Consider the following 57,671-nt stretch of genomic DNA (forward strand, 5'->3'; position numbering starts at 1 on the left):
CAGGAACCGGGCCAATTCACCAGGAACGCATGATGCGTTCCCGGTTCAGTGGCCCTTGCCCGTCGGACGTGAAGTCCGCCGTGCATCCTGAATCTGCGGCCTGGATTTCACTAAGCAGCAGCACAGCCGCCCTATGCCCGCCAAAGGACAGGCGCCCGCCCCGCCTCCCCCAAACAGGAGCCTCCCCTTCTGTCCCCCAGAGGGCTTCCCTGCGTTGGTGAAAGCAAAGCTGTGAAGTCCATCATAACTATGTACGATAGGGAGTCTGCTCCCTTAGATTAACCCTTTAACCGGATATTCGGCAGGCGGCGAAACAATGTCACAGGCGGTATCAATGCGCCCCGATTTGTATGCGGCATATTTGCACGGGGCTTCAAAATGGGATGGTGATTACCAGCCGATAGCGCAGAAGGATGTTTCCGTATATATCTTTATGGCTGAAAATGATGAGTATTACGGCTCTGCAAAGGCACGCTCTGCTTATGACGGATTGGAAGCGGCTTACCGTGAAAAGGGATATACAGATGAACAAATCGGCGAATTGTTGACACTCGAAATTCCCGACAACGAATACTTTAACAGCCGTGGTATTTATAACTATCACGGCGGCAATGTCGTGTTTGATGATGAAACTGTTTTGAATTGGATTCTTTCAAAAAGCAAAACATAAGAAATTCAATAAAAGCACAATGTGTTTTGCCTATTGTAAATCGGCGACCGTCGCCATTTTAGAGAAAGATTTTTCCGTAGAATATAAGAATAGGAAAAGCGGGAGTGTACCGCCCATTTCCTCAAATATAGATTTCATGATAACAGCTCCTTTCTGCGCTGAATTTGTAGCGGTTATAAGTTTTTTCTACACCTTTCCTATAACTGCTTTTCCATTCACCACAAATGAGCCGCAGTCATATGTATTAGATGGTAGAAACCACCCTTTACATATTAAATCTTGTTATGCAATAACACTCTATTATACGTAAACACCCTGTTATACATTGACGCTCTGATATGTATTAACATTCTGTTATGTATTCCCTCCTGTTAAACATCAGTACTTTATTATTCATTAATACTTCACACCTAACCGAACATGGAACGAGGCATTATTTAAAGCAGGGGAGAGAGGGACGGGGCGGAGTCTTGGATCGGGGGCGGCATCTCTCGCGGGGCCAAATCACTTGAGGCCGGGCCTTAGACCGGGTTACGCAGAAGGCAGGAGAACCTCGCAGGGCCCGGAACACTGTCCGAGCCGTTTTTTTGGCGAGTTTGTTCCGGGCCCTGCCAATAAGAGGTTCTCCTGCCTTCGGAGTTACCCGGTCTTAGGCCCGGCCGAAGTGATTTGGCCCCGCGAGAGATGCCGCCCCCGGTCCAAGACTCCGCCCCGTCCCTCTCTCCCCGGACCCCCAAAAAATCCCCCCATCCCAAACCCGACCGTAAAAGCAAAATAGTTCACAAAACTTTTAGAAAAATATAATGAGTGGTTTATTGACTTCCGGGGGAAGAGGGTATAAAGTTACCAAATAGAATATGCGGCAGAGGAGATTGGGATAGAGATGAAGGAGAAGTTGCAGAGGTTTATGATGGGGCGCTACGGCGCGGACGCGCTGGGGAAATTTATGATCGGGCTGGCGTTGGTTCTTTTGGTGGTTAGTATATTTTTCAGGAGAGGGCCGTGGTATTTATTGGCTCTGGTTGTTTTGATACTTACCTATTTTCGGATGTTCTCCAGAAATGTACAGAAGAGGTATTCGGAGAATCAGTGGTACTTGAAGAAGATCGGGCCGGTGAAGGGCTGGTTCGCCCGTCAGAAATCTTATGCGGCCCAGAGAAAGACGCATCATATCTATACCTGTCCCAACTGTAAACAGAAAATCCGGGTTCCCAAGGGAAAAGGGAAGATCAGTATCCGGTGCTCGAAATGCGGTACGGAATTCGTTAAGAGGAGCTAGGAATGTTCGGATATATTACCATTAATGCACCGGAATTAAAGATCAGGGACTACCAGACGTATCATAGTTTTTACTGCGGGATGTGCCGGAGCTTAAAGAAGAAGTACGGGAGGTTTGGCCAGCTGGCGTTGAATTATGATCTGACTTTTTTGGCTATGCTGCAGACTGGTTTATATGAACAGCCGGAAGAGGTGGACAGGCGCTTCTGCGCGTTACACCCGACCAGGAAGATGGAGGTATGCAGTAATCTGGCGGTGGAATACGCGGCGGATATGACGATGCTGCTGGCTTATTTTCAGTATCTGGATCACTGGGAGGATGACGGAAACGCGGCTTATCTGGCGGAGGCGGCTGTGCTGAGGAAGAAGGTAAGGAAACTGTCGGGCCAGTATCCCAGGCAGTTCAGCGCTGTGGTCCGTTATGTAAAATTGTTAAGGCTGGCGCAGCAAAAGGGTGAGTCGGACCTGGATGTGATCGCCGGACTCACCGGTACTATGCTGGGTGAGATCTTTGTCATGCAGGAGGATGAGTGGAGCGATACCCTTCGGAAAACGGGTTTTTTCCTGGGCAAATTTATCTATCTGATGGATGCATACGAGGATCTGGAGAAGGATGAGAAGAAGGGAAGTTATAATCCTCTCTCCTTCTGGAAAGAAAAAGAGCCGTTTGATGAGTGGTGCCGGTCGATCCTGACATATATGATGGCGGACTGCTGCAGGGAATTCGAGAGGCTTCCGATTTTACTTCATGTGGACATCTTAAGGAATATCCTGTATTCTGGTGTATGGACGAAATTCGATCAGATCACGCAGAAGCGGGCGAAGGAGGGGATCGGGGGATGAATCCATACGAGGTACTGGGGGTGACACCTGCGGCCACGGATGAGGAGATTAAGAAAGCCTACCGCAGATTGAGCAGGAGATACCATCCGGACGCGAATATCGGTAAGCCGGGGGAAAAAGAGGCCGAGGAGAAGTTCAAGGAAGTACAGCAGGCCTATAACGCGATTATAAAAGACCGGGAGAACGGCTATTCTTCCTATGGGAGCAATTACGGGGGCGGCTTTGGCGGCGGTTTCGGAAGTTTCTATGGGAACGGCGGTTTTAACAGGCAGCAGGGCGGCTATCAGGACACTGCTTCCGTGGAGATGCAGGCTGCGGCCAATTACATTAATTCGGGACATTATAAGGAAGCGCTCCATGTGCTGGAGGGAATCCGTAACCGGGATGCCAGATGGTATTATTTCAGCGCGGTTGCCAACGCGGGTATGGGAAATAACATAAGGGCTATGGATATGGCCAGGCAGGCCGCAGCTATGGAGCCTTCGAATCAGGAGTATCAGCTTCTGGTACAGCGTCTGGAGGCCGGCGGCAGCTGGTATGGGACCATGGGAAAAGCCTATGGCGGACAGCCGGCAGCCGGCATGAATAATCTGTGCTGTCAGCTTTTGCTTTGTAATATGCTCTGTAACTGCTGTTTTTGCAGGCCGTATTAGCGGCTGGAATCCAGAATCTGAATTTATTACATAGGTCCGGGAGCGGGCCGGCGCAGGGAGTGGAGGGACCGGAAATGGGCGGATACCCCTTGCGACGGCCTGCTCCTGTATTGATTATAAGTACTGCCTATATAATAGGAAACTTTTTTGAAAATCCTGCCCCAAACTGCGTTTTTGTAACCGAAGGTGGGTTGACGCTGCTTCTTTAATTGAATATAATTATATAAGCCAAGAAGGATTTGTGCATTTTGGACAACGGCTAACGGGTGCGGTTGTAGTGCCAGGGGTAAAGGAGAATTAAGATGCAGGATAGTGAAAAGGCTCTAAAAGTGCAGATGTTGGGTGGATTTAATGTTACATATAAAGAGAAAACCGTGTCATTTGGCAGAAATAATATGGCAAAATCCATTCAGCTTTTTCAGATAATGATGTTACATATGGATAAGGGCATAGGAAAAAGTACACTGGTAGAGGCTTTGTATGGACGGGATGAGGTGGAGAACGGGAACAGCAGTCTGAATAACACGATATTCAGGCTAAGAAGGCAGCTGGAGGCCGCGGGCTTGCCGGAAGATCCCTATATTGAGATCAAAAGCGGTGTGTGCACATGGAGTAAGAACATTCCGGTGTGGGTCGATGTACACGAATTCGGGAAGTTAGTGGAGAAGGCGGAAGAAGCGCCGGACCCCTATGAAAAGACTTCTTTCTATATACAAGCCTGCGGTCTTTACCGCGGCGAGTTTCTGCCTATTATGATAGGAGAGGAATGGGCCACCGTGGCCAATGTCTCATATCAGGAAATGTATTTTAAATGTCTGCGGGAAGTAAGTGAACTTCTGAAACAGCAGCGGGAATATGAAAAAGTGTATCAGCTCTGCACCACGGCGGCACAGATCTACCCCTTTGAGGAATGGCAGATCTTAAGAATCGACAGCCTGATTGCCATGAACAGATATAAAGAGGCAATGGATGTGTATGAAGAAGCCACGAAGATGTTTTTTGATGAGCTGGGGCTGACGCCGTCTAAGAAAATGCTGGACCGTTTCCAGGCGATGAGCGGCCATATACAGCTGCCGGTGGGAAGTCTGACGGACATTAAGGAAGAGATCAGGGAAGAAAGCCATGAGGAAGGCGCCTACTATTGTACATTTCCCAGCTTTATTGACAACTACCGGCTGGTGAGCCGGATGATGGAGAGAAATGGAATATCCTCTTTCCTGATGCTGTGTACCCTGACAGACTCGACTGGCAGGCCTCTGGAGAAGACGGAGAAAACCCGTGACGTATCCGAACGTTTTCAGATGGCAGTGCGCAGGTCCTTAAGGAGGGGAGATCTATATACCAGGTATAGCCCCTGCCAATTTTTACTGTTATTGTCCGGAACAAATCAGGAGAATTGCTCGGTCATTTCCCGCAGGATAGATAAAACCTTTAAAGAAGAGGGCGGCGGAAGAAATAAGATCAGATATCTGGTGACTTCTGTGGTGGATATGAAAGATCACGAGGCAGATAAGCTGAGTTTCAGCAATGTAACCTGGAATTAAAAAGAGCATTGGTTTGAAATTACGCGTCAGACTAGAACGTTTTCGGGATTGACGAAAGAGATAGAGAAATAGTATGTGTGATAAAATAATTGTATAGATAGATTACTTCATGTATGTGATGGAATGTTGAAGCCGGTAACGGTTTTACCTCCTGAGCAAGTATAGGTTGTGACCTGCATAGTCCGCTATGCAGGTCTTTTTTTATTTCATAGGAAAGTGCTCCTATGAAATAAAACGCTCCGCGGGGATCGCACTACAGCGGAAAGGAAGATGCCGCTTACGCGGCCCGCCATAGGCGGAGAGTTTCACAAGCGAAACTCTTTTTCATTCCGTTCGATTAGAAGTATTTCACGATACTTTCACAGCTGCTGATATTTCTACAAAAAAAGTATTTGCGAAAGAGATTGCGAAATACCGTTTTTGTTATATTGTGTTTAGAAGTTGCTGGGAGGCGGAGAAAATGTGTAGATCCAATATGAGCTATTCGGCCCCCGATATTTTGAATCTTTGTATCGATGATACCCGAAACGGTGAGGGAAGCGGAAGAATCTATCATTGTTACACCAAGGAGCCGATCTTGTTTGAGAACGAGTATCAGATGATCAGACATATGGAACGCCTTTTTGAGAGTATCAATTATCCGCAGGCATCTACGAAGGACCGTTTATTTATAGAACGAAGAGAGGTAGAGCTAAAGGAGGCGGTAAAAGTCATGGATCCAAACGAGATCACCAACAAGGGCGGAGAGAAAGGTACTTTTATCGTACATGTACAGTACCGCCAAAATGCTACCTGGCAGGGGGAAGTGGTCTGGGCCGAGAAAAAGATTACCAAGAGTTTCAGAAGTGCTTTAGAACTGTTAAAGCTGATCGATAGTGCGTTGGAACAAACGGAGACAGAGGAAGCAGAGAAGAGGAGGAAATTATGAAGGATAAAAGATTTTTAACGGTGGTAGCGATTATCCTTTGCCTGACATTAATATTGGGAAATGGTTTCCCTTCCCTGGCGAGTGATGATAAGGGAGAAGGCACGGCACCGGCATCGCTGCCGGCAGTAACGGATACGCCGGAACCTGCCGGAACACCGGAGGTACCGGAAACTGAAAAACCTGCCGGAACACCGGAGGTACCGGAAACTGAAAAACCTGCCGGAACGCCGGAGGTACCGGAAACTGAAAAACCTGCCGGAACGCCGGAGGCACCGGAAGCCGAAAAAGCTGCCGGAACACCGGAGATGTCGGAAACCGCGGAGACGGAGGCACCGGAACCTTCCCAATCGCCGGCAGCAGCCGGGGAGACTGACACAGGGGATGAAGCATCAGCAGCCCCAAGTCCCACTCCTTCCTTGCCGCCCGCAGGCCTGGACGAACAGGCGGATATCCCTGCGGCCGGAGAAGCGAAAGAAGATCTGCAGGGCTTCGAAGCAGATTACACGGATGAGGACGTAAGTATAGAAGTAACCGCGCTGCCGGGGGTATTGCCCAAAGATGCAGTATTGAAGGTGGTACCGATCATATGGCAGGAGATACCGGAAGAGACAGAGGCGGATGAAAGAAGCAGGCTGGAAGAAATAAACTCAAAATATGATCTGACCTTATCAAAACTGGAAGAGTCGGTTGCGGATCAGGAAGACACGATAATCGTGGGATTCAAAGCCTATGATATCAGCTTCTATACTATAGACGGAGAAACCGGGGAAGAGAGTAAGGTAGAACCGGAGGGTGATGTTTCCGTTAAAATGAATTTTTCCACTCCGATTGTACCAGAGGAAGGGGCGGAGTCCGGTGATGCCGAAGATCCGGATAACCCGGAGAATCCTGAAAACGCGGGGAACCCTGAAAACCCGGCTAACCAGATTGCACCGTTTGCGCTTTATGAGAATGAGGTGCTGCCGGAGATCCGGCCGGCAGTTAAACATCTGAAAGAAGATGAAAATGCCGACGGCGGCGTTTCTATAGTCGATATTACGGAGCAGTCGGCCGTGGGAGTGGAAGACGGCGGCGCCATCACAGATGTGGCCTTTGTGTCCGACAGTTTTTCCGTATTTGCGGCGGCTCTGCTGGCTTCGGGGGTTCAGCCGGCTGCTGCTGGCTATAAGAACTTTTCGAATCTGAAGTTCTATAACTATAAGGATATTAACAATAGCAAGAGAGAAGAAATAGATGAGTATTATGATAACAGCACGCCGTCCCTGAGATTCCTGCAGGGTCAGACGCTGTCAAACTTAGAGGAAATCGCAAACGCGCTGGTAAACGACGGAAACACGGCGTTTGGAGACGGACTCATCGGGCCTTATGGAGAACTGAAAGCTGTAACCACCAAAAATGGCACCAGGGTACAGCAGCTGCGATATGTAAGAACCGGCGGCAGTTATAAATTCCAGTACAGTACTAACGGCAGTACGTGGTCAAGTCTGTCTGCAAGTGACAGTGATGGCCGGCTGTACTTTTACTTCCAGCTGCCTGACCGGATCGACACCGGATCGGGAGATGAAAGGCCGCTGCCTGGCTATGAGCCGGTGGAACACAATAAACGGATCGACTATCTGGGAGACGGGAATCCGAATCCGGATACAAGACTTGCCGATGAGGACAGCTACCGTTTATATCTGGACATATTAGGTATTCCCAAACAGGAAGCGGAACCGGTGGATGTGGTACTGCTCCTGGACCGCTCCGGCAGTATGGAGAATAACAAGATGGATGATGGCAGGTCAAGGCTGAAGCATTTGCAGGATGCCGCCAAGGCCGCGGTTAACACCTTTATGACAGAAGGCAGGAACAATCCCAACCGCATGTCAATTATCACGTTCAGTAATACCGCTAAGGAATATGTGTCATTTACCGAGACCAGCCTCCAGAACAAAGACACGCTCTGTCAAATCATAGATGGAGAGTACCGGGGGAAAAATATCTGGGAGAACAAGTCTGGAACGAACTATCAGTCCGGATTAAGGGAAGCCAAAAGAGTCATAGACGAGGATCAGAGCGGACGTAAAAAATATGTAATCTTCGTTACCGATGGACAGCCCACGTTTTATTATGGCCCTGACGGAACCACAATACATGGACCTGGTAACGACTGGGACGATCAGACCAAATACTGGAGTAAGTATGCTGCGGCACAGATTACCGGGATATCAGGATTTTACTCCGTGGGAATTGGTGACAGTGGATACAAGACTTATCTGACCGAACTTGCGAATCTGGTTGGGGCCAATGAAAGGATGTACTTATCCGGGAATAACACCACCCAGCTGGAAGAGACATTTTCCGCCATCGTCAGCTCCATCACGAAGCAGATATCACACGTGTCGATTACCGATACACTCAGCGGTTATGTGGATTTTGTAAAAACCACGGGAAACAGACCCCAGGCCACGAGGGAGAGCATCGGGCTGGTGGTTACGAAGCAGGGACCGGAAGATCCCCGGCCGGAAACGCTGGATCCGGACTTATACAGGATCGAGATCAACGCAAAGACAATAAATCTATACTTTGATGAGGATTACTTCCTGGAGTCGGGGACCCGCTACACCATGTCCTTCAATGTGAAGCTGACCCAGCTGGCTTACGAGACTCCGCTTAAGGATACGGGGGACCCGGACACGGATTATGACCTGATCAATCCGGTCAGCAGCGGAAGGCTGGGCCTGTACTCCAACACTACGGCACAGATCCATTACCGGGAGACGATCCGGACGGATCAGGGGTATACCTACCAGTATATGACGGAAGATTACCAGAGACCGGTAGTAGCGGCCGATGAAGGGAAATTCCGGGTTCAGAAATATATTGACAATTACCGGGAAGATCTGGCGGATGACGAATTCATGATCCAGATCCTGGGACCGGCAGAGAATCCGGTGAGAATGGGAGCGGTTCTGCAGGCAGTAAATGGAAAAGGGACCGCAAGCCCGGTGATCAAGGTGTCGAAGGCAACCAAGTTCCAGATCACGGAGACAGTTCCGCAGGAGTATGAAAAGAGCAGCACCTACCTGGTTGTCAAGGACGCCAAGACCAACCGGGAAGTGACGGGCAGGATCAGCGGCGACGGCAGTTATGTAACGGTGCAGCCGGGGGATGACCTGATCGTGGAAGTCCACAACAGTTTTGAACACACCGGGTATTTCCACAATACGGACAGCGTATTTAACCTATTCAAAGCATACAGAGGTAAAAGTTAAAGGATTGGAAGGAGGAACTGTGGAAAATGAAGTACATACCAAAACGTAATTTCAGATACCGGGTATTCCTTCCGCTGCTGGCCCTGATGGCTTTGCTGGGGATCGGCGGTACCTATGCGTGGAAGCAGTGGAACCTGTCCGTGGTGAATGAGCTGAAGTCGCATACGACGGAGACTGAAATTACAGAGAAATTTGACCAGGGTTCGTATACAGAAGCGACCAAGACAAAAGAAGTGAGTTTTAAAAACACAGGAAGTTCCTCTGCTTTTCTGAGAATGAGTTATGAGGAGTATTGGACAAAACAGGATGGAACAGATGAGATCTATCTGTCGAACACGGTGAACAACAAGGATGTAGCAGTCAAAAACTGGGCCGGCGGTTTTACGCCGGGAAGCACAGGCAGGGACTGGTGGTACGGAGGAGACGGTTGGTATTACTACACGAAGGTACTGGCTTCCCAGGGATCGACTTCGAAGGTGCTTACCAGTGTCACTTTCCCGGATTACCTGAATCCCGCCTATACGGATTACAAGGGCGCTGATTACACGCTGTATTTCAAGTCGGAGGTGGTGCAGGCCAGTGACGGACCCGGTACTCTCAACAGCGCAGAGGTGAATGCGGATGCCACAAGCACACTGTTTGGTATGAAGGCAACGGTAGACGGTCAGGGGAATGTGACCTGGTCGAAGCCGGACACGAATTAGGAGGAGTGGGAAATGAAAGATAAGTTAAACGGGCTCCCCAGGAAAACCAAATTCAGAGTTCTGCTTCTGGTCGGATTAGCCTTAGTACTCGTGGCCGGAAGTACGGTCACCTACTTTGCCAACAGCAATTCGCTGCCAAATCCATTCAACACCAATAAGGCGGAGGTTTTGGTGATGGAACAGTTTGATCCGTCCGACAAATGGGTACCCGGTGAAGAGAAAAAGAAGGAAGTCTGGTTTGAGAACGACGGAGAGCAGGATATGCTGCTTCGGTTTCAGCCGCAGATCAGCTGGAAGGACCTGGAGGGCGGTGACCTGCCGGCACAGATCCCGGACGACGCGGTGACATTGAATTACAGCCAGACGATGCCGGGCGGGAACAACACCCAGTGGATATTGATCGACGGCTGGTATTATTACAACAAAGTATTCCATGCGGGAGAGTCCACCGAACAGGTCTTAAAATCCGTAACGTTCAGCAAAACACTGACCAACGACGGACACGACGGTACAGATTACTCCAATGTACAGTGTGATGTAACCATAAAAGGGGAGACCGTACAGGCCGACGCGGATGCGGCATGGACCGTATGGGGGCGGAAAGCTGTGATCAGCGCAGAAGACGTCCGATGGAATTAAATACCATGGGATACAAACCGGTATTGCAGGCAGAAGTTAGAAAAGGGTATCATGAAAAATTCATTTATTTATAAATAGAAAACCAGGAGGAAGAAAAATGAAAAACAAAAAAATGGCAGCTGGTATCGTAGGTCTGGCAATCGTAGCTTTGGTAGGAGGATCTCTGGCTTATTTCAATCAGACGATGACCGCATCCAACAGCTTCAGCACAAAACAATATGGTTCCACCCTGACCGAGGATTTCACACCGGAAGAAGGAAAAGACTGGGAACCTGGTGTAGAGGTAAATAAGGACGTGGAAGTCATCAATACCGGAGATATGCCGGTGGTGGTACGTGTGAAGCTGGAAGAAAAATGGACCAGAGCCGGTGAGGATGCCGCCTATAAGACCAACAATGCCGCAGTAACCACGGAAGCAGTATCCCAGGCAGACCCTGAGGATGGCCTTACTCCCGCAGAAGACGGTACGGTTGTAGCGAAGAACCTGATCACCACTGGATGGACCAAGGCGGACGACGGCTGGTACTACTATAACACGCAGTTAGAAGCAGAAGCCAGCACTCAGAAATTCCTGGATTCCGTAACCCTTGCGGCAGATACCGATATGGGTAAATATACGGTAACAAAATATTACACCGAACTGGAAGATATCCAGGCAGCAGAGGCAGCCGGAGTTACCGGTGATGCAGCGACCGGATGGAAAGAATACACAGATCCGATGCCAATGACCGCGTTACATAATAAGACCGTGACCGCGGCTGATCCGGATGCAGCAGGATACAGCGGCTCCAACTACAGCCTGACCATTACCGCACAGACCTGCCAGGCCACCGACAAGGCAGTGAACGCATTCTTTGGAAAAGACGCAGATGGTGTTACACCGGTAACCATCCCCGCAGACGTACTGGCCGGCTGGAATCTCCAGGCAGAGGATATCCAGTAACATTAAGTAGATACTTTTTATCACAAGTAAACAAGAAAACATGCGGCGGTGTATGTCCGAAAAGCATACACCGGATGGAAAAGAAAGGGGATTTCACATGAAAAAGAATAAAAAAGTGCTGGTACTCAGCGGACTGTTAGTTCTGGCAATGATAGCCGGTGTATTGGCTTACTTCAATAAGACCACCACCATCAACAACCCGTTCTCCACCAAGTCTTACGGAGGAGAGACAGTCGAGAAATTCAACCCCGGCGAAGGCGAGGACTGGGAGCCCGGAGCGACGGTTGAAAAGTTAGTAACCGCCTCAAACACAGGCGACTATCCGCTGTATGTGAGAGTGAAATTTGATGAGACCTGGACCAGAAAAGACGAAAGCACGGCCTTCATCGATATCAAAGCAAATGACGCGGCCAGCGAGCCTTTAGTTAACGCGAAGAAAATCCTGAATGTATTCCAGACCAACAACGCCGACGGTGTTGCTAATGTAACCGTTGATGATACTGTAGTGGCAAAGAATCTGGTAAATATAGGCGGAGCCGATGCCAAATGGGTTGACGGCGGTGACGGATATTTCTACTACTACAAACCTCTGGAGCCTGACAACAGCACGGAAGCGCTTCTGGAATCCGTAACGTTTGCACAGGACGCAGATATGGGACTCTATGGTTCAGTGATCACTTATGCGCTTTGCGCGGACCCCGATAAGAAGCTGACTACACCTCCTGCAGACGCCGTATGGAAATCCGAGGCAGAACTGCTGGCTGGTTCCGGCGCGGCTACTGTAGCTGATTTCATGAAATTAGAACAGAATAAGGGTATGGCTCTGTTTACCAAGAACACCTCCGCCCTGGAAGCAGGACTGTCCGGATATGCGGATGCCAACTATTTACTGACCATCACCACTGACTTCGTACAGACTTCAGCAGATGCACTGGCGGCTGCAGGCTGGACACTTCCGGCTGGAGTACAGTAAGCCGGTAAACTATTGTAAAGGCTGGAAATTATGAGACTATTAAAACATATATTCAGCGTCCTTTCCTGGATTGTATTCGCGGTAATCATCGCTTATGTATTGATCGCCGCTCCCATGGTGGCGGGGTATAAGCCCGTAGTCGTATTAAGCGGAAGTATGGAGCCGAGCTACCATGTAGGCAGCGTGATCTACTACAAGAGCACCCCCTTTGAACAGATCCGGGAGGGGGACGCGATTACGTTCAAAGCAGGGGAAGACGCGCTGGTGACCCACCGGGTGACGACCAAGAATGAGATCAGCAGGACCTTTGTCACAAAGGGAGACGCGAATCCTACCGAGGACGCAAATCCGGTGGATGCCGCCAATGTGATAGGAAGAGCATCAGAGCTATCGATTCCCTATGCAGGATATTTTATATCCTACGGGAAACAGCTGCCGGTAATCATCGCTATGGCGGCGGTTATCATAATCAGTATCATATTAGACAGTCTTTATCCCAAGAAAAAGAGGGAGACAGAAAGGACTGAACAAGAGAATGAAGAGAAACAGTAAAGGAAAACTGATTTCCCTGATTGCTGTGGTATGTGTTTTCTTGATTGGAGGAACGATCGCATATTTCAGCGACCAGGAAACCAAAGAGAATACGCTGGCCATGGGCAAATTCAATTCCGATCTGCACGAGGAGTTCGATCCGCCCTCTGACTGGAAGCCCGGAGTAGAAGTCGAGAAGAAGGTAAGGGTTGATAATACCGGAACCGTCGATCTGGTCGCTGCAGCCCGGTTTGATGAGAGCTGTGTCAGAAGGGAAGACGTGTATCTGCAAAGATACAACAACGAGACCAAAGAGCTTGAGGATATCTTAGCGGCAAAAGCCGGTGAGGAACTTCCGGTGATCTTCGATATCCAAGAGCAGAATGGGCAGATCGTGTCTTACCAGGAAGTGGCTGTCAAGAAATTTGGAGCTGATGTGACAGAGTATATCGAAGGAACCGATCCTTCGGCGTATGAAGGCAAATGGGTATATACTTACGATGTGAGGAATGGTGTCTATTATTTCCTGTATATGGGGATCGTGGAAGCGGGCAAATCATCGCCGCAGCTGCTTGAGAGTGTTACCATGAACAGCAGCCTTACAAATGTTGTGTCGAATACCGAGCAGGCCTACTGGTATGACGAGGAAACCGGTGAGAATAAACAGTCATTTACGTATCAGACTTCCGAATACGGATATGATGCCGTGAATTATAAGCTGGATATCACTGCGAAAACTCTCCAGGCCAGTGAAAAAGCGATCCAGAGCGAATGGTCAACCGATACCGGGATCATACCGGATAATTTTAAGGAGCTGCTGGCATACCTGGGAAGCATGTGCGGTAAGTAGCAGCCGGTGGGATCTCTGGCAGAGAAGATAAAGGAGAAAACCTGATGAAAAAGAAAAAGAATTTGATAAAAATCATCAGTATCATGGCATTGCTTGCTGTGGTGATCGGGATAGGCGCTACACTGGCTTATTTTACCGATTATGATTTCGCTTCCAATATTATCGGTACCGGCCATGTGGACATCATCCTGACTGAGGACATGGAAGACCCTGAGAATCCGGAGGGACCGGTGATTCCCTATGTGGATCCTGTGAACCTGGAGCCGGGCGCCATGATATCCAAAATGCCGAAAATAACGGTTGCAGAGGATTCCCTGGACAGCTATGTGCGTGCGGTAGTCACGATCACGAATCCGGAAGCTGCCGTTCCTCCTGTAACGATAGAGAATATCGATATCGATGAAAATTGGGTTACCGTTGCGGATCAGCAGGAAAGCGGCAAGTGGTACTGCTATTATATCGGAGGAGAGGACGAGGGCGTCTTAAAGGCTGGAGACTCCGTATATGTATTTAACCAGATTGAATTGCCCGGAGCATGGGAACTGGAAATGAATGACCAGAAAATTCTGGTGGATGTCGTTGCGCAGGCTGTTCAGGCGGAGGGGTTCACCCCTACCTACCAAAGGGATGCGGACGGCAGAATAACCTCCTGCGCGTGGTTAAACGCGGATGGAGAAGAAGTGGAAGCGGAAGTTTATGCAGGCACGAACAAATAAGCGGACGGAAAAAAGGATGCTGCCGGGGATTTTGAACGGGATAGGAATTGTGCTGATGTTGGGTATCATCCTGATTTCCCTGCCGCTGGTGCTGCCGAAGGTGTTCGGATACCAGATCTACGGTATTCTGACAGATAGTATGGAACCTGAGTATTCCGTAGGGGAGGCGGTTTTTGTAAAACCGGTGACCCCGCAGGAAATCAAGGCGGGAGATGCGATTACTTTTCGGCTGGGTACGGACAGTGATCTGACTGCGACCCACCGGGTAGTCCGGATTGAAGAAGAGAAGCAACAGTTTATTACAAAAGGGGATGCCAATGAGTCGGAAGACACCACACCGGTCAGTTACAGCCGTGTAGTTGGAAAAGTAGTATTCGGCATTCCGCTGCTGGGTAGATTATCGTTCTATCTGCATTCCTATACAGGGGTCGTAATCTGTATCGCGGCATTCGCGGCGGTGCTGGCCCTATGGGTGGCTGCAGAGAAGTTGAAGTCAAAGGAGAGTGCAAAGTGAAAAAAAAGTTAATACTCATGGGTGTGGCGGCGGCTCTCGTTACGATAACATTAATCGGTGGGTCACTGGCCTACTTCCAGGCTACTGGCCATCAGGTGCAGCAGCAGATCAATACGAAAACACTGGAAATCCAGCTGAGTGAAGCAGGGCGGGATGGGAGTGGCAGGGAGATCTACACCGAGCTGCCGAACGGAACGATCTTCGTGGATAAGATCGCACCCGGTTCAATTATTCCGAAAGAAGTCTGTGTGACCAACACCAAGGATACCGAACTTTATGTCCGTCTCACCATCACGAAATTCTGGGGGAAGGACTCCAACAGTGGAAACGACGCGAATCTGGAGGCCTTTACAAAGGACATGAACAAGGACGCCGGCAAGATTATCCTGCAGACGGCCAATACAGCCGGGACGTCAGGAAGCGGCGACTGGATTTTACAAAGGGAAGACAAAGAACAGCTGGTTCTATATTATACAAAACCTCTGGCACCCGGGCAGAACACATCCATATTCATGAACCAGATCGAGATATCAAGTGATCTCAAAAATGAATATGCAGATCTGGGAATTGCGCTTAAAATGCAGGCAGACGCCGTGCAGACCTTAAAGGGACAGGATGCGATGATGTCGGAATGGGGTGTGCTTGCTGCCATCGACGGCGCCGGAAATATTTCAAGCATAGAAGAGTAGCCGGATACTCGGGAAAGAAGGAGGATATCATGAAAAAAAGAATAATGGCTTTGAGCATGATACTGACACTTGTGTTCGGCTTATCAACCGTTGCCTATGCGGATGATACGACTCCCACCGCGATATTTGACGGGAGTGAAGAGATCAAATACAACTATCAGGATACGAATAATTTCGGAAATGCGTTCTCCGATATGCTCCCGGGCGAGGAACGGACACAGGAGATCGTGCTGAAGAATACCTCTGATAAAACGGTGGATTTCTTCATGCGGACCGAAGTGCTGAAGGCTTTTGAGGATACGGAGCAGCGGTCCAACGCGGCTTACCAGATTACATTGACCGTGACGAAAGGATCAGATACCACGACGGTCTACGGCGGTGCAGAAGCGGATGGAAGCGTCCGGGTCGGCGGCGATGAACAGGGCCTGAAGAATATGAACGGCAGCCTGAACGACTGGCTGAAGATCGCCGCCCTGGCGAAGGGTGAGAATGCTGTGATACGCCTGCAGGTATATCTGGATGGGGAATCCCACAGCAATGACTACCAGGCGGCCGATGGAACATTCCAGTTCGAATTCCGTGCCGGATATGAGGAACCCACAGTGGTCAGGCAGCAGAACCCGGACAAAGTGGTGACGAAGACGGTGGTCACGGACGGCCCGGTCAACAGGATCGTCCGTCTGGTCCAGACCGGAGATAACGCGCCGATTTTCCTGTTTCTCATACTGGCGGCGGCAGCGGTTATCGTGCTGATCGTTGTCGTGGTGAAGAAAAAGAAAAAAGACGGTTCCGACACTGGAGAGGCGGCAAATGAGGATAAAACGGAATCATAATGTCGCTGACCGGGAAAATTTTACAAAAAAATAGCAGATGAAATAGTTGACGAAAGTGTCTGTCTGTTATAGTTAACGTAACGGGACAGAACCGGGCTCTCTAAAAGGTGTCCGCAGTTTGTCGGGAAAGGCGGAGGAGCAATGAAAAAGACTGCAAAAAGTTTATTTCGTATGGCTATCATCACCTGTCTGGGAATCTGCCTGACCTTGTCGGCAGCACCTATGACAGTAAAGGCTGATGAAAACCAGACAGTGAAAAATACATATACCGTTACCTATCGTCCGGGAAATATCGCGAGATTCAGTGACAGCCTGTATCAGGAATACGTCGGGCAATACACTAGCAGTGCGGTGACCCGCAGCCAGGCGACCGGAAGCATCAGGATCACGGTACCGGCCGGAGCTGCTTATCCCAGAGTGCCGAATGCCGGTGATGTGGAATTTGACGCGGCCCATGAGGGCAAGTATTATCTGGATACGGCCAGCTGGCCGACGCAGCAGACCGTCACGGAAAACGGTGATTATGTAGCGGATTATATCGCGTTGGTGGATTCTGTTGAATACACGGTCCGTTTTGTGGATGCGGTAAACGGCGAAGATGTGGCCCCTCCCGTGATCAGCATGGGAAATAAAAACACGAAGATTACCTATACAGCCAGAAATATCGAGGGCTATCAATATGACAGCTATGTGAAAGAGATGACTCTGGGAAGTACCGGAGCGGAGAATATCATTCAGTTCCGGTATACCAGCACAACAGGCCCCAACGTCATTATAGAGGAGATTCCCGGCAGTACCATAACCGATTATGATTACGTGCAGGGGCCCGGAACCGATATTTATGAAAATGTAACGGTCCCGGCAGCCAATGTAAACCCCGGCGGGGGCGGAGCAGATAACACAGCTTTGGAGGGAGAAGATACAACCACTATTCCTGAAGAAGAGGTACCCTTAGGCGATGGAACGCAGGGCGGGGACGAGGAAGGCGCTGCCGGAGACGAGACTGACGGCGGTCTGACGGAAATTCCCGAGGAAGAAGTCCCCCTGGGAAGCGGAGAAGAAACACCTGGAAACGTAAGCCCGTTGGTACTGGGCGGAATCTTTGCGGCAGTGATCGTACTGGGCGGAGCGGTGTTCCTTATAATCAGAAGAAAAAACCAAATGGATCATCATACATCTGAACATGAATAAGTTTACTTTCCTTTTATCGGTGCAGAGGAACCTATGTAGCAGAGCATAGGCTCCTTTTATATTGCGCGGATATTCATGCTTATGTCTATGCGCGCTTACATGCACCGATAAGGACGTTTGTACAGTAACCCAATAACGCATTCCCTCCGGGCGGCTATTGGAATTCTTTTAAGAGGGCGGCCTTCATAATATCCCTGGGGGCATCCAGACCGGTCCAGAGCTTGATATTGATTGCGCCCTGATTAACCAGCATAGCGCAGCCATTCAGCGTATGGCAGCCGCGGTTTTGGGCTTCTGTCAGGAAGGGCGTCTGAGGAGGATTCGGTATCACGTCACAGACTACCATGTGCGGGCGCAGGGAGTCATATACCAGATCGGGGGAAGTGGTATCCGGATACAGACCGATGCTGGTGGAATTAATGAGTACATCAGTGTCTGCAGGCAGCTCATAGGAGTGATCCCAAAGGACGAAATCCGCTTTTACCGGAGTTTTGGACAGCAGTAATTCAACCAGTTCTTCGCCCCGTTCTCTGCTGCGGTTTACTACGGTGATTCTTCCGGCACCGGCCAGAGCCAGTTCCACAGCGATCGCCTTAGCGGCGCCGCCTGCGCCCAGCAGAACATAATTTTTATCAGTGATAGGGATCTGATCCTCTTCCAGCGCTTTGGTAAAGCCCTTGCCGTCTGAATTTTCCCCGTATGTCTCCCCGTCCTTCAGATAGATGGTGTTTACCGCGCCGATGATGGAGGCAGCATCTGAAATGTGGTCCAGATACTTCATGACCGCTACTTTGTGGGGAATCGTACAGTTAGCTCCTTTCATGTGCAGAGCCTTTATGGATTGTACCGCGGTTCCCAGATCCTGGGGATATACCTCGAAAGCGTTGTAGATCCAGTCCAGGCCGAGAGCCTGGAAAGCGGCGTCCATGATAACTACGGTTGGGTTTTCGTCAACAGGTGAACCGAAAACAGTGATAAATTCTTTGCGGTAACATTTCTCTTTGTTGTCCGGCATAGAAAAACCTCCTTGTCCTTTGTGTTTGTTTTATTTTTTTACAGGAACTATCTCAATCCAATATCCATCGGGATCTGAGATAAAATAAATTCCCATACTTTCATTTTCATAACAGATGATTCCCATATCCTTGTGTTTCTGGTGCAGACCCTCATAATCATCGGTTACAAAGGCCAGATGGAATTCACATTCCCCCAGATTATAGGGTTCTTTTCGGCCGGCCAGCCAGGTCAGCTCCAGAGAGAATCCCGTGGCGCCGTCTCCCAGATAAACCAGACGAAAAGATCCGTCAGAAGCGGTCTTTTCCCGGACCGGCGCGAGATCCAGCGCGTCTTTGTAGAATTTCAGGCTTCTGTCCAGGTCCAGAACATTAAAATTAAAATGATTAAAATGAATCATATAACAGCTCCTTTCTTATTATGCAGCAGGGCTCCTGCTTGATATACCAGATGATTGAAAAGAAAAAATAAGCTTATGGAAAGACTCTGCCGCGACCCTGCCCGCAGGGCATGTATGAATGGTATTTACTGTTAAGTATACGTTTTTATAGAGAAGATTGCAAGACAAAGGGATACACATTTTCCAATCGCAGGGATACACATTTTCCAATCGCAGAGTACTACAATCCAATCTTATATCACAGGTTAAATTTGATTAAATGGATTCTCATATGAACGATGATAATCGTATAAACCATCTCCCGTACGAACTTCATTAATAGCATAAACAGCCCTGAAAACCACCATAAAAACCGCCATAAAACCGCTCTGTTCGGTATAACATAAAAATGACTAATCGAATCATTTTGATGCAGATATAACGCTTGAAATTATATACTCAGACGGTTAAGATATTTAAAATAGGACAAACCAAAAACCCAAAAAACCAAAAACACAAAAACCCAAAAACACAAAAACCCAGGAGGCTCCCCCATGTTTCGAATAGGAGAATTTTCAAAACTAACGCAGGTATCTATTCGGATGCTGCGGTATTATGACGAGCAGGGCCTTTTAAAACCATCAAAGACAGATCCGATTACAGGCTATCGGAGTTACACGGCAGAACAGATCCCGGTGCTTCAGCGGATCATTTTCTTAAGGGATCTGGATTTTCAGGTGAGTGAGATCTCACAGGCACTTGCCCGTTGGCAGGACAGTCCGATTACTGATCTGCTGGAGCATAAGAAGCAGGAACTGCTGGATGAGATGGCCGTGATACAGGAAAGAATGGATAAGATCGATATTGCCGTCCGGGATGTGCAGTCCAGGAAACTGGATGTTCACTGCAATGTAATTTTAAAAAGTGTACCGGAATTGTCCGTTCTGTCTCTGAGGAGACGAATTCCGGATCATTTCTGTGAAGGCGATCTCTGGCTGGAGTTGAATCGTTTCGTGTCTGAAGAACACGTGGCGCTGGATTCGGGCGTGAACAATCTGGCCCTGTTTTATGATGAGAACGAGGAGGACACGGAGGTTGATGTGGAAGTCTGCTGTCTGGTGAAAAAAGCCGGGGCCGGGCGGGGAGACTTTGTGTACCGGCGGATCGCCGCGGAAGAACGGATGGCCTGTGTGATGGTTTATGGGCCTTATCAGAATATCGGTACTGCCTATCATACGTTTGCCAGATGGCTGGAAGAACACCAGTATTATGAAATGAGGGATCCTGTTCGGCAGATCTGCCATCTCGGTCCATTTAATGAAGAGGACCCGGAACGCTATCTGACGGAGATTCAGGTGCCGTTAAAACGCAGGGATATGTAGAAAAGAAGTTTTTCCCGGATAATGGGTGGGAGTCCGCCCATATCCGGGAAAATGGTTAGAGAACTGTCAGTTCCCCTTGCTGCTCAATGGGTTACTGTGGTTTTCAAAAAAGGGATTGTTGTCCGGTTCCGGCTTATTTCCTTCCCGGTACTTAGAGTTCTGGCGGATCATTTCCGCCCGCTCCTGTTCCTGCTTTAAGGTTGTCTGATTTTGGTCCTGCCTGGCTGCTGTCTGATTTTGCTCCTGTCTGGATGTGGTTTTACTTTGGTCCTGTTGTTTCATATCGCGCCTCCGGATTATGTTAGGATAGGGATAGTTTGTGCGATCCCTTTGTTTTTATTCTATGATTAGAATGGAGGCGCTTATATAGGGAATATAGATCCCTTATTTTTATGATTTTTAGAAATTAAATTCCGCTTCCCAGTTAAAGTCCCCGGAACTCTCCACACTGTCGGGCCAATGGCTGCACCAATCGGGCACCTGTGGATGTTCGATCCGGTCTATACTGGGCGTATAGGGTTTCAGATCCAGTACCGGAGTCCCGGGATTGGCGTCGAGATAGGCCAGATGGATTTTACCTGTTTCCCACTCGATCCTCGTGATGTCCGAGACAGTCAGGGCGATGGGGTTGGGACGGAGCGGAGATCTGGTGGCAAATATACCCATCCTTTCAGGACCGTTTTTATAGGGTGACGGACACTCCAGGATGGACCGGTATTCCTCTTTGTCATAATCGCTGAACCACCAAATTACCTGAATGGCTCCGAATCCATCCAGGCCTTTCAGACAAGGCAGGAATTCCCCTTTTAACTGAATATACATCCCTTCCTCATCTGTACCTGTTTCCCCAATTGGTTTTACATAAAGCTGCTCCATGTTGTTTTCCTCCTTCATTTTTGTTGTGATTTGATCGTATACCCTCACATCATGTGAGAGTCAACAAAAATAAAGGATTCAAACCATCTAACCGAAAAATAGTTCGCCTACTCTGGAACTCCCCCGGAAAATCCCATTCAAGACACAGCAGGTACTTCCCAAAAGCTGCGCGTTATCACCGAAATGGGAGCGGAGCACAGGAATATGGTGGTCCTTGGCCAGCTTAATGGCATTGATCTGTTTCTCCATCTGCGCCACATTTTCGTCGGGGAGATAGACCGCCTCATGTCCCAGAATGATGGCCTGGGGATTCAGCAGGTTGATGGCATTGATAAGGGCGCTGGAGATCTTGTCCGTCATGTCGGATAGAATGGGCGCTATGGCGGGATGGGAGGGATCGGCACAGAATTCCCGGAAGGTTAAGTACTTTTTGGTGGCTTCCCTTAGCTGCTGCTGGATAATAGACGCGCTGGCATAGGTCTCCAGACAGCCCCGATTACCGCAGGCACACAGGTTGCCGTTATAGTCGATACTGGTGTGCCCGAGTTCGCTGCCGTAGCCGGCGGCGTTGTGATAGAGCTGGCCGCCGGATATGATGCCGGAGCCGATTCCGTTGGTGACGCCCAGAAAAATAAAATCTTCATAGCTGCGGCCGATTCCGTAGAACCGCTCGGCCAGCGCCGCGCAGTCGTAGTTATTGTCCAGATACGTGGGAACGCCGTAGCATTTCTCGAAGATCCGGACAATGGGAATATTATTGATACCGTAAAAATTAGTTGGGTTTAAGATAATCCCGTTGACTGTGTCCACAGGGCCTAAGGATGCGATCCCGATCCCGGCTATGGGGCCGGAGGCTTCTTTCTTGACCTTGTCAACCAGACCAAAGAGGATATCCAGCAGCCGGCTGCTGTCACAGTGGGAAATCTCAGCGGTTTCCAGGGCCAGCATGTGAAGTTTCAGATCGCACAGGACAGCGGAACAGGAATCACGGTTAATCAGGACGCCGATGACTTTCGGGGCATCGGGGGAGATGTCCAGATAGATGGGAGTCCGCCCAGGGGTTATCGCCCGGTCCGGCCCGGTTTCCCGGACCAGATGACGGTCGATAAATTCTGAAATGATGTTGGTAACTGACATTTTCGTAAGCCTTGATTGTTTGGAAAGCTCAATCCGGGAAATCTCATTTCCTGTAGCGATTAACTGCAGGATCAGACCGCGGTTCTGATATTTTAGATTCTGATTGTTGATTCCTGTTTTAGACGGCATGCGATAGCTCCTAATTTTTCTCCCAACCGGCATTGATTCTGGCGCGCAGCTGATCGAAGGTCAACAGACCGCTTAACGCGTCATAGGCGGCTACACAGGAGGCTCCTGTGCCTGCGGCATACTGCATGGCCTCCTGCCAGGTATTGCTGTTCAGGACCGAACACAGGAAGGCGGCGATACTGGTATCACCGGCGCCTGTTCCGGATAAGATGCGGTCGGGACGATAGCTTTTTTCAAAATGTTCCAGATTATCCCATTTTATCATAGTTTCCGGCAGTCCGCCACCGATTTGGCTGATCCGTTCCTGGCCGCCGGTGCGCAGATACAGACCGGGGGCACCGCACTTGATCAGGATAACCTTGGCGCCCATATCCAGCAGACGGTCGGCCAGAGGACGAACATCTTTTTCAATATCCAGCACGGAGGTGACATCACCGCCGGCCGCCCGCTTCATCCATTCCTGATATCTGGGCCGGTCCAGCATATAGGCCAGTTCTTCCACGCTGGGGACGAAGAAGTCCACATAAGGGAGAACCTGAGCCAGAATACCTTCCCAGTCAACCTTTCCAACCTCGGCATTTTCGTCGATGGCAGCGAAATCCAGAGAGGTGGCTACATCCATCGATTTGACCTTTTGGAATAGCTGAACCAGTTCTCTTCCGTGATCGGAATACATATTCTTCATGAGCGGCGGATAACCGAAATGGAACAGGGCGGCGTCCCCTACCAGGGAAAAATCAATATCATCCATGACAAAGGTATCATTGGCGCCCGAGCAGTGCAGAAAGATCCGGTCAATTCCCACCGGAGCCAGTACCACGGAATAGGATGTGGCGGAACCCTCGGACACGATCATGCCCTCGGAAGCGTTATATTCCTCTAATTTGGACAAGACCAGATCGCCAAAGGCATCCTTGCCGACCTTGCCCATAAGGCGTACGTCCGCCCCGAGAATCTTCATAGCCAGACCGGTGTTGGCGACCGCTCCGCCGGTATGTACATCGGCCTCCCCCATCTGAATCAGACGTCCGGGAACGAACATCTCATCGATACGCCGGATTTTTTCGTTGGGAAAGGCAGGTGTGATATCCAGACAGATATGTCCTGCGGCAATCGCCATCCTGGATTTTACGTTACCCATAAGAATCCCCCTTTTATTTTCCAAGCGTGCTGAGCACTTCTTTGGTTACCAGTTGTACGATAGCTTCGATATCAGCGGCGCTGCGATGTATTTTCCCGGTGGAACCGAACAGTTCCAGTTTTTTGATGACGGCGCTCTTAATGGCGAGAACGGCGGCAGGAATCAGATCGATCAATCCCTTTTCGATCTTGTCGAATGCCTGCAGCTCTGCTTCGACAGCCGCAATGTTGATATCGGTAAAAATATTAACCTTGCTGATCCCTTTTTCAATGGCTTTTTTAAAGTCCGCATCGGCAAGGCCGGAGCCGCCGTGCAGTACCAGAGGCACGGATACCGTCCGGGCGATGGTCTGTATGCGTTCAAAATCCAGCTTAGGGGGCAGCTTGTATGCGCCGTGAGCGGTACCCACAGCGATCGCCAGCGCGTCCACACCGGTTTTTTCTACGAAATCTTTCGCCTGTCTGGGATCGGTATAGAATTTAGAAGGATCGGTAAGCGTGGAATTACCTTCGTGAGATCCCTCATTGTCTCCCACATGTCCTAATTCCCCTTCGATGGTGGCGCCGAAAGAATGGGCGATGTCGGCCATTTCCTTTACTTTTTGGACATTGATATCATAAGGGTCTGTGGAGCAGTCGTACATGATAGAAGAAAAACCAAGCTCCAGAGCTTTGATGCAGGTTTCTTTTCTGAGACCGTGATCCAGATGGATGACCACCGGCACACGCGCCTTTTTCGCCATGGGAATCAGATAGTAGGACACTTCCTCCAGCGGACCATAGGGGAACAGAACCTCAGCGGTTCCCATAATCACGGGAGAACCGGTTTCCTCGGCCGCGCTGATGATACCTCTGGCCAATTCCAGATTGACGGCGTTAAACAAGCCCACCGCGTATTTGCCTTTTTTCGCGGGGATAAGTACATCGTTCAGATTTGCTAACATAATAAATTTCCTCCTTTTGTACCGTGCTTACTCAATAGTGGGAATACGGTTGATTCGGGTATCTGTAAAGATATCATACTCATCGTAGCAATGCGTGCTGAATTCACTGACAACAGCGCCCTCACTGCCGGCCTGGAACCAGTGTTTGGTTCCGGGATACAGCGTATACTGATCTCCGGGCTCTAATTTTATTTCGTGGAATACGGTGTAATAAGCCTCATCTCCTGCAGGCGGTGCGGCACAGCGGTTTTCGGTTGCCTCCCCCTCCACGTACAGGTATACGGTGCCCATGCGGCAGCGGAACGTCTCCTCTTTTCCGGGGTAATCCTCGCCTACAGGCGGGTGCAGATGCTCAGGGCAGGTCTGGTAAGGTAACAGAACCATTTCCTTCGCGCAGCATCTGTCAGTATTTATGTAAACAATACTTTCAAGTCCGGTACGCATCACGTCATTCAGTCCAAAATCTGCCACTTCGACAGCGTCCTCCTCCGCAGAAGTAAGCGCAATGTGTGCGCGGGAAAAGTAGGCAAGCGTTTTTTCTCTGAGTTCCAGGTAAGTTTCTTTTGTCATCGGTTATTCTCCTTCCGAAATTTGATATAGGCACATGATTGGTAAAAGAGTTTTACTAAATAAAGTATAAAGGGAAAGCGGACAGAAGTCAATCATATTTTGAAACAAATCACCATATTAAATGACGAAAATTTGGACATGGACAGATTTCTCCGAACAGTTTCCTACAGTCTCATAATTGGATAATAGGTAAAAGTGTTTTACCATAAAATGGAAGCCATAGAGACTGCTCCCGGGCAGCTCTTTACACGGAAGCAGTTGATGAAACAGATATGAAGATTTATATTATCCGTTAGAATTAAGCAGGTTTCCAATATGCTTTTTTTCGAAAAACATTTCTTTCTTGGTGGTGACAAGCAACAGCGCAGCGAATGTTATTACGGCGGCGGTAATCCAAAAGGATCAGGTGAGTGCAAAGCAGGTTATATAGAAGCGGACGGGCTTGCAGGTGTAGTTTTCCATGCTACCGCGCCCCCTCTGCTAAGGTGCAGATAATAAGTTCGCTTTTTAATCCGTTGAGTTCGATTACGTTGTCGGCATCCGGAGTGCAGAACGCTTCTGCGGGTGTTCCGTTTTTTTCATAGGTTATGCTGGTTCTGATCCCTTTGGATATGGCAGCAAAAGGAACTTCCCCGGGAACGCATATTCTTGAGGTTGCCGAAACCTGATTGATTTCCACTGCGCCGTTCAGGGAATGGCATACGATGTTCAGGTCCAGATTACAATCGATCTCTAAGGTACCGGTCACGCCGTCCAAGTCAATATTTTTTGCTTTGGCATTCAGCTGAATACTGCCGCACTCTAACGTGTGCAGTTCAAGCGTTTCCGCATTGACCGCCGCCTCTATTTTTTCCGTATACTGGTTGGGCAGCTGTACGAAAATGATTAGGGATTCTTTGGCGGCAGCTTCCGTCATACCATGGATGCGGCTGATATCTACGTCCAATCGCTTTTTATTATCATCAATTTTTACCTTAAAATCGCTCTGGAGCGTTACTAATGTGTTTGAAACCAGCCTAACACGGATTTTTTCACTATCGCAGCCGGTCAGGACGAGCATTTTAGCACCGCCTAATTTCATATCATAGCGTTTAGGCTCAGCGATATCATACTCGGTTACACTCTCATAGAGAAATTCTGTCTGCTTCTTCAGTGATTTCTTATCGGATAGGAACTCGTCGATGGAAATACCAAACAAGGCGGAGAGAGCCAGAATATTATCAATATCGGGAATCCCTGTGTCTGTTTCCCATTTTGTAATCGCCTGTCTGGATACGCCGATCTTCTCGGCCAGTTTTTCCTGAGACATACCAGCCTGTTTTCTGAGTGTTTTCAGTTTTTCTGCAAATGTCATTATTGTAGACCTCCATGATTTGATAGGCCAATTATAGGTCTGCTCCAGGTTGCATTACAAGAAAGTACAGGTGGCATCCGGTGCTTTTTTGCTACTTTGCGTGTCAATTTGTACAGTGATGATTCTGCCGTAAAGTACAGAATGCTATGGGATCATTTTTTGTTGTCTGTACGACTGAGAAATTCGACGAAGGCAAATATAATAGATATGACGGTTAGAACGGATACGATGAGCTCCGCGATGTTGTTGGCATAGTCTGCCTGGGAGGGAATGACGATGCCTAATACGAGAAAATAACTGCACCAGATCAGACCTAAGGAGAGCAGCAAAAAAGTAATGTATTTTAATATAACCGATAATCTGTTTAATAATTTATGGGTATAATTAATCTTTTCTTCGCTGTATGTCTGCTTTTTTATAATTGGTTTTATACTGCCTATGAGAAAACCAATGATTATTCCAGCTGTGATTGCGATACAGATCTTATAATATAAGGTCATCTTTTCCTCCGTTGGCGCATCTGGTACGCTGTTTTTTGATGAGATTTTGTGGCATGGGTCTGAGGCATGAGTCTGTGCTTTTGCATTTATTGGGCCGTAAATTCAGGTATCGGTTTTCCTGGCAGGAGCGTTTAAAGTTGTTTTATTTTACCATATATTCATTGATATATCTACGACAGGATTTTATGTGCCTGTATTCTTCATGGGGAAGGGAGGTGAAAGCGTTGAATTCATCGGATCGGGCTTACAATTGATTAGTGGAATTTATAGGAGGAAACATGGGGAAAATGTGCGTGATAATATAATAAAAAGTGATTGCAATTTTGGGATGAAACTAATATAATAGAAAGAATTATATTTTCCAGCCTGAAGAAACGGGAGGCATGATGTATGAAAAAAGAGAACAATATGGAAAAAGAGTACATAATCGGAAAAGATAACAAAATTGAAAAAGAGAACATAATACAAAAGGCAGGCAAAATAGAAGATGCGGACAGAATAGATAATACAGACAAAAAGGAAGATGCGGACAAAAAGGTAGATGTGGACAAAAAGGTAGATGCGGACAAATATGAAAATGCGAATAATATAGAAGATAAGAGCAGAGCAAAGGAGAATTCGGTAAAAAAAGCAGGCAGTTTAAAAACAGATAAACAAACAGCGATCCAGGTATCTGTGATCAGCATTATTGTAAATCTGTTGTTGTCGGCCGCTAAACTGGCTGCTGGTATTATTGGCAGATCCCAAGCTATGCTGTCTGATGCGGTTCATTCGGCGTCTGATGTGTTCAGCACATTTATTGTGATTATCGGTGTCAATATATCCAGCAAGGCTTCGGATGAGGATCACCAGTACGGACATGAGCGGATGGAATGTGTTGCTTCTATATTATTGGCGACGATTCTGTGTGCTACCGGCATCGGTATTGGGATGGTGGGACTTAACGATATCATAGGGGGAAATTATGAAAACCTGAAGATCCCGTCTGTCCTGCCGCTTAGTATGGCTGTGATTTCGATCGTGGTGAAAGAGTGGATGTACTGGTATACGAGAGCAGCAGCCAAGAAGATAAATTCCGGTTCACTGATGGCGGATGCGTGGCATCACCGGTCTGATGCGTTGTCTTCGGTGGGCAGTTTCGTGGGTATCCTGGGAGCACGTCTGGGACTTCCGGTACTGGACCCCATCGCCAGCGTGGTGATCTGCATCTTTATTATCAAGGCGGCTTTTGATATATTTTCCGACGCGATTTCGAAGATGGTAGACAAATCCTGCGACGAAGAAACGATTGAAAAAATGAAGGCAGTGATTCTTAGCATAGACGGTGTGAAAGAAATCGATGAACTGAGGACCAGATTGTTTGGAAATAAGATCTATGTGGACATAGAGATCGGGGCGGACGGGGACCTTACCCTCAGGGACAGCCACTCCATAGCGGAGGATGTACATCTCAAAATAGAGGAGGAATTCCCCGGCTGTAAGCACTGCATGGTCCATGTGAACCCCAGGTAGCCTGGTGCTAGGACCAGGGGGAGCCGGGATCGACGCCGTAGATTTGCACGATCTCCAGAAGGGGGCTGTTGGCGATATCTTTTGGTGTGACGATCATCCCCGAATCGGAGTCCAGATCATATCCAAAGTGAAAATAGGCGAGCCAGACCAGATGGGAACACTGGGTTCCGGTTACGGAACCGGGTGGCTGGTATTTGGGGCTCAGAACACCGGCAGGAAAATAGTAGGGAATATCATTCAGATTGTTCATAGCCGACCTGGCGATGGTTTCCCGCTCTTCTCCCGGAGTATCCTTTAGACGGAGAACCAGAAAAGAGGGAAAGGTTCTCCATTTGTCATAGTCCTGGGTTTTGGAGTTTCGTCCGATCACAACAGATTCCAGTGTCGTTTCGTTATCCGCATCTACGACGAGAGCTGCATGGCCGTTGCGCCAGCCTCCGATGTGGGAATTTTTCGTGATCAGGATATCCCCATCCTCCAGAGGGGCCAGCTTTGTCTCGGGGCGCCAATATCCATCCGGACCGATGGCGTGCTCTTCCTTGGAAATCGGACTGTTCCAGGTGCATTCATATTGGACCGGGGCAAAAAAAGCCTGCTGGATCTCAAGGATCTCTTGTCTGCCTGCGTCACCTTTTGCCAGAAGGGCGTCGACCGCCGGCTTTCCCAGACCGGCCTGATAATAAAGGGTTTTATAATCGGCCTGAGTAAGGTGGGAAGCGGACAAAATACCGGTCAGGTCCGTCATGGAATAATCCGGAGAAATATGAGCGCTGCGTTCCGCAACACTGCCGCTTATAAAAAAGATACATACGATACCCGCGAGCAGTGCCAGGATAAGATATGCGATCCGTCTGCAGGAACGATGCACGGAACGTTCCCGGGAAGGATATATGTCTTTTGAAATGCCAAAAGGAATGGGCATAAGTTTTGCGTGTTTTCTTTCCATATTAATCACACTTTCGAGCGCTACTATTTTTTATCGCTATGAGCACTTAGCGCCCGTATTTTGGGCGCTTATGTGCGATGCATAAAAAATAGTCAGCGAGGCTTTTTCGAGCGCTACTATTTTTTATTGCGCTAAACAATAAAAGTATTATATAATATTCAAAGACTGCCATATAAGGCCGCAAAATATACATATTGTGAGGTTTTTTTATGAGTAATGAGAAAAAAGCGGTGCTCAGGATTGCCTGTAAAGCGGCTTTTCCCCATACGATCCCGGTTCTGACCGGATATATTTTTCTGGGTATGGCTTTTGGAATTCTGTTGAACAGCAAGGGATACAGCGCGTGGTGGGCGCTGCTGATGAGCGGATTGATTTATGCCGGTTCCATGCAGTTTGTAGCCATCGAACTGCTGGCCAGTATCTTTAATCCGATCCAAACAATCGTCATGTCCCTGGTCGTAAATGCCAGGCACCTGTTCTATGGGATCTCCATGCTGGATAAATTCAAGCACATTGGCAAAAAGAAAGGATATATGATTTTCGCACTGACAGATGAAACCTTTTCCCTGTTGTGCGGTGCCAAGACACCGGATGGGGTGGATGAGAACTGGTTCCGGTTTTTTATCACCCTGCTGGATCAGTCTTACTGGGTTCTGGGTTCCGTAATGGGCGGAGTCATCGGAAGTATGTTCAAATTCAACACACAGGGCATAGATTTCGTGATGACCGCGCTGTTTATTGTGATATATCTGGACCAGTGGAAGAGTACGAAGGATCATTTCCCGGCCATCGCCGGTGTGGTGGTAACGGTATTGTGTCTGATTATCTTCAAAGCGGACAACTTCCTGATTCCCTCGATGATAGGGATTCTGCTTGTGTTGGCCCTATATAAGAAGAGATACGATAAAAAAATAGATGATGCGAAAATAAGTGATCAGATAATAAATCATAAGAAGCCATGTGCTGAGAACCTGAATACTGAGAACCTGAATACTGAGAACATAAATGGTGAGAACATAAATGCTGAGAATTTATATGATGGGAAGGGGGAAAAAATATGACTCCCACGCAGGCCTTTATAACGGTGATGCTGATCGCAGCCGCCACATTCGCCACTCGTGTGATTCCCTTCCTGGTGTTCCCGGACGCGGACAAAGCGCCGAAATTCGTCCGATATCTGGGCAATGTACTGCCCTATGCGGCGATCGGAATGCTGGTGGTCTACTGCCTGAAAGGGGTGAATCCCACAGCTTCCCCTTATGGAATTCCGGAATTGATCGCGGTGGCTGCTGTGATCGGCCTGCATCTGTGGAAGCGGAACACGCTTTTAAGCATCGGCGCAGGGACAGTGTTATATATGCTGTTAGTACAGTTTATTTTCTAATTTTATTGCGGATGAAAGATAATAATAGCGCTTGAAATACATTCATTGGCCATTTTTTATCGCTATGAGCACTTAGCGGCTGTTTTTTAGCCGCATACGTGGGATGCATGAAAAATAGTCAGCGAGGCATTTTCGAGCGCTACTATTTTTCATTGATTTTCTGCACGATAAACGGGAAATTATTTACCTGTTTCAATGAAATGCTCATCATATAGGTTCCAATATTTTTGATATACTCTATTTTTTTGTCCGTCAAAGTTTAACTGATACATTCGGAATATCACCGGAAAGTTCTTGGGCTGCCACTGTTCTTTATAAGAATAACAATATTTCATTCCGATTCGTTTCATAACAGCCCCGCTTCTGGGATTGTTTTTGTCATGTGTCGCTGTAATATAAGGAATCCCTTCATCCTTTAGTAATTCGATAACAGCATTACTTGCCTCACTGACAATTCCTTGATGCCAGTATTCTTTGCGGAGTGCATACCCAAAGTCATGGCTGTCATCATCTTCCGCATGTACATAGCCGATCGGGTAATCATCCTCTTTTAGGCAGATTGCAAAACAATATTTCTTGCCTCTTAACTGCTTTTCAAAAAAATTCTTAGTTTCGTACATTTCCTCTAAGGGATACCATGGTAAAAAAGTATTTACCTCTTTATCTGAAAAAAGCAAGTGGATTGCCTCCATATCGTTTTCTTCAAATCTTCTCAATATAAGTCTGTTTGTCTCGATTCTAATGTTATCCATTGGTATTTCCTCAACTTACGGTTTTTAGAGAACACCTTTTAGTAGATTAAATAGCTGATACCTCAAAATCCAATGTACCCCACTCTACACCGTTCACAATCAGCGTAACCGAATGTATACCGGGATAATGTTTCCTTGAACTTGTATCTATAAAGGAATGTGTTTTTCTATAAGACCTTTTTTCGTTTTCCTTTAATGAGGACTCGGATATTTTGAATATCTTATGGGTGCGCTTCCCGTTTGCTTTCACATAATCAATGCCATATTCCAGACGTACCTTAGTATCCTTTTTTGCCTCAATCTGAAAAGAAAAGGACATAGCTTTCCCAACAGAAACAGACGCGGAATCCAACGAGAAGTTATCAATATTCACACAATCGACGTCTGTAAATCCGAAAATACTCAGCACATCCCTGTTACCCATTTTAAGTAGTGTCCTGCATCCGTGCTTTACAATCCAATCGGTATGCTCGCTTTTACCATACCAATCCTTTGCAAGTCCTGATATTAAATCAGGATGTGTTTTTGAAATATCGTTTAGGTTGTTTGCCACACTTTTGCGGACATACAGCGACGGGTCCGCTTTCAGTCTTTCTAAAATCAGGAGAACTGGCGACGGGTCCTTTTTGAAATTGCTCAACGCCTGTCCCCATGGCAGCGCCGGACGGCAACCCTCGCTGGCAAGCCGCCGTACATGCTCGTTGTCATGCTCCGTCCAATCGGCCATCTGCGCCATCGTTCTGGCTTCATGCTTGATAATAAACGGCCTTACGGCAAATTCAGCCGTTGAATACTGCGTATACCGTTCCAATGCAGCCATTGATAAATCCCAATGGCGCTCATCCTGACCATACACTTCAACGAAGTCGGGAAAGTAGAGCAGGCCTGAATCCACAATCCCAGCAGGATAATCCGCAATAGCCTTGTCCAGAATACCGAGGGCATGTTCATAATCAGGCGGCAGATATTTTCCTAAATTAATCGTGATGCGCCGCATACGGGCTTTCAATTCCAACGCATTCCATGTTTCGTCCATAATGCCGGCAATAAAATTATCAGCCGGAAAGGTTGGATATATGGAGTTTATGCGCATAGCAAGCTCATGAATTGTATCGTAATTATAATATCTATCCTTCATTAATTCGGGCATGTACGCCTCCTTTCTTTGAGGATTTGTCTGAGGTTATCCGCTTAAAATAGGATGCCTTTGTTGGGTAGCGAAACCCGTACTCCGGAAAAGAGCCGCCAGCGGCGGCCTCATCAATTATAGCAGACAAGAGGCATAACGGTGTGTACCGTTGCGCCCTGCTTGCTACGATTAAGAACGGCTAAAGAGGAAGTACACCTTATACCAATAAGGCGCACCCAGCAAAATATTTATAGTTTCCACCATATTGTTTCTTCCAGTCTTTTCTCAACGAAACCACAGAGTTGCAAAATGCGTTGTGAGGCAAAACCGTCAATGTCCGTTTCCGCGATAATATGGGACACGTTTTCTTGTTTCAAAGCCCACTTGCACATGGCCTGCACTGCTTCTGTCATGTATCCGTTGTGCTCAAACTCTTTTCCCAACCCATAGCCAATTTCGACCTCTTGATCCGTATTCGGAATATCCTTGAAATCAGCGGAACCAACGACGACCCGGTCGCTTTTGCGAACCAGAAACCAGAAGCTATGCCATAAGTAATCGTTAGAATACTTTTCTGTTTTTTCTAATTGCCCTTTAACAATTTCGAGAAAAAGTCCCTACATAGGCTCTGCTTGATAAGAACAATTTAAGTCTTTCTCCAGCTTTGGTATGTTCTCTACCCACAATTTTAATTGATAGGGAAGTAATGGCACTAATTCAAGACGCTCCGTTTTCAATATCATTTTGCTACCTCGTGAGTTTATCTTTGTACGCCTTTTCCGCCAAGGCCGTTCTATACCAATAAAGCGTATGAATGGCTCTTAGAACTGTGAGGATTATGCTATACATTTCAAAGTCAGCAGCTTTTGAATATCGTGAAAGTGTTCCCTGTCCGTGACGCGGTAATGTATCCAGCCCCCGTCGCCACAGAGATACCGGTTGGCAATACAATCTTGGGTATCTCTTCCCACTTGGCTATAAACAGCTTCAAACTGCTTGTCGGATAATCTCACCATCACTGTAAAGGCATTGTTCTCGGCGAAAACATTGCATATGAGCTTTTTCTTTTTTCTGTGAGCAACACCCCAGCCATATTGATTTCCGTAGGGAAATACTATTGTTTGCACAGTACCGTATGTTTGGGACAGCCATTCATTCATGAGGGCAAACAGTTCCGCGTTTTCTCCGCAATAGGCTGTCAAATCCGCTATGGACGGTGCGACTTGCTTATTTAGCATTCTCTCGTACATACAACTCTCCTAATTTATGTTCAGATTTACGCTTTTTCCGCCATTGGCGAACGAATGCAACACCAGTTTGTTCCATTCTAATATTAGCGTGTGGAAATATCAAACAACTCATTTCGTTTCATTACTTTATTCTACTACTCATAACCCTGTTTGTACACTTGGGCACCATTTTGCTTATTGCAGGATCGTATTCTACATAGCAGAAATGCTGATTTCATGGGCTTTTCCGGCTGAAAAAAGGATTTTTCCACCGCCGAATATATTCTATTTTTTATAGCTATGAGCACTTAGCGGCTGCTTTTTAGCCGTTTACGTGCGATGCATGAAAAATAGTCAGCGAGGTTTTTTCGAGCGCTACTATTTTTTATAGCTATGAGCACTTAGCGATATTCTTCTAAAGCATGAAAAAGCATAGCTACTATGGATAAGTTCAGTAACTATGCCTTTCGAATGTCATATGTACTTTCATCAGAACGGAACAGAACATTTTACAATCAGCACTGCAGCATATTTTCCGCATCCTTAATATAATTATCCACATCTTCGCGGGTGATAACATCCGCAGTATTCCACCAGCTAGGCCGGCCTACGCCCAGTTTTCGGCGGGCATCCGCATAATATTCTTCCGTTTCCGGACTTTCAAAATTCAGATTAATCATACACCCAACTCCTTTTCGCGTAACTGGTAAGTAATTTCTACATACCAGTAGTATAGTACAATTACGCCAAAAAGCAAAGCGTTATTTGATAATATTACTACATATGTTACATAACATTAACCGGAGTCCCATCCATCCATTTGCGGATGTTGTCAAATACGATAGCGGCCCGCTTTACCAGCGCCTCTTTGGTTGCAAAAGCTACATGCGGGGTGACAAGGGCGTTTGGTGCCTGCAGGAGGGGATGGTCACCGGGGATAGGAGGCTCCGTCTCAAATACATCAATTCCGGCCGCGGCGATCGTGCCATCCGACAGAGCGGCGGCCAGATCCACGCTGTTGACGACGGGGCCCCGGGCTGTATTGATCAGAACCGCATCGGATTTCATTAATTTTAAATTCTCACGGTTGATCAGTCCTCTGGTGTCCTCAGTCAAAGGCACGTGTAAAGATACAATATCGCAGACGGATAATAGTTGCTCCAGGGAGACATTCGTTACTCCACCGATCTCTTTCGGAGTCCTTGAATAAGCATATACCTGGCATCCAAATGCCTGGGCGATGCGGATGACACGGCAGCCGATGGCCCCGGTGCCGACTACGCCGAATTTTTTTCCTTCCAATTCAAAACCAACCAGCCCGTCTTTCGTCTGGCCCCCGCGAACCGCCCGGTCACAGGCAGGTATATTCCGGTAAATGGAAATAAGCAGCCCAAACACCAGATCGGCCACCGCGCAGTTCGAATAACCGGCGCAATTACAGATCATGATCCCCTGTCTTTTACATGCCTCCGCATCAATGTGGTCAATTCCGGTGAAGGCAACGGACAGGAGCTTTAACTTTTCGCAGCCCTCAATCACTTCCCGATTCAGAGGAAGATTCGAGACGACCAGAACCTCCGCGTCTTTTCCTCTCTGAATCAGTCCGGCCGTATCCGTAATTCTGGTATCATAATAAACGATTTCGGCCTGAGCGCCCAGAGCCTCCTGTGCCATATGCAATAACAGATCCTGATCCACTCCCAGTGGTTCCGCAATAACAATTTTCATAAACTTATCCTTTCTAAAATCATCGATAGGGGACATGTCCATTTCGCCTTATTTACAAAAGGGGACATGTCCATTTCGCCCTAACAAAAGGGGACATGTTCTTTCTGTCCATTCTGCCCCATTTCGTCAATGTATTTTTCCTGTTTTCACCAGTTCCATTCCAATGCATGCTTGATAAATAATCCGAATCTGGCCTTTCTCTATTTTAACACTGAAGCTGAAAATTAGAAAGATCCGTCTGAATATTTATCAACGTGGTATAATGTAAAGATACCGGAATACTGGGAAATGCTGGAAGGGATGAGGTTAAGCGTTTGTTTATAGCGGTAAATTTACCTGAAAATACGAAAAAGCAGCTGTATTAATCATTCGGATTATGAAATCTTGTTCGGCCAAAGGAAATATACGAGAATGGAAAATCTGCATCTGACACGCTGCTCCCGCGTTTTACTGCCGGCAGCCAAAATCAGTCTGATGAAAAGTGAAAGGGTCCGGGGGCAGCTGGTTTATACGGAAGTCGCAGAAATCCCGATATAATAAGCGGAAAATAGAACAAATGTTTGAAAGAAATGCGCTTGATATGCTATAATAGGGAAACACAGTAAGTACGATTCAAATGTATGGAGGAATGGTTGAAAAAATGAAGTTCACCCATACCTTATTTTGCAGCTTTTCGGCAAACCCGCCCGAAGGGCATACATGAAGGACTGCTGTAAAGGATACCTATATGTGCTTGAATACGCACAAGCGGAGGATATTATGAGATTTATTCATATAGCAGATGTGCATCTCGGCGCGGAACCGGACAGGGAATATCCCTGGGGGGCGCGCAGGGGCAGGGAAATATGGGACAGTTTCCGGGCAGTGGTCCGGCGGGCTGAGGAGGAGAGGACAGATCTGTTGCTGGTAGCGGGTGACCTGTTCCACCGCCAGCCGTTGAAACGGGAGTTAAAGGAAGTAGATTCCCTGCTGGCAGGTCTGACCAGAACGAAAGTGGTTATGATCGCCGGCAATCATGATTATATCCGGCACGATTCCTATTACCGGAATTTCGAGTGGAGTCCGAACGTTACCTTTCTCAGGCAGGAAGAGATGGAAAGCATCTATTATCCGGAGCTTAACACGGAAGTTTATGGATTCAGTTATCACAGCCAGGAGATTCGGGAAAGCCGGTATGATGAAGCCAAACCCCGGAAAACAGACAGGATCAATATCCTTCTGGCCCATGGAGGCGATGACGCTCATATCCCGATCCGTAAGGATCTTCCGGCAGTCAGCGGATTTGACTACATAGCGCTGGGACATATCCATAAGCCGGGTATGCTCGCATCAGGCCGGATGGCTTATGCGGGAGCCCTGGAGCCGGTCGATAGGAACGATGCCGGGCCGCATGGCTATATTTCCGGGGAAATCGCCAAGGGTCAGCCCCGGATCAGTTTCGTGCGCGCTGCGAGCCGGGAATATATGCACAAGGAATGGCAGATCACTCCGGAGGATACCTTTGAAGCCGTCCGGGCCCGAATCCAACAATTTATAGAAGAAAACAGCGGCAGCTACATCTATAAAATAATACTCCGGGGGCAGAGAGATCCGGACATTTTTCTGGACACGGAAGAGCTTTTGATGCTGGGAAATATCATTCAGATAGAAGATGAGACAGAGCCCAATCTGGATTACGAGAAGCTGGAGCGGGAACACGGGGACGATCTGGTGGGCCGCTTTATCCGGAGGTTTAGGAAACAGCCGGATACCCAGGTGAACAGGGACGCGCTCTATTACGGGGTTCAGGCACTGCTCAACGGACAGAGGTAGAAGATAACATGATCATACAGGAACTGGATATAAAAAATTTTGGAAAATTTCATAACAAACAGATACAGCTGTCCGAAGGCCTGAATCTGATCTATGGGGAAAATGAGGCCGGTAAATCGACGATCCATACCTTTATCCGGGGAATGCTGTTTGGAATGGAGAAGCAGCGGGGAAGAGCCAGTGCATCGGACACGTATCGAATCTATGAACCATGGGAAAACCCTGTTTATTACGCGGGCAGGATGCGGTTCGTCTGCGGCGGCAAGGTATTCCGGCTGTCACGCAGTTTCGCCAGGATCGGCAGGAAAACAGAGCTGGTCTGCGAGACGGACGGGGAAGAGCTGTCGGTGGATCAGGGAGATCTGTGCATGCTGCTGGACCAAATGACGGAAACCGTATACCGCAGTACCCTGTGTATCGGACAACAAAGGGCGGGGACAGAGGAATCCCTGGCCCAGGCGCTGGGAAATTATATGGCCGCTTATGAGGAAACCGGTGATACCACCCTGGACGTCTCCGAGGCGGTAAAATGCCTGAAGGAAAACAGAAAAGATCTGAATACGCGGAAAAAGGCACTGCAGTTAGAGTGGGAAAAACAGATACAGAGCCAGGAAATGAAGCGGGAACTGCTGGAAGAGGAAATCCGGCAAAAGGAAGAGAAACAGAAACAACTGTCATCAGAGATCGCACAGGCAGCCTCGGCCATTGGCCGGATACAAGTTCCCCCGCCGGTTCGCAGCCATGAGAAACGAATTCAACACACATCTTCAGGTGCGGCGTACCGGTATATAGCTTCGGCCCTGATGCTGGCCGGACTTTTGGGAGTCATATTTTTCCCCTGGATGACTGCGAGAATCGGATCAGCCATAATTATCGCCGGAGCCATTATCCTGCTTCTGACAGCCGGAAACAGAAAAATAAAAAATCAAAAAGAAACAGTGCTAAAAGAAGAAATTTTGTCAAATGAGCCCCTCCAACTAAAGCAAAAAGAGTGGGCCTGCCGGCAGCTCCTGGAGGAAATCCAGGAATTAAGACTGAAGCGGGAAGCGTTCGCCCTGGAACAGGCGGAAGAAACCTCCGCACTGGCCCAGATCAGGCGGCTGGACGACCAGCTGGCTGCGGTAGACCTGGCCGAAACCACGATCCGTCAAATAGCGGAAGAGATCCATGCGGGAATGGGCAGTAAACTGGAACGCACAGTATCCATGATTTTCGCCCAAATGACCGGTCAAAAATACAACCGCATCCACCTGGACGAAAAATTAAAGCTGAAAATCCACACATCCGAGCAGATACTGACTCCGGAGCAGGTCAGCCGCGGTACCATGGAACAGCTCTATTTCGCGCTGCGGATGGCGGTAGGCCGGCTGTTCTGCAAAGACTCCCCCATGCCGATCCTGCTGGACGACGCCTTCGCCTATTATGACCGGACAAGGCTGGAGCAGACCCTTCGATGGCTCTTGGCCTGCCCGAATCAGGTGCTCCTGTTTACCTGCCACACCAGGGAACAGGAGATCCTGGATGAATGGGGAGTTCCTTATCATAAGGTCCATCTTACGGATAATTAAGATGCGTAATCGAACTGCTGCCATCCTGGCATACATAAGCCTCGTATAATTGCCCATGCCAATAAAAGCGGAACTCGAGTTCTTCCCAGCCTGCCGGGAGATGTGCTAAGAGCGCAGGCCCTTCGGGTCCTATATGCAGTCCGGCAAAACCGAACACCACCGTCTGCCATGTTTCGCCGAAACAAGCTAAATGCAGCCCTTCTTTTCCGGTATTCCCCATTATTTCCCTCAAGTCCAGATATAACGCCTGTTCGAAATAGTGCGCGGCGGCCTCTGCGAGATTGTTTTGGGCCGCGAATAGAGCGTGGCTCGCAAAACTCAGAGTGGAATCATGCAGGCATTTGGGTTCGAAATCGTCCCAGGCCTGCTTTTTTTCTTCCGGTGTGAACAGGGCGGGCAGGCGGGTCATTAAAAGTAAGGTATCGGCCTGTTTTACTACCTGATATCGCTGCAGGCGGTCAAAACAGACGTTGTGATAACTGGCGCCGCTCCCTTGCTTCAAAGAGGACAGCTCTACCGGTTCCAACAGATGGAAGGTATCATCGGTGCGCAGATGGCCGGTAACTGGATCGCGGGGGACTTTGATAGAGCGGCAGAGCTGGCGCCAGCTGTCCACTTCGGCATCGCAGAGCTTCAGGGCGGCATATTGGTCCGCGTGTTCCCGGCGCAGCGTTTGCGCCGCGGTGACGGCCAGACTTAAATTGTGTTGTACCATTACATTTGTGAACAGGTTGTTGGACGTTATACCGCAATATTCATCCGGGCCCTTGCAGAAGAGAAGATTCACTTTCCCGGTACCCGGCTCGGGAGTATAGCGGCTTACCCAAAAACGGGCTGTTTCTATATATACCTGGTATGCGGGGAACGAAAAGGATTCATCCCCGGAGATCTGTACATACTGATCCATGGCATAGGCCACATCCGCTGTCACATGCACTTCGCTGGCGCCGATGTCCCAGCTCTCGCATTGCTCAGTGCCGTCGTAGGAGGCCATCCAGGGATAGCGGGCGCCCGCTCCGTTCATTTTCATCGCGTGGGCCCGCGCCTGAGGCAGGCAATTTACCCTGTATTGCATTAAACTGCGGGCAGCGGGCGGATTTGTGTACAGAAAGAATGGCATAATAAATAAATCGGTGTCCCAGAAATAACAGCCTTTATAGCGGGTATGGGTCAGGCCGCGGGCACCGATGTTCACGGTATCGTCGTACCCGGCATAGCTGCAGATCAACTGATAGGTGATATAACGCAAGGCGGTTTGCGCATCATCATCCCCTTTCAGAGAGATACCGCTTATATCCCATTTCCTTTCCCAATGCTGCCTGGCGGTCTCGAATAAAGAATCGTACTTCTCATAAATACACAGGGGTGAGATGCGGGGGTCCTTATCCCTGTCGGTGAGGATGGAGGAACATTTTTCGAGTACGAAGGGGATGCCCGGCGCCGGTTCTCCCCTGGCGAGGATACCGCAGTTTTCGCCGGGACGGTAAAAGGGATCGGCCAGGGTGCCGCCGCGGACGGAAAACGAAATATCCTCCTGAAGGGACAGGCCTGTTATGCGGCTGCGCCAACGGCCGCGCACGGAATGCGCGCTGAATTCAGGGGGTTCTTCTTCCATCAGACAGATGGTTTCCTGGTTATCTTTCACCTGATCATCCGGGACAGGGCAATTACAGCTTGCGGAGAAAATTCCGCTTTCTACCTCGATCGGTATTTTGTCAGCGGATGATATGGTTAAACGCTCACATAACAGGGCCGGCCGGTCCGGGTCGAAGAATCGTTCTTCTGTTACCTGTAAAATACCATAATGACACTGCAGATGATATTCAATGATCAATTGTCCGCAGGACAGATCTAATATACGCCGTACCTTACCCTGCAAAGCGGGAGACGTGCCATTGACCGTAATCCTGTGCCAGACGGGTGTGGGTAAATGAATGAGATCGGTAATGCCTGGCTTGATTTCATCGAACATACCGGCCAGAAACATACCGTGCTGTACGGGCCTTGGAGATGGATCACCCGCCGCATAACCCCGCACGCCCATGCGGCCATTGCCGGAGAAAAAGACACTTTCTAAAAAATCATCGCAGAAAGCGCCTGCGGCGCAGATGCGCCAGCCGTCCAAACGAATATCGTCACGCATGATGCCCGCCTCCTTCCAGCGCCAAAACCGGCGCCATCAGATCATCCGGCTCAAAGCCTCTTACATCGATCAGTCCCTTACAGGCCATATTGAGAAAAGTAACGTCCTTTCCCCCTGCGGCAGATTCATTTAATTTTGGAATAGAGACTGGCATATTTCCGGTAGATAGGTATTTTTTCATAGTAACTTACATTCCTTTCGCTTTTCTTAAACACAAACCGGATGGAAAAATCCTTTCCATCAAAATGTTTTCAATTTTTTAGAATTGTTTAAGCGATTAAACTACTATATAAGAAAAAGTGTACCAGAAATATTCATAATGTCAATATTTTTTGTGCAGAATTTTAGTTTTCTCTTGACATTCCTAATGATTATCGTTATCATATAGCTGTAAGCAGCTTAAACGGTTAACCTTTTGCGGAGAGAGGGATTAAAAATGCGGTCGACTTTGAAAGATGTGGCACAACTGGCAGGCGTGTCCTCTGCAACGGTGTCGTATGTTCTGAACGGAAAACGTTCCATATCAGAGGAAACACGGCTTCGGGTGCTAAACGCGGTAGAAAAACTAGACTATGTACCCAACTTAAATGCGCGTGGTTTAAGTATGAGGGATTCAAAACTCATTGGGGTCGTTGTGCCGCAGACAGAGCCGGGGGAGCGGCTGATGTTTCAGAACACTTTTTACAGCGAAGTACTGGGCAGCATTGAATATTATGCGCGTCAGCAGGGCTATCATATTTTGATTTCGGCTACGGATGCCAATGAGAGCTACCTTACATTGGCAAAACAGCGGAATCTGGATGGGATCATCGTCATAGGCATGTATCCGAGCCAATTCTACCAGCAGATGAAGGAAACGCAGATCCCGATTGTGCTGATTGATAGTTATTGCAATGACTATTACTATCATAATATCCGCATAGATGATGCCTACGGAAGCTATCTGGCTACCCAGTATGCGTTGCAATGCGGACATCGGGAGGTGGCATTTTTTGTAGGTCAGCTTCATGAAAACGGCGTAATGAAAAAGCGCCTGGTTGGGTACCAGAGGGCATTGGCGGAATTTGATGTGCCATATCGCGATGAATATGTGTTCGAGGGACAGATTGACTACGAAAGCGGCATTCATCTGGCGGAAAAACTGATTGCCGGTCAAATGCCGGCTACTGTGGTTGTAGCCGCCGCGGATATTCTGGCGATCGGCGCTATGAAGGGTTTTTATGAAGCCGGACGTATCGTGCCGGATGACATTTCGGTGATAGGCTTTGACGATTTGGAGATTTCCCAATATCTCACGCCAGGGCTTACCACCGTAAAGCAACAGATCTCTTTAAAAGGGCAAAGAGCCGTGGAATTACTGCTGAAACACATCGCCCAGCCTGATCTTACAAAGCAGGAGGAAATCCTGCCGCTGCAGCTGATTGAACGGGGTTCCGTACGCAGGCTGAAATGAGCGGCTGAACGGGGTTCCATCTGTAAGCGGAAGTGAACGGCTGAATGGGTACTGCTTTGAGCGGAAAAGGGCGGAACAGAAAATCCGCGGATAGCGGGGAATTTTATTTTGATTTACATCCAAAGCATGAAAAAGGTTTGTACGGGTCCGGTCAAAACACGTACAAACCAAGCAGACAAGACCAACATTGGCTCTTTCCGCTACCTCTATTGTAAGTGAAAAGGGCCGAAAAAGCAATGCAATAAGGAGGAAAAAAAGATGAGAAAGAAGAAAGTTTTCTTACTGACTGCCGCATTCATGGCGATGATTATGGCACTCTCGGCCTGCGGAGGAAGCAAAGCGCCGGGCGGCTCCGAACCGTCAGGAGAAGCCGCTTCCGCGTCCGGTGAAGCGGCATCCGCGCCTGACGCGGCTTCTGCTGAGCCTGATGAGACTGCTGCGGAACCGGTCACTATTACATATTGTAACTTTAATGCGTCCGGCGGCAAGGAAGAGACCCTGCAGCAGATGTACGAAGCATTCCACAAAGAATACCCCAATATTACGGTGGAGATCGAAACGATTGGTTTTGATGATTACTTCACTCAGATGCAGACCCGGGTGGCCGGCGGCACAGCTCCGGACTGCTATGAATTGAACATCGAGAACTTCTCGGCCTATGCCAATAAGGGTGTGTTGGCCGAGATTACCGGTGTGGACCTGGGACGTATCGACAAGACCGCGCTCAGCGCCTTCAGCGTGGACGGTAAGCAGTATGGCCTGCCGGGCAGTTTCTCCAACGTGGTGCTGATATACAATAAAAATCTTTTCGATCAGGCCCAATTGGATTATCCGACCGACGACTGGACCCAGGACGATGTGCAGGCCGCAGCGGAGGCGATCCGGGCACTGGGCGATGATATTTACGGCATCTACCAGCCTGTAACCTACAATGAGTTCTACAAAGTTGCGGCGCAGTACGGCGGCGGTCTGCTAAACGGGGACGGCACCCAGTTTACCATTAATTCGCAAGCCAATGTAAAAGCTGCGCAGATGATGGTGGACCGCGTGCTGGTCAGCAATGTACAGCCGAACGAGGTACAGATGGGCGGCATGAGCGACTGGGATCTGTTTATGAGCGGACGTCTGGGCATGATACCGACCGGTATCTGGGCGTTCAGCACTTTTGCGGACAGCTGTGATTTTGACTGGGACATCGTCGTAGAGCCGGGGGCCGATCAGAAAGCGACCGCCTTCTTCTCTAACGCATGTGTAGTCAACGCCGACAGCAAGCACAAGGAAGCTGCCGCTGCCTGGATTACCTGGCTGTGTTCCAGCGACGCTGCTGCCAAGCTGCGGATCGACGCCGGATGGGATCTGCCGGCGATCAACGATAAGACCGCTTTGGCACCCTATCTGGAGCAGACGCCTCCCGCGAACCGCCAGGCAGTGTTTGATTCTCTTAACTATCTGGTTCTGCCCCCCAGTGTCGAGGACTATAGTCTTATGAGCGATATTATCGGCCAAAAGTTATCTGCGGCAGCGGCCGGCTCTATGAAAGTCCAGCAGGCCCTGGATGAAGCGCAGAGCGAATGTGAAGCGCAGATTCCTCTCAAATAAAATAACTGTCCTGAGGGGGGAGCGGAAAATGCCTCCCCCCTTTTTGTTCCTGCGGGATCAAGCGTCTGTTGAAAAGTAGGATTCTATTATAAAAAAGGAGGTTTTGCGGATGGCTTCCAGGGGAAAGCTTCGCAAGAATCAACTGCAGCAGGACGGCATGAAAAGGGCACTGCCATTTTTAATACCCAGTGTCGCCGGTATGCTCGTGTTTTCTCTGCTGCCGCTGGTGATTTCGGCATTTATCAGTCTGACGGATTGGAATGGTCTCGACCGGCTGTTAGCGCCCGGTATGTTCCGGGAACATTTTGTTGGATTTGACAACTTCAAAAATATTCTAACCAGCAGGGAATTTTGGCAGGTGTTAGGCAATACCTGTTACTATATTGTATTATACATCCCCTGCATGCTGGCTGCATCACTGGCTGCTGCGCAGCTGTTAAGCCAGAACCGCCGGGGTGTGACCGCGTTCCGGGTGATTTATTATATTCCGGTGCTTACTTCCTGGGTTGCGGCTTCGCTGATCTGGAAATCTGTGCTTTCCCCGCAGTATGGCGCGCTCAATAACTTTCTGGCCCTTTTCGGCATTCATGGTCCCGGCTGGCTGCTGGATGAAACATGGGCGATGCCGGCTGTAGTACTGGTATCAGTGTGGAAAGATATGGGCTTCTTTGGTTTGATCCTTTTATCGGGTATGCTGGGAATAGATAAAGGCTATTATGAAGCAGCTTCGCTGGACGGAGCAGGTTCATGGAAGAAATTCTGGAAAATTACATTACCGTTGATGTCACCGGCTATATTTTATGTATTAATTGTCAGTTTAATCAATGCGTTCCAGCTGTTTCCTCAAATCATGATCATGACGGACGGAGGGCCCAATGGGGCCACACAGGTAATGGTAGAACGTATTTATAAATATGGTTTCCGTTATTACCGCATGGGTTACGCGTCAGCCTTCTCCTGGATTCTGTTTGTTATTATCATGATTTGCACGTTTATCCAGATGAAGGGGCAGAAAAGGTGGGTGAACTATGAGTCGTAAACGTATATGGGGTCCAATTGTATATTATATGGTTGCGGCGGTCCTGGCACTGGCCGCCCTGATTCCATTCCTATGGATGATATCAACCTCACTGAAAAGCCGGGGCGCCCTGATGTCGATCCCCATTGAATGGATTCCGGCCAAACCTACGCTGGACGCTTACGCGACTGTGTTTAGCCGTTTTCCTTTTTTGCAGACGATCATAAACAGCCTGCTGATCTCGGTAAGCTATACTGTGATTACACTTCTTTCGGCGTCTATGGCGGCATTTGCCTTTACAAAAATTCGTTTCAGGGGGTCTGGTATACTCCTCAGCGTTTATCTTGCTACCATGATGATACCCACGCAGGTGACCATGATTCCTCTGTTTGTGGTTATGAATCAGCTGGGATTCATCAACCATTACAGCAGCGTGATTTTGCCCTCTGTATTTAAACCATTTGCCGTATTTATGCTAGTGCAGCAAATGAGAACAATTCCGGTGGATTTTCTGGATGCGGCGCGCATCGACGGCGCATCGGTCTTCGGCATTTACAAAAAGGTGATGCTGCCGCTTTGTCTGCCGACTCTGGCCACCCTTTCCATTACAACCTTTATGGAGTCGTGGAATGATTACCTCTGGCCGCTTCTGATGCTGACAGACCGGGCAAAGATGACGCTGCCGATCGCGCTGTCCACTTTGAACGGCCAGTACAACACAGAATACAATGTGCTAATGGCAGGCAGTCTGATCTCTATGATACCTATTATTCTGATCTATATCTTCGCTCAAAAATATTTCAAAAACGGTCTTATGGCGGGAGGTATTAAAGGATGAGCGCTCATGATATGAAACGAACGAGATTTACGGAAAAAAGCGCTGCGCTTACATGGCCGCTCCCCGATACCGCCGCTGCGCTTGCATGGCGCGAAGAAGGGGACCGGCAGGGTATACTGACCGTGCGCCTTACTTACAAGGGCGCATATGGCATGGGTGAGAAATATGACGCAGTCAACCAAAAGGGACATACGGTATCAAATGGTGTGGAAGAAAAATTCTGCTATCAGGGAGAGAAAACTTACTTACCGGCTCCGTTCTTTTGGACGGATTCCGGATTTGGCCTCTACGCAGACACATGTGAGACAACAACTTTTGCTTTCGGGGAAGATCAAATTAAGATATACATGCCGTCAGGCTGTGAAACCGTTTTATTTGCGGGAACGCCCGAAGAGATCATACGGGACTACATGAACCTGTTCGGGAAGGCGAAGATACCTCCGAAATGGGTTTTTGGTCCGTGGATATCGGCAAACCATTGGAACAGCCAGGCGAAGATCATACAGCAGATAGAAGAACTGCAGCGCCATAAGTGCCCGGCTTCTGTGCTGGTGGCGGAAGCGTGGAGCGATGAAGCGACCTTCTATATTTTTAACGGAGCCCGATACAAGCCCCGGCCGGACGGGAAGCCCCTAAGTTACGAGGATTTTGATTTTTCACAGAGTCCCTGGCCTGATCCCAAATACATGCTGGACCGGCTGCACAAAGCGGGGCTTCATTTTATACTATGGCAGGTGCCCGTGTATAAGAAACAGGGAGAGGACGAAGCCCCATGCGTCCAGAATGATATGGACCGGGAAGACGCTGTACGGCGGGGCCTGTGCGTACGAAACAGCAATGGCACTCCCTACGCCATCCCGCCGGGACACTGGTTTTCCGGGTCTATGGTTCCGGATTTTGAGAATCAGGAGACAGTCCGTACATGGTTTGCAAAAAGACAATATCTGTTAGACATCGGCGTAGATGGTTTTAAGACAGATGGAGGTGAATTTATCTATAAAGAGGACATCCGTTTTGCCAATGGCGATACCGGACGTGAGGGGAAGAACCGTTATGCCCAAAGCTATACAGAAGCATATACCAATTTCCTGGGCAGGGAGAGGACATTGTTCAGCCGTGCGGGTTACGCAGGCCAGCACACAACGCCCTGCCACTGGGCAGGAGACCAGCAGTCTGTCAACAGCGAGCTGACCGGGGCGCTAAGAGCCGGACTATCCGCCGCTCTCACGGGGATTCCCTTCTGGGGATTCGACATAGCCGGCTTCGCAGGGCCATTGCCCACTCCGGACCTGTATAGCCGGGCCACCATGCTGGCATGCTTTTGCCCTATCATGCAATGGCACTCGGAACCCGACGGCGGACAGTTCCGGGAACTAATGCCGGGGGGAGACGGCAACAACGAACGGAGCCCGTGGAATCTGGAGGCGGCATGGGGAATACCGGGCTTTGCAGAGAAAATGTGCTTTTGGCACAGGCTGCGCATGAACCTGGTGCCTTACCTGTACAGCGAAGCGCTGCGCGCCGCGCAGGAAAGCCGTCCCATGCTTCGCCCGCTTATATACGAATGGCCGAAAGACCCGCAGGCGCTGACCGCGGAAGACGAGTTCCTGCTGGGAGAAAGCCTGCTTGCAGCCCCCCTCCTTGAAGAAAACCAGACTTCCCGCGCCGTATACTTACCCCGGGGGGACTGGTATTCCCTATTCACCGAAGAACGCTTTGAAGGAGGCCGTATCATACTAGCCGGGCCGGAATTAAGATTTCCCGTATTTTTGCGGTCTGGAACCGCGCTGATTCTGAATCTCCCTCCATCTGCCCCATTGGGAACGGACGTAGGAAACCAGACCGACGAATATGCCGGCCTTCAGCTCATCCTGGCAGGCCGAAAGGGCGCCTACAGCTGGCGTTCCCAACCCGACACAGCCCCTGAAACTATCGAATGGAATGAAACAGGAGTAAAACTGCCGCCCGATCTTAGGTACGCGGAGGTAAAACATTGGATATAAAAGGGGTTATATTTGATTTAGACGGTGTGCTCTGTTCCACAGACCGTTTCCACTATGCAGCATGGAAAGAACTGGCCGATTCCCAGGGAATCCCCTTCGATGAAACCATAAATCAACGCTTGCGTGGTGTAAGCCGTATGCAGAGCCTTGAGATTATTCTGGAACACACATCCCGGGAGTACCGGGAAGAAGAAAAGCAAGCCTTAGCCCGGGAAAAAAACCAGCGTTATCAGCAGCAGCTGGCTCATCTGACACCTGCCGGTCTGACAAAAGACGCGCGCTTCACATTAGAGGCTCTGAGGGCCGAAGGCCTCTTGCTGGCAGTCGGATCATCCAGTAAAAACGCGCCGCTGATCCTGCAAAGATTAGGTCTTGAAAACTGGTTTGACGCAGTCGCGGACGGCAATGATATCGTCCGCTCCAAACCAAATCCTGAAGTTTTCCTATTAGCAGCAGAACGCCTGAAGCTCCCTGCGTATCAGTGCCTGGTAGTCGAAGATGCGGACGCCGGCATAGAAGCCGCTATAAACGGAAACTTTCAAACTGCCGGCCTGGGTCCTGCATACAAAAATCCCAGGGCAGCCTACCATCTAAAAAACATAAAACAGCTGCTAAATATAATTCCGGACATCAAAACTAATCCATAGCGGTAAGTATATACATACTATCTAAGTCTGTCAAAGCATGGAGAAAAGGCTTAATGTAAAGCAGGGATGGGATGGAAAGGGCACGCCCTTTCCATCCCATCCCTGCCCTTAGTCAAAAAACCCGGCTCCAAAAATCACTTATTCCGATACTTTGCCAGCAGTTTCTGAATCCTGTCATTCGGATTCAACAGCCCGCTGATCGAGGAATCATGATTCAGCGTATCAATAATCAGGGCAATATACTTACTCATATCGCAGCTGATATAGTAAGGTCTGGACAGCAGTTCCGGCGGCTGATAGACGACATTGGTAGTCAGCACCCGGTCGAAGACGCCCTGCTCATAAGCCTTGTCGAATTTCGCCATGCCGTTGGTAAACAGGCCGAATGTGGAGCACATAAAGATTCTTCTGGCTTTTCTGGCTTTTAACTCCGCGGCTACTTCCAGCATGCTTTCCCCGGAGGAGATCATATCGTCGATGATGATCATGTCCTTGCCTTCCACATCCGCGCCCAGGAATTCATGGGCTACGATGGGATTCCGGCCTTCCACGACCTTCGTATAATCGCGGCGCTTATAGAACATACCCATATCCAGGCCGAGCACGTTGGCCATATAAACAGCGCGGCTCATTCCGCCTTCATCCGGGCTGATCACCATCATGTGGGAAGCGTCGATATTCAGATCCGGTTCATTGCGAAGCAGAGCTTTGATGAACTGGTATACAGGCTGGACCGTATCAAATCCGTGAAGCGGGATGGCGTTCTGCACCCTGGGGTCATGGGCATCAAAGGTAATGATGTTGTCTACCCCCATGGAAACCAGTTCCTGCAGGCCCAGCGCGCAGTCCAGGGATTCCCGGCCGGTACGGCGGTGCTGCCGGCTCTCGTACAAGAACGGCATGATAACGGTGATTCTTCTTGCTTTTCCGCCTACCGCGGAGATCACCCGCTTCAGATCCTGATAGTGGTCATCCGGGGACATCCGGTTCTGGTGTCCGCACAGGGAATAGGAAAGGCTGTAGTTACATACGTCAACCATAATGTACAAGTCATAACCGCGGACGGATTCCATAAGGGCTCCCTTGGCCTCACCGGTTCCAAAACGAGGTACTCTGGCACCTACGATATAGCTGTCCTTTTCATAATTGCGGAAATAGATCGTTTCCTTGTGTTCGTGTTCTCTTTCACGGCGCCACTTGACCAGGTAGTCGTTGATCTTTTCCCCCAGATCTTTACAACTATCCAGAGGGATAATACCAAGGGTTCCTACCGGAACGGTCTCGAAAATTTGATCGTCGCTTGTCATTACAGATTTCCTCCTAATTTCTTTTTTATTCTTATATCTTCACCAACCAGCTTCAGCATGGTGTAGTTGCTAGTGATTCTGGAAAATGTCCGCTCACTGTAAGTGCGGACGAAAATTTCCAATGGCAGATTCGTCGATATGATGACGGATTTTTTTCTGGCAATGCGCTCCTGGACACATAAAAACAACTGGGAGGAGGTAAAGGAATTCGTAAGCTCCGTACCCAGATCGTCGATGATCAGAAGATCGCAGTCAAAAATGTACTGATACATATTCTCTTCGGGACTATTATTGCCGGAAAAGGTATTTTTAGCAAATATGTCAAATAATTGAAATGCGGTCAGATAGATGACGGAATGTGCGGTATCGATCAGCTCTTTCGCGATACAGTTAGACAAAAAAGTCTTCCCGACTCCGGTATCGCCGTAGAAGAAAAGATTGCGATGTTTCGTATCAAATGTTTTCACAAAATCCAGGCATTCCATGGCGGCGCTTTTGGCGGTCTCCAGAGCCGTTCGGCCGGTAGCCGGATCTTTTGTCCGGTCATCATAATATTCATAGGTAAAATGGGAAAAATTCTCTGACTGCAATATTTCTTTCAGATTGGATTGGGTATAAAGCATATCAATGACTGCCTGTTTGAAGCAATGACACTTCGTATTGCCGATAAAACCGGTGTCATGGCAGTCGGGGCAGTCATAAGAAGGCTCCATATAGTCGGCGGGAAATCCAGCCTGGGTCATGAGAGCCTGCCGTTTTTTTGACAATGCGGCTATATTGACTTTCAGGGTGTCCAGCGCATTCGGGTCTCCGGAGAGCATCTTACGCGCCTGCTCCACACTTAAGTTCGATATGGACGCATCCAGTTCTTTTACCTGGGGAAGCGTCTCGTATACCTCTTTGATGCGGGCATCCTGCAGATGGCGGTTGTGCAGCTGTTTGCGGTTGTATTCCCGGATAATGGTATCGTACTGTGAATTTGTCAGTGCCAAAACGGCGCCTCCTTTGTTGGAATTCTATCTGGTATGTAATAGCTGTTTTTCCAACTGCTCGTAATCATAACTGCGCTGGTGAAAGTTGTTGAATTTGTTTGTTTCCGGCGTTGTTTTCGTCCGGGCGGCCTTGCGGGTATCCTTTGTTTTCTCATGTTCCTCATCAAGGGTGCGGATATCGGACAGATGACGGATGTTGTTGGATTTCCATTTTTTCAGAATGGAGTCCGCGTATTCAAAACTGGGCTGATGAATCGAGCTGATCGTCCGGTTGCACGCCTCCAGAATAATATCCAGAGAAAAGGCATACTCTTCCAGCCACTTGCGGATATAGACAGCTTCCGGCTCAGCAGGGGCCCGCCCCTTGATACCGAAGGCTTTCATTACGGTATAATAGTTCCGGTTATATGCCGCGGAAGCTTCCTTGGCCTGCTGAATCGTGGAAATATGCGCATCCGACCACGCCAGCGCTACGGTTTTCATATAACGGAAACTTTTGCTTCCCTTGGAAATACAGTACTCGATCAGATACTCGATCAATTCCGCGGAAAAATGCAGTTCATCCTGGAAGAACAGGATATAGGTCACTTCGGAAGGGCTTAAGGGTTTGCCCAGATATTGTTCCGCAATAAAAATCAACTGGCGGATCTCTTCTTTCTGAAGGAAGGCTTCCAGCTGCCCGGTCGAATAGGAAGGCAGTTCCGTGCTTTCCTGTCTGGGCGCATCCTGCCGGGGGACTGCCTGTGCGGTGCCCATAACTGGCGCCTGTGCTTTGGAACCAGCCGCCGTCGTGACGCTCACCTGTTCCCTGGCTAGTTCCGCTTCCTGCAGATCCTCGGTGATGCAGATACTTTTGAGGGACTTGTCCTCACCGTATTCCAATTGCAGTAAATTCAGCTTTTCCCAGTATTTTAACGCACGTTTGACATCTTTTTCCGTATGATTGAACCTGTCCGCAATGGAGGAAATCGATACTTCCGGGGCCTTCGCGGCAGAGGTGGAAAGACAACGCAGCAGGTAAAGATATACCTTCACAAACTCACCGTTTGCTTCCGGCATATATTTGTCGATAAAATGGTTGGAGACCATCGTGGAGTCGGGATTGTTCTTGGAGTATAGATGGATACTTCCCATGTAGTTCACCTGCGCCTTTCATGAAATATGCAGCGCAGATCGTAAGCTGCGTTACATTCTTACAATTGCATTATAGCATAATATTGCTTACAATGTGCCGCCCGAAAAGGCAGATGTGCGGTCCGGGCAATGGAAGCTCTGAGGCACGGCTATAATGTCTGACGCCATTATAGCATAGGTTTCAAATCTTGCAAACAGCAATTTTCTTAAGTTCAATGGGGTTAAAGTAAAGGCATTTTAATGTGGATAATGTGGATAATGTGGATAACTCAGCCTGTGAATTGTTTGACAATTCTGTACAACCGCTGTCAGTGAGCGGTAAGACGACTTTTGTCGAAATTCATAATTTGTTTATGTTAACAGAGTAATCCACAAAAAAATCCACACACTTATCGGGGTCTTTCTGTTGATAAATGTGTGGATAATGTGGATAACTATTGTCCAAGCAGATGTTCCCCAATGCGGAACACGTCTCCGGCACCCATAGTTATCAACAAATCGCCGTGCATACAATTTTCTAATAAAAAGTTTTCAATTTCATCAAAGGATGGGAAATACTGGGCATTGACATTCAGCATTCTTAACTCTGATAATAAATCTGAGGAGCTTACACCAATCGTGTTTTTTTCTCTGGCGGCATAGATATCAGCCAGCACCACATAATCGGCTGCGGACAGTGCCTGGGCGAATTCCTTTAAGAAAGCCTGGGTTCTGGTATAAGTGTGGGGTTGGAACACACACCAGATACGATTATGGGGATAATTTCCGGCTGCCGACAACGTAGCGGCAATCTCCGTGGGATGATGGGCATAGTCATCCAGAATGGTAACCCCGGCGACTTCTCCTTTATACTCGAAACGGCGGTCCGTGCCGGTGAAGGACAAAAGACCCTGCTGCACAACGGGAAGCGGTATCTGAAGGCTTTCGGCCAGAGCTATGGCGGCCAGCGCGTTGGAGACATTGTGGATACCGGGAACCATCAGATGTATCCGGCTTTGAAAAACGCCGTTTTTATAAAGGTCGAAGGAACCATGCGCCAATTCATCAAATGCGGTATTGCGGTAAGAATAAGTACAATCAGAAGCAGAGCCGTAAGTAATAACTTGACAGTCAAGCCCGTCTGTGATCTCCCCGAAGCGTTCGATCTCCCCGTTGATGATCAGGATACCGTCTTTTGGAAGCCGTCTGGCAAATTCCCGGAAAGAGTTTCGGATATCCTCCAGATCTTTAAAGAAATCCAGATGATCTGCTTCTATATTTAAGATTAAGCTTATGGTTGGATAAAAATGCAGAAAGCTGTTGGTGTATTCACAGGCCTCCGTAATAAAAGTGTCCGAGTTCCCCACCCGGATATTTCCGCCAATGGATTTTAAGATCCCCCCAACAGAGATGGTTGGGTCCTTTTCTGCTGCCAGCAGGATCTGACTGATCATGGATGTGGTGGTAGTCTTGCCGTGTGTACCGGATACCGCGATGGCTGTGCGGTAATTCCGCATCATCTGCCCCAGCAGTTCGGCCCGGCTCAACATGGGAAGCTGAAGCTCTAACGCCCGGTTATATTCCGGATTGTCGGGATGGATCGCCGCGGTATAGACGACCAGATCCGGAATGTCATCCAGATTGGAAGCTCTCTGTCCGTAATAGATCCTGGCACCCAGGGAATCCAGTTTCTCTGTCAATTCGGATTTTTTCGCATCGGACCCTGAGATGGGAAAGCCTTCTTTTAATAATATCTCAGCCAGGCCGCTCATACTGATTCCGCCGATTCCAATGAAATGTACATGGATCGGACTTTCAAAATTAATTTTATACATGATTTCCTCCAGAGGCGCATGTACTGCGCTATAAATTCAGGTATGGGTGGACGAACGTTCAACCGTTCCTCCAGAGGCGCATGTACTGCGCCATAAATTCAGGTATGGGTGGACGAACGTTTAACCGTTCTGCCAGTGGCATATAAACTGTCCCATACTTTTACGTAGATGTGAAACTTATTTTCACACTTACACTTCCTATTAAATGTAATGTTTTGTTTTAAACCTATCTGTACACTTTATTCCCTGCATGATTCATACTTCCACGCAGGGAGAGGCGCATTGGCGCCGGGATGACGATGGATTTTGCCGTAAGACAAAGATCTATGGCCATTATATCTCATAAGTATATAAAAATACAAACAATTTTAAAAAAGAGAGGACATACTGTAATAATGAATAACCAAAGCATCCCAATAGCACTTGCCTTGGGGGCCGGCGTGCAGTAAGCACTGCACGATAATGTATACCCAAAGGGCATCCCAATAGCACATGCCCTGCGGGCAGGCGTGCAGTTGCACTGCACGATAATGTATACCCAAAGGGCACACCATAATGCATGCCCTGCGGGCCGGCGTGCAGTTGCACTGCACGATAATGTATAAAAATCTGACAAAATTTTACAAAATTTGTGCAAAATGATGTCAAAAAAATTATGGAGTCATTTATTATATGCAAAAATATCGACTGTTGTGTTAAAAAGCAATGAAAATATTATATGTTTTTTGTAAATTTTGTTCACGGTTTATTAATTTTATGATATAATGTATAAAATAAATTACAGCGAGGAGTGATTGCATGATAAAAAAAGAAATGATTGCGATGCTGCTGGCCGGAGGACAGGGGAGCCGTCTGGGAGTTCTAACTCAGAAAGTGGCCAAGCCGGCAGTAGCTTTCGGAGGAAAATATAGAATTATTGATTTTCCACTAAGCAACTGTATCAATTCTGGAATCGATACAGTTGGCGTTCTGACTCAGTACCAGCCGCTGCGTTTGAATACGCATATCGGTATCGGAATTCCCTGGGATCTGGACCGGAATATCGGTGGAGTAACCGTCCTGCCCCCTTATGAAAAGAGTACAAGCAGCGAATGGTACACCGGTACGGCCAATGCGATTTATCAGAATCTGGATTACATGGAGACCTATAATCCGGAGTATGTGCTGATTCTTTCCGGTGATCACATTTACAAGATGGACTACGAGGTGATGCTGGATTTCCACAAAGAAAACAATGCGGATATAACGATCGCGGCTATGCCGGTTCCGATGGAAGAAGCCAGCCGTTTCGGCATCGTTATTACCGATGAGAACAGCAAGATCCAGGAATTCGAGGAAAAGCCGGAGAAACCCAGAAGTAATCTGGCCAGCATGGGTATCTACATATTCAGCTGGAAGATTTTGAAAAATGCACTGCTGGCCATGTCCGACCAGCCAAGCTGTGATTTTGGAAAGCATATCATTCCTTACTGCCATGAGAACGGGAACCGTCTGTTTGCCTATGAGTATAACGGTTACTGGAAGGATGTCGGTACGCTGGGCTCCTATTGGGAGGCTAACATGGAACTGATCGACATTATTCCGGAATTTAACCTTTACGAGGAATTCTGGAAGATTTATACAAAGAGCGATGTGATTCCTCCGCAGTATGTGTCGGCAGATGCCAGAATCGAACGCAGCATTATCGGCAACGGTGCGGATATCTATGGAGAGGTAATTAATTCCGTCATAAGTCCGGGAGTCATCATCGGGAAGGGCAGCGTGGTCCGGGATTCCATTATTATGAAGAATACGAGGATCGGTGAAAATGTCGTGATCGACAAAGCGATCATCGCCGAAAATGTGGAAATTGATCATGATGTTCAGCTGGGGATCGGCGAGGATGTGCCGAACAAGACGGAACCCAGGATTTATTCTTTCGGTCTTGTGACCATTGGCGAGAATACTTATATTCCTTCCGGAGTGAAGGTTGGAAAGAATACCGCGATCGCAGGAATCACCAAACCGGATGACTATCCGGGCGGTGTGCTGGAAAGCGGAGAGACGTTGACGAAGGCAGGTGATATGTGATGAGGGCGATAGGTATTATTTTAGCAGGTGGAAATAACAACCGGATGAGAGAGTTGTCCAAAAAACGGGCGATCGCAGCCATGCCCGTGGCCGGAAGCTTCCGAAGCATCGATTTTGCGCTGAGCAACATGTCCAATTCCCATATCCAGAAAGTGGCTGTGCTGACCCAGTATAACGCCAAATCTTTGAACGAGCATTTAAGTTCCTCCAAGTGGTGGGATTTCGGTAGAAAGCAGGGGGGCCTGTTCGTATTTACCCCTACCATCACCGCGGACAACAGCTGGTGGTATCGCGGAACCGCGGACGCCATCTATCAGAACCTGGATTTCCTGAAGAAGAGCCATGAACCCTATGTGGTGATTGCATCCGGTGACGGCATCTACAAACTGGATTATAATGAGGTGCTGGAATACCATATCGCAAAGAAAGCCGATATCACCGTGGTATGCAAAGAAGTACCCAGCAGCGAGGACACCACCCGGTTTGGCGTAGTGAAGATGAATGAAGATTACCGGATCGAAGAGTTTGAGGAGAAACCCATGGTTTCCCAGTCTAATACCATCTCCACCGGTGTCTATGTGATCCGCAGGCGCCAGCTGATCGAACTGATCGAGAAATGTGCCCAGGAAGACCGCCACGACTTTGTCAAAGATATTCTGATCCGGTATAAGAATCTGAAGCGGATCTACGGATTCAAGATCAAAGAATACTGGAGCAACATATCCACAGTGGAGGCCTATTACAAGACCAACATGGATTTCCTGAAACCGGAAGTCAGAGATTATTTCTTCCATCAGTATCCGGATATCTATTCCAGAGTGGAGGATCTGCCGCCCGCCAAATACAACGCGGGAGCCAATGTGCGGAACAGCCTGGTATCCAGCGGATCGATCATCAACGGGACGGTGGAGAATTCAGTTCTGTTTAAGAAAGTATTTGTAGGGAACAACTGTGTGGTAAAAAACTCGATCATACTGAACGATGTCTATCTCGGAGATAACACCCACATTGAAAACTGCATTGTAGAGAGCCGGGATACCATCCGTGCCAATTCCTATTATTGCGGAGAAGACGGGGTCAAGGTAGTTGTCGAAAAGAATGAAAGATATGTAATCTGATAAGGAGTATAAATAAGCTAACTTATACACAAAAGAGAAGACGTAGGAAAGGGGCAAACGCATTATGGAAATTACGGATGTAAGGGTAAGAAAAGTAGCTAAAGAAGGTAAAATGAAGGCAGTTGTATCAATCACGATCGATGAGGAATTTGTAGTACATGACATTAAAGTAATCGAAGGTGATAAAGGGCTGTTTATCGCGATGCCCAGCAGAAAGTCCGCGGACGGTGAGTACCGGGACATCGCCCATCCGATCAATTCCCAGACCAGAGAGCGGATCCAGCAGATGATTCT

Annotated in this window: 56 protein-coding genes (1 of these 56 running past the window's edge); 33 read left to right on the forward strand and 23 right to left on the reverse strand. The window is 48.4% G+C overall.

The window, feature by feature from the left end:
- The first annotated feature begins 316 nt into the window (after positions 1-316).
- The 18 genes from ABC831_RS19635 to ABC831_RS19720 all read left to right on the forward strand — a co-directional run bounded on the left by ABC831_RS19635 (position 317) and on the right by ABC831_RS19720 (position 17,756).
- Positions 317-670 carry a hypothetical protein gene (locus tag ABC831_RS19635; protein ID WP_343249766.1) on the forward strand — a complete coding sequence of 118 codons (354 nt, stop codon included), beginning with the start codon at positions 317-319 and terminating at the stop codon, positions 668-670.
- 883 nt (positions 671-1,553) lie between these two features.
- Positions 1,554-1,949 (forward strand): zinc ribbon domain-containing protein, encoded by a 396-nt coding sequence (locus ABC831_RS19640; RefSeq protein ID WP_343249767.1) that lies wholly within the window; start codon positions 1,554-1,556, stop codon positions 1,947-1,949.
- Between the two features lie 2 nt (positions 1,950-1,951).
- Positions 1,952-2,791 (forward strand): DUF5685 family protein, encoded by an 840-nt coding sequence (locus tag ABC831_RS19645; protein WP_343249768.1) that lies wholly within the window; start codon positions 1,952-1,954, stop codon positions 2,789-2,791.
- Positions 2,788-3,444: a J domain-containing protein gene (locus ABC831_RS19650; RefSeq protein ID WP_343249769.1), complete on the forward strand. Its 657-nt coding sequence runs from the start codon at positions 2,788-2,790 to the stop codon at positions 3,442-3,444. Before ABC831_RS19645 ends, ABC831_RS19650 begins: the two co-directional genes overlap by 4 nt.
- 302 nt (positions 3,445-3,746) lie before the next feature.
- Positions 3,747-4,988, forward strand: coding sequence for an AfsR/SARP family transcriptional regulator (locus ABC831_RS19655; protein ID WP_343249770.1), 1,242 nt, complete (start codon positions 3,747-3,749; stop codon positions 4,986-4,988).
- Positions 4,989-5,448: 460 nt separating this feature from the next.
- Positions 5,449-5,916, forward strand: coding sequence for a hypothetical protein (locus ABC831_RS19660; protein WP_343249771.1), 468 nt, complete (start codon positions 5,449-5,451; stop codon positions 5,914-5,916).
- Positions 5,913-9,173, forward strand: coding sequence for a DUF7604 domain-containing protein (locus ABC831_RS19665; RefSeq protein ID WP_343249772.1), 3,261 nt, complete (start codon positions 5,913-5,915; stop codon positions 9,171-9,173). Before ABC831_RS19660 ends, ABC831_RS19665 begins: the two co-directional genes overlap by 4 nt.
- A 26-nt stretch (positions 9,174-9,199) precedes the next feature.
- The gene (locus tag ABC831_RS19670; RefSeq protein WP_343249773.1) at positions 9,200-9,877 is read left to right on the forward strand and encodes a hypothetical protein; all 678 of its coding nucleotides are present in this window, start codon (positions 9,200-9,202) and stop codon (positions 9,875-9,877) included.
- A gap of 12 nt (positions 9,878-9,889) precedes the next feature.
- Positions 9,890-10,516, forward strand: coding sequence for a BsaA family SipW-dependent biofilm matrix protein (locus ABC831_RS19675; protein ID WP_343249774.1), 627 nt, complete (start codon positions 9,890-9,892; stop codon positions 10,514-10,516).
- Positions 10,517-10,613: 97 nt separating this feature from the next.
- Positions 10,614-11,459, forward strand: a complete 846-nt coding sequence (locus tag ABC831_RS19680) for a BsaA family SipW-dependent biofilm matrix protein (RefSeq protein WP_343249775.1) — start codon at positions 10,614-10,616, stop codon at positions 11,457-11,459.
- Positions 11,460-11,556: 97 nt separating this feature from the next.
- On the forward strand, positions 11,557-12,432 hold the full coding sequence (locus tag ABC831_RS19685; RefSeq protein ID WP_343249776.1) for a BsaA family SipW-dependent biofilm matrix protein: 876 nt from the start codon (positions 11,557-11,559) through the stop codon (positions 12,430-12,432).
- Between the two features lie 30 nt (positions 12,433-12,462).
- Positions 12,463-12,984: a signal peptidase I gene (locus ABC831_RS19690; RefSeq protein ID WP_343249777.1), complete on the forward strand. Its 522-nt coding sequence runs from the start codon at positions 12,463-12,465 to the stop codon at positions 12,982-12,984.
- A complete protein-coding gene (locus ABC831_RS19695; protein WP_343249778.1) occupies positions 12,968-13,813 on the forward strand; it encodes a BsaA family SipW-dependent biofilm matrix protein in 846 nt (281 codons plus the stop codon). Before ABC831_RS19690 ends, ABC831_RS19695 begins: the two co-directional genes overlap by 17 nt.
- Before the next feature lie 44 nt (positions 13,814-13,857).
- Complete coding sequence (locus ABC831_RS19700; protein ID WP_343249779.1) at positions 13,858-14,529, forward strand: SipW-dependent-type signal peptide-containing protein; 672 nt, start codon at positions 13,858-13,860, stop codon at positions 14,527-14,529.
- Positions 14,510-15,043 carry a signal peptidase I gene (locus tag ABC831_RS19705; RefSeq protein WP_343249780.1) on the forward strand — a complete coding sequence of 178 codons (534 nt, stop codon included), beginning with the start codon at positions 14,510-14,512 and terminating at the stop codon, positions 15,041-15,043. Before ABC831_RS19700 ends, ABC831_RS19705 begins: the two co-directional genes overlap by 20 nt.
- Positions 15,040-15,732, forward strand: coding sequence for a hypothetical protein (locus ABC831_RS19710; protein ID WP_343249781.1), 693 nt, complete (start codon positions 15,040-15,042; stop codon positions 15,730-15,732). Before ABC831_RS19705 ends, ABC831_RS19710 begins: the two co-directional genes overlap by 4 nt.
- A gap of 29 nt (positions 15,733-15,761) precedes the next feature.
- On the forward strand, positions 15,762-16,565 hold the full coding sequence (locus ABC831_RS19715; RefSeq protein WP_343249782.1) for a sortase B protein-sorting domain-containing protein: 804 nt from the start codon (positions 15,762-15,764) through the stop codon (positions 16,563-16,565).
- A 171-nt stretch (positions 16,566-16,736) separates the two neighbouring features.
- Positions 16,737-17,756 (forward strand): hypothetical protein, encoded by a 1,020-nt coding sequence (locus ABC831_RS19720; protein ID WP_343249783.1) that lies wholly within the window; start codon positions 16,737-16,739, stop codon positions 17,754-17,756.
- Between the two features lie 154 nt (positions 17,757-17,910).
- On the opposite strand, the gene aroE is transcribed toward ABC831_RS19720, so the two are convergent.
- Positions 17,911-18,771 carry a shikimate dehydrogenase gene (gene aroE, locus ABC831_RS19725; protein WP_343249784.1) on the reverse strand — a complete coding sequence of 287 codons (861 nt, stop codon included), beginning with the start codon at positions 18,769-18,771 and terminating at the stop codon, positions 17,911-17,913.
- A 30-nt stretch (positions 18,772-18,801) separates the two neighbouring features.
- A complete protein-coding gene (locus ABC831_RS19730) occupies positions 18,802-19,170 on the reverse strand; it encodes a VOC family protein (protein ID WP_343249785.1) in 369 nt (122 codons plus the stop codon).
- Positions 19,171-19,703: 533 nt separating this feature from the next.
- Here ABC831_RS19730 and ABC831_RS19735 point away from each other — a divergent pair.
- Entirely contained in the window at positions 19,704-20,531 is an 828-nt protein-coding gene (locus tag ABC831_RS19735) for a MerR family transcriptional regulator (RefSeq protein WP_343249786.1), read from the forward strand.
- A 66-nt stretch (positions 20,532-20,597) separates the two neighbouring features.
- Here the strand turns inward: ABC831_RS19735 and ABC831_RS19740 are convergent, their stop codons facing one another.
- The 8 genes from ABC831_RS19740 to ABC831_RS19775 form a co-directional block, all read right to left on the reverse strand.
- Entirely contained in the window at positions 20,598-20,813 is a 216-nt protein-coding gene (locus tag ABC831_RS19740; RefSeq protein ID WP_343249787.1) for a hypothetical protein, read from the reverse strand.
- A 117-nt stretch (positions 20,814-20,930) separates the two neighbouring features.
- Positions 20,931-21,407, reverse strand: a complete 477-nt coding sequence (locus ABC831_RS19745) for an SAM-dependent methyltransferase (protein WP_343249788.1) — start codon at positions 21,405-21,407, stop codon at positions 20,931-20,933.
- Positions 21,408-21,494: 87 nt separating this feature from the next.
- Positions 21,495-22,673 carry an ROK family protein gene (locus ABC831_RS19750; RefSeq protein ID WP_343249789.1) on the reverse strand — a complete coding sequence of 393 codons (1,179 nt, stop codon included), beginning with the start codon at positions 22,671-22,673 and terminating at the stop codon, positions 21,495-21,497.
- Between the two features lie 10 nt (positions 22,674-22,683).
- The gene (locus ABC831_RS19755; RefSeq protein ID WP_343249790.1) at positions 22,684-23,814 is read right to left on the reverse strand and encodes a carbohydrate kinase family protein; all 1,131 of its coding nucleotides are present in this window, start codon (positions 23,812-23,814) and stop codon (positions 22,684-22,686) included.
- Positions 23,815-23,827: 13 nt separating this feature from the next.
- Positions 23,828-24,757: a class II fructose-bisphosphate aldolase gene (locus ABC831_RS19760; protein WP_343249791.1), complete on the reverse strand. Its 930-nt coding sequence runs from the start codon at positions 24,755-24,757 to the stop codon at positions 23,828-23,830.
- A gap of 27 nt (positions 24,758-24,784) precedes the next feature.
- On the reverse strand, positions 24,785-25,327 hold the full coding sequence (locus ABC831_RS19765; protein ID WP_343249792.1) for a D-lyxose/D-mannose family sugar isomerase: 543 nt from the start codon (positions 25,325-25,327) through the stop codon (positions 24,785-24,787).
- 463 nt (positions 25,328-25,790) lie between these two features.
- Positions 25,791-26,681, reverse strand: a complete 891-nt coding sequence (locus ABC831_RS19770) for a helix-turn-helix domain-containing protein (protein ID WP_343249793.1) — start codon at positions 26,679-26,681, stop codon at positions 25,791-25,793.
- A gap of 152 nt (positions 26,682-26,833) precedes the next feature.
- Positions 26,834-27,181 carry a transporter gene (locus tag ABC831_RS19775; protein ID WP_343249794.1) on the reverse strand — a complete coding sequence of 116 codons (348 nt, stop codon included), beginning with the start codon at positions 27,179-27,181 and terminating at the stop codon, positions 26,834-26,836.
- Positions 27,182-27,844: 663 nt separating this feature from the next.
- On the opposite strand from ABC831_RS19775, the gene ABC831_RS19780 reads away from it, so the two are divergent.
- The gene (locus ABC831_RS19780) at positions 27,845-28,693 is read left to right on the forward strand and encodes a cation diffusion facilitator family transporter (protein ID WP_425524609.1); all 849 of its coding nucleotides are present in this window, start codon (positions 27,845-27,847) and stop codon (positions 28,691-28,693) included.
- Positions 28,694-28,700: 7 nt separating this feature from the next.
- Here ABC831_RS19780 and ABC831_RS19785 read toward each other — a convergent pair whose 3' ends face one another.
- A complete protein-coding gene (locus ABC831_RS19785) occupies positions 28,701-29,639 on the reverse strand; it encodes a hypothetical protein (protein ID WP_343249795.1) in 939 nt (312 codons plus the stop codon).
- Between the two features lie 209 nt (positions 29,640-29,848).
- On the opposite strand from ABC831_RS19785, the gene ABC831_RS19790 reads away from it, so the two are divergent.
- Both ABC831_RS19790 and ABC831_RS19795 read left to right on the forward strand, forming a co-directional pair.
- The gene (locus ABC831_RS19790; protein ID WP_343249796.1) at positions 29,849-30,700 is read left to right on the forward strand and encodes an AzlC family ABC transporter permease; all 852 of its coding nucleotides are present in this window, start codon (positions 29,849-29,851) and stop codon (positions 30,698-30,700) included.
- A complete protein-coding gene (locus tag ABC831_RS19795; protein ID WP_343249797.1) occupies positions 30,697-31,023 on the forward strand; it encodes a branched-chain amino acid transporter permease in 327 nt (108 codons plus the stop codon). Before ABC831_RS19790 ends, ABC831_RS19795 begins: the two co-directional genes overlap by 4 nt.
- Positions 31,024-31,202: 179 nt before the next feature.
- Here ABC831_RS19795 and ABC831_RS19800 read toward each other — a convergent pair whose 3' ends face one another.
- From ABC831_RS19800 to ABC831_RS19825, 6 genes are all read right to left on the reverse strand, one after another.
- Positions 31,203-31,775, reverse strand: coding sequence for a GNAT family N-acetyltransferase (locus ABC831_RS19800; RefSeq protein ID WP_343249798.1), 573 nt, complete (start codon positions 31,773-31,775; stop codon positions 31,203-31,205).
- A 46-nt stretch (positions 31,776-31,821) separates the two neighbouring features.
- Entirely contained in the window at positions 31,822-32,925 is a 1,104-nt protein-coding gene (locus ABC831_RS19805) for a DNA alkylation repair protein (protein ID WP_343249799.1), read from the reverse strand.
- 227 nt (positions 32,926-33,152) lie between these two features.
- Entirely contained in the window at positions 33,153-33,506 is a 354-nt protein-coding gene (locus ABC831_RS19810; RefSeq protein WP_343249832.1) for a GNAT family N-acetyltransferase, read from the reverse strand.
- Between the two features lie 234 nt (positions 33,507-33,740).
- Positions 33,741-34,154 (reverse strand): DUF3788 domain-containing protein, encoded by a 414-nt coding sequence (locus tag ABC831_RS19815; protein ID WP_343249800.1) that lies wholly within the window; start codon positions 34,152-34,154, stop codon positions 33,741-33,743.
- A gap of 494 nt (positions 34,155-34,648) precedes the next feature.
- The gene (locus tag ABC831_RS19820; protein ID WP_238721966.1) at positions 34,649-34,813 is read right to left on the reverse strand and encodes a hypothetical protein; all 165 of its coding nucleotides are present in this window, start codon (positions 34,811-34,813) and stop codon (positions 34,649-34,651) included.
- Between the two features lie 106 nt (positions 34,814-34,919).
- The gene (locus tag ABC831_RS19825; RefSeq protein ID WP_343249801.1) at positions 34,920-35,861 is read right to left on the reverse strand and encodes a 2-hydroxyacid dehydrogenase; all 942 of its coding nucleotides are present in this window, start codon (positions 35,859-35,861) and stop codon (positions 34,920-34,922) included.
- 759 nt (positions 35,862-36,620) lie between these two features.
- Between ABC831_RS19825 and ABC831_RS19830 the strand changes: the two genes are divergently transcribed.
- Positions 36,621-37,673, forward strand: coding sequence for a metallophosphoesterase family protein (locus ABC831_RS19830; RefSeq protein WP_343249802.1), 1,053 nt, complete (start codon positions 36,621-36,623; stop codon positions 37,671-37,673).
- A gap of 8 nt (positions 37,674-37,681) precedes the next feature.
- A complete protein-coding gene (locus ABC831_RS19835; RefSeq protein WP_343249803.1) occupies positions 37,682-39,241 on the forward strand; it encodes an ATP-binding protein in 1,560 nt (519 codons plus the stop codon).
- Here ABC831_RS19835 and ABC831_RS19840 read toward each other — a convergent pair.
- Together ABC831_RS19840 and ABC831_RS19845 are read right to left on the reverse strand one after the other, a co-directional pair.
- The gene (locus ABC831_RS19840; protein WP_343249804.1) at positions 39,228-41,384 is read right to left on the reverse strand and encodes a glycoside hydrolase family 65 protein; all 2,157 of its coding nucleotides are present in this window, start codon (positions 41,382-41,384) and stop codon (positions 39,228-39,230) included. The two genes, ABC831_RS19835 and ABC831_RS19840, sit on opposite strands and share 14 nt — an antisense overlap.
- Entirely contained in the window at positions 41,377-41,565 is a 189-nt protein-coding gene (locus ABC831_RS19845) for a hypothetical protein (RefSeq protein WP_343249805.1), read from the reverse strand. The genes ABC831_RS19840 and ABC831_RS19845 overlap by 8 nt, the downstream gene beginning before the upstream one ends.
- A 276-nt stretch (positions 41,566-41,841) precedes the next feature.
- Between ABC831_RS19845 and ABC831_RS19850 the strand changes: the two genes are divergently transcribed.
- The 6 genes from ABC831_RS19850 (at position 41,842) to pgmB (ending at position 48,942) form a co-directional block, all read left to right on the forward strand.
- On the forward strand, positions 41,842-42,837 hold the full coding sequence (locus tag ABC831_RS19850; protein ID WP_343249806.1) for a LacI family DNA-binding transcriptional regulator: 996 nt from the start codon (positions 41,842-41,844) through the stop codon (positions 42,835-42,837).
- 258 nt (positions 42,838-43,095) lie between these two features.
- Positions 43,096-44,436, forward strand: coding sequence for an ABC transporter substrate-binding protein (locus ABC831_RS19855; protein WP_343249807.1), 1,341 nt, complete (start codon positions 43,096-43,098; stop codon positions 44,434-44,436).
- 109 nt (positions 44,437-44,545) lie between these two features.
- On the forward strand, positions 44,546-45,475 hold the full coding sequence (locus tag ABC831_RS19860) for a carbohydrate ABC transporter permease (protein WP_343249808.1): 930 nt from the start codon (positions 44,546-44,548) through the stop codon (positions 45,473-45,475).
- Entirely contained in the window at positions 45,465-46,292 is an 828-nt protein-coding gene (locus ABC831_RS19865; RefSeq protein WP_343249809.1) for a carbohydrate ABC transporter permease, read from the forward strand. Before ABC831_RS19860 ends, ABC831_RS19865 begins: the two co-directional genes overlap by 11 nt.
- Positions 46,289-48,295: a glycoside hydrolase family 31 protein gene (locus ABC831_RS19870; RefSeq protein WP_343249810.1), complete on the forward strand. Its 2,007-nt coding sequence runs from the start codon at positions 46,289-46,291 to the stop codon at positions 48,293-48,295. Before ABC831_RS19865 ends, ABC831_RS19870 begins: the two co-directional genes overlap by 4 nt.
- Positions 48,286-48,942, forward strand: coding sequence for a beta-phosphoglucomutase (pgmB, locus tag ABC831_RS19875; RefSeq protein WP_343249811.1), 657 nt, complete (start codon positions 48,286-48,288; stop codon positions 48,940-48,942). Before ABC831_RS19870 ends, pgmB begins: the two co-directional genes overlap by 10 nt.
- A gap of 134 nt (positions 48,943-49,076) precedes the next feature.
- On the opposite strand, the gene ABC831_RS19880 is transcribed toward pgmB, so the two are convergent.
- The 4 genes from ABC831_RS19880 to murC all read right to left on the reverse strand — a co-directional run bounded on the left by ABC831_RS19880 (position 49,077) and on the right by murC (position 54,189).
- A complete protein-coding gene (locus ABC831_RS19880) occupies positions 49,077-50,249 on the reverse strand; it encodes a ribose-phosphate pyrophosphokinase (RefSeq protein ID WP_343249812.1) in 1,173 nt (390 codons plus the stop codon).
- The gene (locus ABC831_RS19885; protein WP_343249813.1) at positions 50,249-51,241 is read right to left on the reverse strand and encodes an ATP-binding protein; all 993 of its coding nucleotides are present in this window, start codon (positions 51,239-51,241) and stop codon (positions 50,249-50,251) included. Before ABC831_RS19885 ends, ABC831_RS19880 begins: the two co-directional genes overlap by 1 nt.
- Before the next feature lie 24 nt (positions 51,242-51,265).
- Positions 51,266-52,375 (reverse strand): DnaD domain protein, encoded by a 1,110-nt coding sequence (locus tag ABC831_RS19890; RefSeq protein ID WP_343249814.1) that lies wholly within the window; start codon positions 52,373-52,375, stop codon positions 51,266-51,268.
- A 434-nt stretch (positions 52,376-52,809) separates the two neighbouring features.
- Positions 52,810-54,189, reverse strand: a complete 1,380-nt coding sequence (murC, locus tag ABC831_RS19895; RefSeq protein ID WP_343249815.1) for a UDP-N-acetylmuramate--L-alanine ligase — start codon at positions 54,187-54,189, stop codon at positions 52,810-52,812.
- A gap of 798 nt (positions 54,190-54,987) precedes the next feature.
- Here murC and ABC831_RS19900 point away from each other — a divergent pair.
- The 3 genes from ABC831_RS19900 to spoVG all read left to right on the forward strand — a co-directional run.
- Positions 54,988-56,259, forward strand: a complete 1,272-nt coding sequence (locus ABC831_RS19900) for a glucose-1-phosphate adenylyltransferase (RefSeq protein WP_343249816.1) — start codon at positions 54,988-54,990, stop codon at positions 56,257-56,259.
- On the forward strand, positions 56,259-57,377 hold the full coding sequence (gene glgD, locus ABC831_RS19905) for a glucose-1-phosphate adenylyltransferase subunit GlgD (RefSeq protein WP_343249817.1): 1,119 nt from the start codon (positions 56,259-56,261) through the stop codon (positions 57,375-57,377). Before ABC831_RS19900 ends, glgD begins: the two co-directional genes overlap by 1 nt.
- 64 nt (positions 57,378-57,441) lie before the next feature.
- Positions 57,442-57,671, forward strand: the 5' portion of a protein-coding gene (gene spoVG, locus ABC831_RS19910) for a septation regulator SpoVG (RefSeq protein ID WP_158346098.1). It continues 55 nt past the right edge of the window; only the first 230 of its 285 coding nucleotides appear in the window; the start codon lies at positions 57,442-57,444; the stop codon falls past the right edge of the window.

This window comes from Diplocloster hominis (assembly GCF_032380655.1).
In the GTDB taxonomy this organism is placed as follows: domain Bacteria; phylum Bacillota; class Clostridia; order Lachnospirales; family Lachnospiraceae; genus Diplocloster; species Diplocloster hominis.

Coding starts and splice junctions, on each gene's coding strand:
- ABC831_RS19830 (WP_343249802.1), top strand. CDS start 36,621: ATGAGATTTATTCATATAGCAGATGTGCATCTCGGCGCGGAACCGGAC.
- ABC831_RS19800 (WP_343249798.1), bottom strand. CDS start 31,775: ATGGATAACATTAGAATCGAGACAAACAGACTTATATTGAGAAGATTT.
- ABC831_RS19715 (WP_343249782.1), top strand. CDS start 15,762: ATGAAAAAAAGAATAATGGCTTTGAGCATGATACTGACACTTGTGTTC.
- ABC831_RS19765 (WP_343249792.1), bottom strand. CDS start 25,327: ATGACAAAAGAAACTTACCTGGAACTCAGAGAAAAAACGCTTGCCTAC.
- ABC831_RS19805 (WP_343249799.1), bottom strand. CDS start 32,925: ATGCCCGAATTAATGAAGGATAGATATTATAATTACGATACAATTCAT.
- murC (WP_343249815.1), bottom strand. CDS start 54,189: ATGTATAAAATTAATTTTGAAAGTCCGATCCATGTACATTTCATTGGA.
- ABC831_RS19735 (WP_343249786.1), top strand. CDS start 19,704: ATGTTTCGAATAGGAGAATTTTCAAAACTAACGCAGGTATCTATTCGG.
- ABC831_RS19675 (WP_343249774.1), top strand. CDS start 9,890: ATGAAAGATAAGTTAAACGGGCTCCCCAGGAAAACCAAATTCAGAGTT.
- ABC831_RS19695 (WP_343249778.1), top strand. CDS start 12,968: ATGAAGAGAAACAGTAAAGGAAAACTGATTTCCCTGATTGCTGTGGTA.
- ABC831_RS19890 (WP_343249814.1), bottom strand. CDS start 52,375: ATGGGAAGTATCCATCTATACTCCAAGAACAATCCCGACTCCACGATG.
- ABC831_RS19670 (WP_343249773.1), top strand. CDS start 9,200: ATGAAGTACATACCAAAACGTAATTTCAGATACCGGGTATTCCTTCCG.
- ABC831_RS19635 (WP_343249766.1), top strand. CDS start 317: ATGTCACAGGCGGTATCAATGCGCCCCGATTTGTATGCGGCATATTTG.
- ABC831_RS19680 (WP_343249775.1), top strand. CDS start 10,614: ATGAAAAACAAAAAAATGGCAGCTGGTATCGTAGGTCTGGCAATCGTA.
- ABC831_RS19755 (WP_343249790.1), bottom strand. CDS start 23,814: ATGGGTAACGTAAAATCCAGGATGGCGATTGCCGCAGGACATATCTGT.
- ABC831_RS19665 (WP_343249772.1), top strand. CDS start 5,913: ATGAAGGATAAAAGATTTTTAACGGTGGTAGCGATTATCCTTTGCCTG.
- ABC831_RS19880 (WP_343249812.1), bottom strand. CDS start 50,249: ATGACAAGCGACGATCAAATTTTCGAGACCGTTCCGGTAGGAACCCTT.
- ABC831_RS19655 (WP_343249770.1), top strand. CDS start 3,747: ATGCAGGATAGTGAAAAGGCTCTAAAAGTGCAGATGTTGGGTGGATTT.
- ABC831_RS19640 (WP_343249767.1), top strand. CDS start 1,554: ATGAAGGAGAAGTTGCAGAGGTTTATGATGGGGCGCTACGGCGCGGAC.
- ABC831_RS19785 (WP_343249795.1), bottom strand. CDS start 29,639: ATGGAAAGAAAACACGCAAAACTTATGCCCATTCCTTTTGGCATTTCA.
- ABC831_RS19845 (WP_343249805.1), bottom strand. CDS start 41,565: ATGAAAAAATACCTATCTACCGGAAATATGCCAGTCTCTATTCCAAAA.
- ABC831_RS19685 (WP_343249776.1), top strand. CDS start 11,557: ATGAAAAAGAATAAAAAAGTGCTGGTACTCAGCGGACTGTTAGTTCTG.
- ABC831_RS19860 (WP_343249808.1), top strand. CDS start 44,546: ATGGCTTCCAGGGGAAAGCTTCGCAAGAATCAACTGCAGCAGGACGGC.
- ABC831_RS19760 (WP_343249791.1), bottom strand. CDS start 24,757: ATGTTAGCAAATCTGAACGATGTACTTATCCCCGCGAAAAAAGGCAAA.
- ABC831_RS19815 (WP_343249800.1), bottom strand. CDS start 34,154: ATGTACGAGAGAATGCTAAATAAGCAAGTCGCACCGTCCATAGCGGAT.
- glgD (WP_343249817.1), top strand. CDS start 56,259: ATGAGGGCGATAGGTATTATTTTAGCAGGTGGAAATAACAACCGGATG.
- ABC831_RS19740 (WP_343249787.1), bottom strand. CDS start 20,813: ATGAAACAACAGGACCAAAGTAAAACCACATCCAGACAGGAGCAAAAT.
- ABC831_RS19650 (WP_343249769.1), top strand. CDS start 2,788: ATGAATCCATACGAGGTACTGGGGGTGACACCTGCGGCCACGGATGAG.
- ABC831_RS19870 (WP_343249810.1), top strand. CDS start 46,289: ATGAGCGCTCATGATATGAAACGAACGAGATTTACGGAAAAAAGCGCT.
- ABC831_RS19720 (WP_343249783.1), top strand. CDS start 16,737: ATGGCTATCATCACCTGTCTGGGAATCTGCCTGACCTTGTCGGCAGCA.
- ABC831_RS19730 (WP_343249785.1), bottom strand. CDS start 19,170: ATGATTCATTTTAATCATTTTAATTTTAATGTTCTGGACCTGGACAGA.
- ABC831_RS19790 (WP_343249796.1), top strand. CDS start 29,849: ATGAGTAATGAGAAAAAAGCGGTGCTCAGGATTGCCTGTAAAGCGGCT.
- aroE (WP_343249784.1), bottom strand. CDS start 18,771: ATGCCGGACAACAAAGAGAAATGTTACCGCAAAGAATTTATCACTGTT.
- ABC831_RS19795 (WP_343249797.1), top strand. CDS start 30,697: ATGACTCCCACGCAGGCCTTTATAACGGTGATGCTGATCGCAGCCGCC.
- ABC831_RS19840 (WP_343249804.1), bottom strand. CDS start 41,384: ATGCGTGACGATATTCGTTTGGACGGCTGGCGCATCTGCGCCGCAGGC.
- ABC831_RS19865 (WP_343249809.1), top strand. CDS start 45,465: ATGAGTCGTAAACGTATATGGGGTCCAATTGTATATTATATGGTTGCG.
- ABC831_RS19660 (WP_343249771.1), top strand. CDS start 5,449: ATGTGTAGATCCAATATGAGCTATTCGGCCCCCGATATTTTGAATCTT.
- ABC831_RS19855 (WP_343249807.1), top strand. CDS start 43,096: ATGAGAAAGAAGAAAGTTTTCTTACTGACTGCCGCATTCATGGCGATG.
- ABC831_RS19750 (WP_343249789.1), bottom strand. CDS start 22,673: ATGCCGTCTAAAACAGGAATCAACAATCAGAATCTAAAATATCAGAAC.
- ABC831_RS19775 (WP_343249794.1), bottom strand. CDS start 27,181: ATGACCTTATATTATAAGATCTGTATCGCAATCACAGCTGGAATAATC.
- ABC831_RS19745 (WP_343249788.1), bottom strand. CDS start 21,407: ATGGAGCAGCTTTATGTAAAACCAATTGGGGAAACAGGTACAGATGAG.
- ABC831_RS19835 (WP_343249803.1), top strand. CDS start 37,682: ATGATCATACAGGAACTGGATATAAAAAATTTTGGAAAATTTCATAAC.
- ABC831_RS19690 (WP_343249777.1), top strand. CDS start 12,463: ATGAGACTATTAAAACATATATTCAGCGTCCTTTCCTGGATTGTATTC.
- ABC831_RS19900 (WP_343249816.1), top strand. CDS start 54,988: ATGATAAAAAAAGAAATGATTGCGATGCTGCTGGCCGGAGGACAGGGG.
- ABC831_RS19700 (WP_343249779.1), top strand. CDS start 13,858: ATGAAAAAGAAAAAGAATTTGATAAAAATCATCAGTATCATGGCATTG.
- ABC831_RS19820 (WP_238721966.1), bottom strand. CDS start 34,813: ATGATTAATCTGAATTTTGAAAGTCCGGAAACGGAAGAATATTATGCG.
- ABC831_RS19770 (WP_343249793.1), bottom strand. CDS start 26,681: ATGACATTTGCAGAAAAACTGAAAACACTCAGAAAACAGGCTGGTATG.
- ABC831_RS19645 (WP_343249768.1), top strand. CDS start 1,952: ATGTTCGGATATATTACCATTAATGCACCGGAATTAAAGATCAGGGAC.
- ABC831_RS19705 (WP_343249780.1), top strand. CDS start 14,510: ATGCAGGCACGAACAAATAAGCGGACGGAAAAAAGGATGCTGCCGGGG.
- ABC831_RS19825 (WP_343249801.1), bottom strand. CDS start 35,861: ATGAAAATTGTTATTGCGGAACCACTGGGAGTGGATCAGGATCTGTTA.